The sequence below is a fragment of the Salipiger abyssi genome, assembly GCF_017311415.1.
GTDB lineage: Bacteria > Pseudomonadota > Alphaproteobacteria > Rhodobacterales > Rhodobacteraceae > Salipiger > Salipiger abyssi_A.
On the sequence record NZ_JAEKIS010000006.1, the window covers coordinates 54900 to 110466 of the forward strand.

52 protein-coding genes, 1 pseudogene and 1 riboswitch are annotated in these 55567 nt (G+C 66.2%); of the genes and pseudogenes, 22 read left to right on the top strand and 31 right to left on the bottom strand.

The genetic code is table 11. The features are described from left to right. Window positions 1–85: 85 nt before the first annotated feature. Window positions 86–595: a PaaI family thioesterase gene (locus tag I6N89_RS09920; protein ID WP_207018280.1), complete on the bottom strand. Its 510-nt coding sequence runs from the start codon at window positions 593–595 to the stop codon at window positions 86–88. Then, window positions 592–1017: a PaaI family thioesterase gene (locus tag I6N89_RS09925; protein ID WP_207018282.1), complete on the bottom strand. Its 426-nt coding sequence runs from the start codon at window positions 1015–1017 to the stop codon at window positions 592–594. Before I6N89_RS09925 ends, I6N89_RS09920 begins: the two co-directional genes overlap by 4 nt. Before the next feature lie 137 nt (window positions 1018–1154). On the opposite strand from I6N89_RS09925, the gene I6N89_RS09930 reads away from it, so the two are divergent. From I6N89_RS09930 to I6N89_RS09960, 7 genes are all read left to right on the top strand, one after another. Next, on the top strand, window positions 1155–1526 hold the full coding sequence (locus I6N89_RS09930; protein WP_207018284.1) for a MerR family transcriptional regulator: 372 nt from the start codon (window positions 1155–1157) through the stop codon (window positions 1524–1526). A gap of 269 nt (window positions 1527–1795) precedes the next feature. Next, window positions 1796–2176, top strand: a complete 381-nt coding sequence (locus I6N89_RS09935) for a MerR family transcriptional regulator (RefSeq protein WP_207018286.1) — start codon at window positions 1796–1798, stop codon at window positions 2174–2176. Window positions 2177–2207: 31 nt separating this feature from the next. Beyond that, complete coding sequence (locus I6N89_RS09940; RefSeq protein WP_207018290.1) at window positions 2208–3977, top strand: acyl-CoA dehydrogenase C-terminal domain-containing protein; 1770 nt, start codon at window positions 2208–2210, stop codon at window positions 3975–3977. Between the two features lie 49 nt (window positions 3978–4026). Next, on the top strand, window positions 4027–4239 hold the full coding sequence (locus I6N89_RS09945) for a hypothetical protein (RefSeq protein WP_076703244.1): 213 nt from the start codon (window positions 4027–4029) through the stop codon (window positions 4237–4239). Between the two features lie 346 nt (window positions 4240–4585). After that, window positions 4586–5215: a glutathione S-transferase family protein gene (locus I6N89_RS09950; RefSeq protein ID WP_207018292.1), complete on the top strand. Its 630-nt coding sequence runs from the start codon at window positions 4586–4588 to the stop codon at window positions 5213–5215. 3 nt (window positions 5216–5218) lie between these two features. Continuing rightward, window positions 5219–6430 (top strand): acetyl-CoA C-acetyltransferase, encoded by a 1212-nt coding sequence (locus I6N89_RS09955; RefSeq protein ID WP_207018294.1) that lies wholly within the window; start codon window positions 5219–5221, stop codon window positions 6428–6430. Window positions 6431–6521: 91 nt separating this feature from the next. Next, window positions 6522–8714 carry a 3-hydroxyacyl-CoA dehydrogenase NAD-binding domain-containing protein gene (locus tag I6N89_RS09960; RefSeq protein ID WP_207018296.1) on the top strand — a complete coding sequence of 731 codons (2193 nt, stop codon included), beginning with the start codon at window positions 6522–6524 and terminating at the stop codon, window positions 8712–8714. Between the two features lie 7 nt (window positions 8715–8721). Here I6N89_RS09960 and I6N89_RS09965 read toward each other — a convergent pair whose 3' ends face one another. From I6N89_RS09965 to I6N89_RS10000, 8 genes are all read right to left on the bottom strand, one after another. Further along, window positions 8722–9744, bottom strand: coding sequence for a histone deacetylase family protein (locus I6N89_RS09965; RefSeq protein WP_207018298.1), 1023 nt, complete (start codon window positions 9742–9744; stop codon window positions 8722–8724). Next, window positions 9741–10220 (bottom strand): GNAT family N-acetyltransferase, encoded by a 480-nt coding sequence (locus tag I6N89_RS09970; RefSeq protein ID WP_207018300.1) that lies wholly within the window; start codon window positions 10218–10220, stop codon window positions 9741–9743. The genes I6N89_RS09965 and I6N89_RS09970 overlap by 4 nt, the downstream gene beginning before the upstream one ends. Then, a complete protein-coding gene (locus I6N89_RS09975; RefSeq protein ID WP_207018302.1) occupies window positions 10217–11143 on the bottom strand; it encodes a 3-keto-5-aminohexanoate cleavage protein in 927 nt (308 codons plus the stop codon). The genes I6N89_RS09970 and I6N89_RS09975 overlap by 4 nt, the downstream gene beginning before the upstream one ends. Window position 11144: 1 nt before the next feature. Next, window positions 11145–12482, bottom strand: coding sequence for an aspartate aminotransferase family protein (locus I6N89_RS09980; protein WP_207018304.1), 1338 nt, complete (start codon window positions 12480–12482; stop codon window positions 11145–11147). Then, a complete protein-coding gene (locus I6N89_RS09985) occupies window positions 12479–13564 on the bottom strand; it encodes an ABC transporter ATP-binding protein (protein ID WP_207018307.1) in 1086 nt (361 codons plus the stop codon). The genes I6N89_RS09980 and I6N89_RS09985 overlap by 4 nt, the downstream gene beginning before the upstream one ends. Window positions 13565–13691: 127 nt before the next feature. After that, window positions 13692–14834, bottom strand: a complete 1143-nt coding sequence (locus I6N89_RS09990; protein WP_207018505.1) for an extracellular solute-binding protein — start codon at window positions 14832–14834, stop codon at window positions 13692–13694. A gap of 42 nt (window positions 14835–14876) precedes the next feature. Further along, window positions 14877–15659, bottom strand: coding sequence for an ABC transporter permease (locus tag I6N89_RS09995; RefSeq protein ID WP_207018309.1), 783 nt, complete (start codon window positions 15657–15659; stop codon window positions 14877–14879). After that, complete coding sequence (locus I6N89_RS10000) at window positions 15659–16525, bottom strand: ABC transporter permease (protein ID WP_207018311.1); 867 nt, start codon at window positions 16523–16525, stop codon at window positions 15659–15661. The genes I6N89_RS09995 and I6N89_RS10000 overlap by 1 nt, the downstream gene beginning before the upstream one ends. Window positions 16526–16619: 94 nt before the next feature. Between I6N89_RS10000 and I6N89_RS10005 the strand changes: the two genes are divergently transcribed. Continuing rightward, window positions 16620–17600, top strand: coding sequence for a LysR family transcriptional regulator (locus tag I6N89_RS10005; protein ID WP_207018313.1), 981 nt, complete (start codon window positions 16620–16622; stop codon window positions 17598–17600). Window positions 17601–17625: 25 nt separating this feature from the next. Here I6N89_RS10005 and nrdF read toward each other — a convergent pair whose 3' ends face one another. From nrdF to nrdH, 4 genes are all read right to left on the bottom strand, one after another. Continuing rightward, window positions 17626–18603 carry a class 1b ribonucleoside-diphosphate reductase subunit beta gene (nrdF, locus tag I6N89_RS10010; RefSeq protein WP_207018314.1) on the bottom strand — a complete coding sequence of 326 codons (978 nt, stop codon included), beginning with the start codon at window positions 18601–18603 and terminating at the stop codon, window positions 17626–17628. Window positions 18604–18816: 213 nt separating this feature from the next. Then, window positions 18817–20898 (bottom strand): class 1b ribonucleoside-diphosphate reductase subunit alpha, encoded by a 2082-nt coding sequence (nrdE, locus tag I6N89_RS10015; RefSeq protein ID WP_236016556.1) that lies wholly within the window; start codon window positions 20896–20898, stop codon window positions 18817–18819. Between the two features lie 68 nt (window positions 20899–20966). Further along, window positions 20967–21383: a class Ib ribonucleoside-diphosphate reductase assembly flavoprotein NrdI gene (gene nrdI / locus I6N89_RS10020; RefSeq protein WP_207018317.1), complete on the bottom strand. Its 417-nt coding sequence runs from the start codon at window positions 21381–21383 to the stop codon at window positions 20967–20969. Window positions 21384–21388: 5 nt separating this feature from the next. Next, a complete protein-coding gene (gene nrdH, locus I6N89_RS10025) occupies window positions 21389–21610 on the bottom strand; it encodes a glutaredoxin-like protein NrdH (RefSeq protein ID WP_076703214.1) in 222 nt (73 codons plus the stop codon). A 103-nt stretch (window positions 21611–21713) separates the two neighbouring features. Next, window positions 21714–21905, bottom strand: a riboswitch (cobalamin riboswitch). 225 nt (window positions 21906–22130) lie between these two features. Between nrdH and metH the strand changes: the two genes are divergently transcribed. Next, window positions 22131–25901 (top strand): methionine synthase, encoded by a 3771-nt coding sequence (gene metH / locus I6N89_RS10030; RefSeq protein WP_207018319.1) that lies wholly within the window; start codon window positions 22131–22133, stop codon window positions 25899–25901. 34 nt (window positions 25902–25935) lie between these two features. Here the strand turns inward: metH and I6N89_RS10035 are convergent, their stop codons facing one another. Together I6N89_RS10035 and I6N89_RS10040 are read right to left on the bottom strand one after the other, a co-directional pair. Then, window positions 25936–27072 carry a hypothetical protein gene (locus I6N89_RS10035; protein ID WP_207018321.1) on the bottom strand — a complete coding sequence of 379 codons (1137 nt, stop codon included), beginning with the start codon at window positions 27070–27072 and terminating at the stop codon, window positions 25936–25938. A gap of 8 nt (window positions 27073–27080) precedes the next feature. Continuing rightward, window positions 27081–27860: an SDR family oxidoreductase gene (locus I6N89_RS10040; RefSeq protein WP_207018323.1), complete on the bottom strand. Its 780-nt coding sequence runs from the start codon at window positions 27858–27860 to the stop codon at window positions 27081–27083. A gap of 174 nt (window positions 27861–28034) precedes the next feature. Here I6N89_RS10040 and I6N89_RS10045 point away from each other — a divergent pair, with 174 nt between their 5' ends. Continuing rightward, window positions 28035–29051, top strand: a complete 1017-nt coding sequence (locus I6N89_RS10045; RefSeq protein WP_207018325.1) for a Hint domain-containing protein — start codon at window positions 28035–28037, stop codon at window positions 29049–29051. 197 nt (window positions 29052–29248) lie between these two features. Here I6N89_RS10045 and I6N89_RS10050 read toward each other — a convergent pair whose 3' ends face one another. Further along, complete coding sequence (locus I6N89_RS10050) at window positions 29249–29503, bottom strand: DUF7218 family protein (RefSeq protein WP_207018327.1); 255 nt, start codon at window positions 29501–29503, stop codon at window positions 29249–29251. Between the two features lie 91 nt (window positions 29504–29594). Between I6N89_RS10050 and I6N89_RS10055 the strand changes: the two genes are divergently transcribed. Beyond that, window positions 29595–31202, top strand: coding sequence for a peptide chain release factor 3 (locus I6N89_RS10055; protein ID WP_207018328.1), 1608 nt, complete (start codon window positions 29595–29597; stop codon window positions 31200–31202). A 273-nt stretch (window positions 31203–31475) separates the two neighbouring features. Here the strand turns inward: I6N89_RS10055 and I6N89_RS10060 are convergent, their stop codons facing one another. From I6N89_RS10060 to I6N89_RS10085, 6 genes are all read right to left on the bottom strand, one after another. Beyond that, window positions 31476–32063, bottom strand: coding sequence for a YeeE/YedE thiosulfate transporter family protein (locus I6N89_RS10060; RefSeq protein WP_207018329.1), 588 nt, complete (start codon window positions 32061–32063; stop codon window positions 31476–31478). A 3-nt stretch (window positions 32064–32066) separates the two neighbouring features. Then, on the bottom strand, window positions 32067–32615 hold the full coding sequence (locus tag I6N89_RS10065; RefSeq protein WP_207018330.1) for a YeeE/YedE thiosulfate transporter family protein: 549 nt from the start codon (window positions 32613–32615) through the stop codon (window positions 32067–32069). Window positions 32616–33220: 605 nt separating this feature from the next. Continuing rightward, window positions 33221–35395, bottom strand: coding sequence for a catalase/peroxidase HPI (katG, locus tag I6N89_RS10070; protein WP_207018331.1), 2175 nt, complete (start codon window positions 35393–35395; stop codon window positions 33221–33223). Between the two features lie 237 nt (window positions 35396–35632). Then, window positions 35633–36649 (bottom strand): alpha/beta hydrolase, encoded by a 1017-nt coding sequence (locus tag I6N89_RS10075; RefSeq protein ID WP_207018332.1) that lies wholly within the window; start codon window positions 36647–36649, stop codon window positions 35633–35635. A gap of 315 nt (window positions 36650–36964) precedes the next feature. Beyond that, window positions 36965–37894 carry a PHP domain-containing protein gene (locus I6N89_RS10080; protein ID WP_207018333.1) on the bottom strand — a complete coding sequence of 310 codons (930 nt, stop codon included), beginning with the start codon at window positions 37892–37894 and terminating at the stop codon, window positions 36965–36967. A gap of 67 nt (window positions 37895–37961) precedes the next feature. Beyond that, entirely contained in the window at window positions 37962–38561 is a 600-nt protein-coding gene (locus I6N89_RS10085; protein WP_207018334.1) for an inner membrane-spanning protein YciB, read from the bottom strand. 108 nt (window positions 38562–38669) lie between these two features. Between I6N89_RS10085 and I6N89_RS10090 the strand changes: the two genes are divergently transcribed. Further along, window positions 38670–39167: an MgtC/SapB family protein gene (locus I6N89_RS10090; protein ID WP_207018335.1), complete on the top strand. Its 498-nt coding sequence runs from the start codon at window positions 38670–38672 to the stop codon at window positions 39165–39167. A gap of 62 nt (window positions 39168–39229) precedes the next feature. Here I6N89_RS10090 and ftsY read toward each other — a convergent pair whose 3' ends face one another. Further along, on the bottom strand, window positions 39230–40552 hold the full coding sequence (gene ftsY, locus I6N89_RS10095; RefSeq protein ID WP_207018336.1) for a signal recognition particle-docking protein FtsY: 1323 nt from the start codon (window positions 40550–40552) through the stop codon (window positions 39230–39232). A gap of 115 nt (window positions 40553–40667) precedes the next feature. Between ftsY and I6N89_RS10100 the strand changes: the two genes are divergently transcribed. Beyond that, entirely contained in the window at window positions 40668–41558 is an 891-nt protein-coding gene (locus I6N89_RS10100) for a lytic transglycosylase domain-containing protein (protein ID WP_236016539.1), read from the top strand. 9 nt (window positions 41559–41567) lie between these two features. Here I6N89_RS10100 and I6N89_RS10105 read toward each other — a convergent pair whose 3' ends face one another. Then, window positions 41568–42008, bottom strand: a complete 441-nt coding sequence (locus I6N89_RS10105) for a YqaA family protein (protein ID WP_207018338.1) — start codon at window positions 42006–42008, stop codon at window positions 41568–41570. 42 nt (window positions 42009–42050) lie between these two features. Further along, window positions 42051–42623, bottom strand: a complete 573-nt coding sequence (locus I6N89_RS10110) for an NYN domain-containing protein (RefSeq protein WP_076705342.1) — start codon at window positions 42621–42623, stop codon at window positions 42051–42053. A gap of 162 nt (window positions 42624–42785) precedes the next feature. Here I6N89_RS10110 and folK point away from each other — a divergent pair, with 162 nt between their 5' ends. The 6 genes and pseudogenes from folK to I6N89_RS10140 all read left to right on the top strand — a co-directional run bounded on the left by folK (window position 42786) and on the right by I6N89_RS10140 (window position 48165). Then, window positions 42786–43331 (top strand): 2-amino-4-hydroxy-6-hydroxymethyldihydropteridine diphosphokinase, encoded by a 546-nt coding sequence (gene folK, locus I6N89_RS10115; protein ID WP_236016540.1) that lies wholly within the window; start codon window positions 42786–42788, stop codon window positions 43329–43331. Between the two features lie 77 nt (window positions 43332–43408). Then, a complete protein-coding gene (gene rpoZ / locus I6N89_RS10120) occupies window positions 43409–43762 on the top strand; it encodes a DNA-directed RNA polymerase subunit omega (protein WP_076705347.1) in 354 nt (117 codons plus the stop codon). Between the two features lie 41 nt (window positions 43763–43803). Further along, complete coding sequence (locus I6N89_RS10125; RefSeq protein ID WP_207018340.1) at window positions 43804–45942, top strand: RelA/SpoT family protein; 2139 nt, start codon at window positions 43804–43806, stop codon at window positions 45940–45942. A 78-nt stretch (window positions 45943–46020) separates the two neighbouring features. Beyond that, window positions 46021–46674 carry a DUF2062 domain-containing protein gene (locus I6N89_RS10130; protein ID WP_207018341.1) on the top strand — a complete coding sequence of 218 codons (654 nt, stop codon included), beginning with the start codon at window positions 46021–46023 and terminating at the stop codon, window positions 46672–46674. 100 nt (window positions 46675–46774) lie between these two features. Beyond that, window positions 46775–47071, top strand: a pseudogene (locus tag I6N89_RS10135) (EamA family transporter); the annotation flags it as partial. Window positions 47072–47139: 68 nt separating this feature from the next. After that, entirely contained in the window at window positions 47140–48165 is a 1026-nt protein-coding gene (locus I6N89_RS10140; protein WP_207018343.1) for an alkane 1-monooxygenase, read from the top strand. 79 nt (window positions 48166–48244) lie between these two features. Here I6N89_RS10140 and I6N89_RS10145 read toward each other — a convergent pair whose 3' ends face one another. Further along, window positions 48245–48442 (bottom strand): hypothetical protein, encoded by a 198-nt coding sequence (locus I6N89_RS10145; protein ID WP_207018344.1) that lies wholly within the window; start codon window positions 48440–48442, stop codon window positions 48245–48247. 244 nt (window positions 48443–48686) lie between these two features. Here I6N89_RS10145 and I6N89_RS10150 point away from each other — a divergent pair, with 244 nt between their 5' ends. Then, a complete protein-coding gene (locus I6N89_RS10150) occupies window positions 48687–49082 on the top strand; it encodes a hypothetical protein (protein ID WP_207018345.1) in 396 nt (131 codons plus the stop codon). Window positions 49083–49152: 70 nt separating this feature from the next. Here the strand turns inward: I6N89_RS10150 and xseA are convergent, their stop codons facing one another. Then, on the bottom strand, window positions 49153–50628 hold the full coding sequence (gene xseA / locus I6N89_RS10155) for an exodeoxyribonuclease VII large subunit (protein WP_207018346.1): 1476 nt from the start codon (window positions 50626–50628) through the stop codon (window positions 49153–49155). A gap of 193 nt (window positions 50629–50821) precedes the next feature. Here xseA and purD point away from each other — a divergent pair, with 193 nt between their 5' ends. Together purD and I6N89_RS10165 are read left to right on the top strand one after the other, a co-directional pair. Then, window positions 50822–52084: a phosphoribosylamine--glycine ligase gene (gene purD / locus I6N89_RS10160; protein WP_207018347.1), complete on the top strand. Its 1263-nt coding sequence runs from the start codon at window positions 50822–50824 to the stop codon at window positions 52082–52084. 102 nt (window positions 52085–52186) lie between these two features. Then, window positions 52187–52903, top strand: a complete 717-nt coding sequence (locus I6N89_RS10165; protein WP_207018348.1) for a hypothetical protein — start codon at window positions 52187–52189, stop codon at window positions 52901–52903. 71 nt (window positions 52904–52974) lie between these two features. Here I6N89_RS10165 and dps read toward each other — a convergent pair whose 3' ends face one another. The 3 genes from dps to mgtE all read right to left on the bottom strand — a co-directional run bounded on the left by dps (window position 52975) and on the right by mgtE (window position 55520). After that, the gene (gene dps / locus I6N89_RS10170) at window positions 52975–53460 is read right to left on the bottom strand and encodes a DNA starvation/stationary phase protection protein Dps (RefSeq protein WP_207018349.1); all 486 of its coding nucleotides are present in this window, start codon (window positions 53458–53460) and stop codon (window positions 52975–52977) included. 78 nt (window positions 53461–53538) lie between these two features. Further along, window positions 53539–54126: a 5-formyltetrahydrofolate cyclo-ligase gene (locus I6N89_RS10175; RefSeq protein WP_328805869.1), complete on the bottom strand. Its 588-nt coding sequence runs from the start codon at window positions 54124–54126 to the stop codon at window positions 53539–53541. Continuing rightward, entirely contained in the window at window positions 54123–55520 is a 1398-nt protein-coding gene (gene mgtE / locus I6N89_RS10180; RefSeq protein ID WP_207018350.1) for a magnesium transporter, read from the bottom strand. The genes I6N89_RS10175 and mgtE overlap by 4 nt, the downstream gene beginning before the upstream one ends. Between the last annotated feature and the right edge of the window lie 47 nt (window positions 55521–55567).

Consider the following 55567-nt stretch of genomic DNA (forward strand, 5'->3'; position numbering starts at 1 on the left):
GGCGAAGGCGGCTTTGACGCTGGGCCGGCGGGATCTGGCCTCCGGCCGGGGAGTATTTGTCGAAAGATGAAGGGGCTGGCGCGGCTCAGACCTCTCTGCGCGGCATCATGAAATGCGCATGCGCCTGGGCGATGGGACGGGCGTGATTGTCCTGCCAGGCCTCGGCGCGCACGCTGGCATAGCGCCGGCCCGAGCGGGTCACATGCGCCCGCGCATAGGCGTCGCGCGGCAGGCCGGAGCGCAGGTAATCTACAGTGAAATCAATGGTCTTTGGCAGGCGCGGCAGACTGCCCGCCTCCAGATCGTCTTGCGTCAGCGCGCCGGTCTCGACATCTTCCCACAGCACCGACCAGCTCAGCGTGATGATCGAGGTGACCTCGAGAAACGCCGCCGTCACCCCGCCATGCAGCGCCGGCAGATGCGGGTTGCCGATCAGCTTTTCGTCGAAATGCAGCACGCCGGTCAGCTCGTCGCCGCGCCGGTCGAAACCGATATCCAGGAAACGGATATAGGGCACGCGCCCCGCGAGCGCGAGCAGTGCCGCGTCGCGGCGCTGTTTGACCACCTGCATCGGTTCGGGACGCGCGCGGCTCATGCCTTGGTCTCCACGGTGAAGGTGCCGGTGGCCGTGGCCACCGGGCAGCCGGTTTCCTCGTCATGTGCGGTGCCGCGCACAAAGGCCACCGAGCGCGTAAGATGATAACATTCCGCGCGGGCGGTGACCGCCTGCCCCGGCGCCGCCGCGCGCAGATAGTCGATGCGCAGACTGATCGTCGCGGTGCCGCCCGGATTGTCCGGATGCGCGATCACCGCGGTGCCGCAACAGGTGTCCATCAGCGTCGAGACGGCACCGCCGTGAATCACCCCGGTTTCCGGATCGCCGACGATCTGCGGATCGTAGGGCATGCGGATCACCGCCGCCCCGTCGGCGATCTCGACCAGCTCCATCTTCAGCGCCAGCACCTGCGGCACACATTCGATGAAGTCCCGGGCGTTCTTGATCTTGTCGGCGCTCATTGCGCGTCTCCTTGCGTGACCGCATCTTTATGCGGGCCCCCGGGCGGCTCTGCAAGGGCACCGCCATCCGAGGGCCCAGGCGTGTTGCTCCGCCCGACGGACCGAACTACGCTTCGCCGGTAACCAAGGAGACGCGCATGAGCGACACCCGCCTCAACTTCAAGGAGATGTGTGCGACCTTCGGGGTCACCCCACGCACCCTGCGCTATTACGAGTATATCGAGCTGCTCTCGCCGGCGCGCGAGGGCCGCGCCCGCTTTTACGGCCCGCGCGAGATCGCCCGCATGACGCTCATCCTGCGCGGGCGGAAGTTCGGCTTCCAGCTCGAGGACATCCGCCAGTGGCTGGAGATCCGGGACCAGGAGGGCACCGAGGCGCAGATGCGCGCATGGGTTGAAATCGCCGACCGTCAGCTGGGTGAGCTGGCGGAGCAGCGCAGCCAGCTCGAGGAGGCAATGACAGAACTCAAAGCGCTTCGAGACGAAACCGCGAAGGCGCTCGGGAACTGATTTGATTCGCCTTCCGCTCAGAGAGTCGAAGCGCTTTGGTAAAAGCGCCGAAAACTGCCCGTCGGGCATTGCGCAAAGTTACATCCGCAAGAAAGAATATATCTTATTTCTCGACGTGACGCGAAAGGAAGTTACGTCAACCAAAAGGTGACGCAGCGTCCAGTTCGTGTCGTTGGTTTTTTTCGTTGTCAGAGCCGTCCGGAAAGCCCACCTGACCCTTCATCTTAACGCAACGTGAGGGCTGAAACACCGATGAGCGAAGACCAGACATGACCATTCGGGAGATGTGCGACCAGTTCGAGGTAACGCCTCGGACCCTGCGCTTCTACGAGCAGAAGGAGCTGCTCTTCCCGATCCGCGAAGGCCAGAAGCGCCTCTTTACACGCCGCGACCGCGCGCGTCTCAAGCTGATCCTGCGCGGCAAGCGCTTCGGCTTCAGCCTTGAGGAAATCCGCCAGCTGCTCGACCTCTACGATATGGGCGACCAGCAGCAGACGCAGATTGAACGCACCTATGAGGTGGCGCAGCAGCGCCTGGCCGATATGATCCGCCAGCGCGACGATCTCAACGCCGCCATCGCGGAGTTGCAGGAGCAGATGGTCTGGGGCGAAAAGATGCTTCAGCAGCTGCAACACAGAAAGGCCGGCTGAGCGCAGCCGGCCGGGACCGAGGAGGAGCCCCATGCCGAGCTACACCGCCCCCGTCAGGGACATGATGTTCGTCTTGCACGACGTCCTTGACGCAGAGCGGCGGGGGATCCCCGGAGAGGAAGAACTGGACCGCGACACCACTGCCGCGATCCTGACCGAAGCCGCGAAACTGGCCGAAACCGTTCTTGCACCGCTGAACCGCACAGGTGACACACAGGGCTGCCGCTTCGAACGCGGCGCTGTGAGCACGCCTGACGGCTTTCGGGACGCCTTCGACGCGCTGCGCGAGGGTGGCTGGACGGCGCTCGACTGCGATCCCGCCTATGGCGGACAGGGGCTGCCGCATCTGATCTCCACGGCGGTGAGCGAGATCTTTTCGGCGGCCAACATGGCCTTCTACATGTATCAGGGCCTGACCCATGGCGCCTATAACGCCATCCACGCCCATGGCAGCGCCGCGCAGAAGGCGCTCTACCTGCCCAAGATGGTCGCCGGCCGCTGGTCCGGCACCATGAACCTGACCGAGCCGCAATGCGGCACCGATCTGGGGCTGATCCGCACCCGGGCGGAGCCGCAGCCGGACGGCAGCTATCGCCTCACCGGCCAGAAGATCTGGATCTCGGCGGGCGAACACGACCTGACCGAGAATATCGTGCATCTGGTCCTCGCCCGGCTCCCCGACGCGCCCGAGGGGGTCCGGGGGATTTCGCTCTTCATCGTGCCGAAATACCTCCCCGGCCCCGACGGCGCGCCGGGCGCGCGCAACGCGGTAAGCTGCGCCGGGCTGGAGCAGAAGATGGGCATCCACGGCAACGCCACCTGCGTGATGCAGTATGACGGCGCGGTGGGCGAGATGCTGGGCGCACCGCATGCAGGGCTGCGCGCCATGTTCACCATGATGAACGAGGCGCGTCTTTCGGTCGGGCTTCAGGGTTATGCGCAGGGCGCGCGCGCCTATCAGATGGCGCTGGCGTTCGCCCGCAACAGGCTTCAGGGCCGCGCACTGACCGGCGCAAGCAACCCCGAGGGCCCCGCCGACCCGATCCTCGTGCATGCGGATGTGCGGCGGATGCTGATGGAACAGAAGGCGCTGGTCGAGGGCGGTCGCGCGCTGGTCTTCTGGGGCGCCGCGCTGATCGACCGCGCCCGCCGGACGGAGGACCGCGAGGCCGAGGCGCTGATCTCACTGCTCACCCCGGTGATCAAGGCGTTTCTCACCGACAAGGGGGTCGAGGCAACGGTGCTGGCGCAGCAGGTGCCGGGCGGCGCCGGTTATGTGCGCGATACCGGGCTCGAGCAGATCGTGCGCGATGCGCGCATCACCATGATCTACGAGGGCACCAACGGCATCCAGGCGCTGGATCTGGTGGGCCGCAAGCTGGGCGCCGATGGCGGAAAGGCGGTGATGGCCTTCCTCGCACTGGTGACGGGCTTCATCGCAGACCACCAGGGCCAGGACAGCGATTTCGACGCCGGTTTCCTGACCCCGCTGGCGGCGGCGCTGGAGGATCTCGGCGCCGCGCTGCGCTATATGCAGAAATCCGGGACCAGCGCCCCCCTCGACGCGCTTTCCGGCGCCAGCGATCTGCTGCATCTTTTCGGCCATGTCTGCCTCGGGCTGATGTGGGCGCGCATGGCGCAGGCCGCCGCCGTCAGCGCGGAGGATGCGGCCTTCCGCACGGCCAAGATCGCGACGGGCCGGTTCTACATGGCCCGCCTGCTGCCCGCGACGCGGCTGCATCTGGCGCGGATCGAAACCGGCGCCGCGCCGGTGATGGCGCTTGACGAAGAGGCGTTCTGAGACGGACGGTGGGCAGGATTGCCCACCCTACGGAGGAGACACGTAAAACATGCCCAAACGCTTCCGCCTGACCCGCCGCTTCCCCGTCGCGATGACCGAGGACGGCTATCGCGGGCTGAAAAAATTCTCCGCCGAGGCCGGGCTCGACGAGGGCGAAGCGCTGTCCTTTCTCTTCGAGCATTTCGACAGCGTCACCGACAGCGAGCTGCTCTCGCACCGGCTGCGGCTCTTCAATGCCGAGCTGGAGGCGCGCAAACGCTGATCGGGCGCAGACCACAGCCGCCGCAGGGGAGGAGAGGCCGCAATGGGCGTATTTGCAAAGAGAAGAAGAGCAGACCGCGTATCGAGCCCTGAAAGGCAGCGCGGGCGGCAATCGGCCGGCTCTTCCCGATGTCACGCCGCCCCCCCGGCCCGACCGCCAGGCGGAACGCAGGCGGGGTGGCGGCGCGTCTCCTCTTGCGGTCATCGGCTCGCCAGCCTGTACCGCCCGCCCATGCAAGCAGATGAGGATTAACGCAAGGTTACAATCGACGCCGCGCCCTGCGCATCTTCTCTTTCCAAATACGCACCGCTCCGGTGCCACCCACGCAACGCCGGGAGAATAACACATGACGATCAAGCTCTACTGCTTCGGAGAATCCGGCAATGCCTACAAGGCCGCGCTGCCGCTGGAGCTTTCCGGGCTCGACTGGCAGCCGGTGAAGGTGGATTTCTTCAACGGCGAAACCCGCAGCCCGGATTATCGAAGCCAGATCAACGAGATGGGCGAGGCTCCGGTGCTGGTGGACGGCGAGGTGAAACTCACCCAGTCCGGGGTGATCCAGATGTATATCAGCGAAAAGACCGGCCGTTTCGGCGGCGCCACGCCAGAGGAGGCGCGCGAGGTCATGCGCTGGATGTTCTGGGACAATCACAAGCTTTCGAGCCAGGCCGGCATGACGCGCTTTCTGATGAACTTCCTGCCCGAGGAGAAACGCTCCGCCGAGATCATCGCCTTTTCGCAGGGCCGCCTGAAAGCCGCCTACGAGGTGCTGAACGCGCATCTGGAAGGGCGCGACTGGATCGTCGGCAACGGCCCGACCAATGCGGATTTCTGCTGCTGCGGCTATCTCTTCTATCCCGAACCCTTTGGCTTTGCCCGCGAGGACTGGCCCGAGATCGACCGCTGGCTGGGCCATATCCAGGCGCTGCCCGGCTGGAAACACCCCTATGACCTGATGCCGCGCGCCCGGAGCTGAGCGATGAGCGATGTCTATATCTTCGATGCGCTCCGCACCCCGCGTGGCCGGGGCCGCAAGGACGGCGCGCTGCACGAGGTGACGGCGCTGCGGCTCTCGGCGCTGACCCTCAACGCCATCGCCGCGCGCAACGGGCTCGACGGCCACGCGGTCGAGGACGTGATCTGGGGCAATGCCACGCAGGTCGGCGAACAGGGCGGCTGTCTGGCGCGCTCCGCCGTGCTGGCCTCGGAGCTCGACGAACGCATTCCCGGGCTCAGCATCAACCGCTTCTGCGCCTCGGGACTGGAGGCGGTGAACCTCGCCGCCAGCCAGATCCGCGGCGGCGCCGGGCATGGCTATATCGCCGGCGGGGTCGAGATGATGGGCCGCGTCGCCATGGGCAGCGACGGTGCCGCCATCGCCGTCGATCCGAGCCTCGCCATGCAGAGCTATTTCGTGCCGCAGGGCATCGCCGCCGACATCATCGCCACCGAATACGGCATCACCCGCGACGACGCGGACGCGCTGGCGATGGAAAGCCAGCGCCGCGCCGCCCGCGCCTGGGACGAGGGCCGTTTCGCCCGCTCGGTGATCCCGGTGCCGGATATAAACGGGCTGACAATTCTCGACCGCGACGAGCATATGCGCCCCGAGACCGACCTGCAGAGCCTCGGCGCGCTCACCCCCGCCTTTCGCGAAATGGGTGAGGCGATGCCCGGTTTCGATCAGGTGGCGCTGATGAAATACCCGCATCTGGAGCGGATCGCGCATATCCACCATGCCGGCAACAGCTCGGGTATCGTCGATGGCGCGGCGGCGCTGCTGATCGGCGACAAGGCCTTTGGCGAGGCGCACGGCCTGACCCCGCGCGCGCGCATCCGCGCCAGCGCCCGGATCGGCACCGACCCCACGATCATGCTCACCGGTCCGGTGCCGGTGACCGAGCGGATCCTGCGCGAGAGCGGCATGGAGATCGGCGATATCGACCTTTTCGAGGTGAACGAGGCGTTCTCGGCGGTGGTGCTGCGCTTCATGCAGGCCTTTGGCGTCGAGGAGAGCCGCGTCAACGTCAATGGCGGCGCCATCGCCATGGGCCACCCGCTGGGCGCCACCGGGGCGATCCTGCTCGGCACGCTGCTCGACGAGCTGGAGCGCAGCGGCAAGTCCACCGGGCTCGCCACGCTCTGCGTCGCCTCGGGCATGGGCGTGGCCACGATCATCGAGAGGGTGTGATGCCGACACTGCCGCCGCACCCCCGGGCCGAGCAGCGCGCCCTGCGGACCTGTCGCCGCCGCGACGACCGTGACATCGGGAGGAGAGAGACATGAGCGATTTCACCCTGCAAACCGGCGCTGACGGCGTCGCGGTGATTTCCTGGGACACCCCGGGAAAATCCATGAATATCATGAGCCTGCAAGGTCTTCTTGATCTTGGGGCGCTGATCGACACGGCGCTGGCGGATTCGGATATCCGGGGCATCGTGATCACCAGCGGCAAGCCGGGCAGCTTTGCCGGCGGCATGGATCTCAACGTGCTGGCCGAGATGCGCAGCGCCGGCAACGACCCGGCGCAGGGGCTTTTCGATGGCGTCATGCGCATCCACACATTGCTGCGCAAGATCGAGCGCGCCGGCATGGATGCGCAGGGCAAGGGCGGCAAGCCCATCGCCGCCGCCCTGCCCGGCACCGCGCTGGGGATCGGGCTGGAGCTGCCGCTGTCCTGTCACCGGATCTTTGTCGCCGACGATCCGAGGGCCAGGATCGGCCTGCCCGAGATCAAGGTCGGCCTCTTCCCCGGCGCCGGCGGCACCACCCGGCTGATCCGCAAGCTGGGCGCCATGGGCGCGGCGCCCTACCTGCTCGAAGGCAAGCTCTGCGCGCCGAAACAGGCGAAAGCGGCGGGGCTGGTGGATGAGATCTGCGCCGACCCGCTCGCCGCCGCCCGCTCCTGGGTGCTGGAGGCGAGCGAGGCCGATCTGGTCAAACCCTGGGACCGCAGGGGCTACAAACTCCCGGGCGGCGCGCCCTACAGTGCGCAGGGCTTCATGACCTTCCTCGGCGCCAATGCCATGGTGATGGGCAAGACCAAGGGCGTCTACCCGGCGGCAAAAGCACTGCTCTCGGCGGTTTACGAGGGCGCGCTGGTGCCCTTCGATACGGCGCTGAAGATCGAGGCGCGCTGGTTCACCAGCGTCATGCTCAACCCGTCCTCGGGTGCGATGATCCGCACGCTGTTCCAGAGCAAGCAGGCGCTGGAGAAAGGCGCCAACCGGCCCGACGCGCCGGACAGCGCTGTGCAAAAGCTGGGCATTCTCGGCGCCGGCATGATGGGCGCGGGCATCGCGCTGGTCGCGGCACAGGCGGGCATCGAGGTGGTGCTGCTCGACCGCAGCGCCGAGGCCGCCGAGAAAGGCAAGAGCTACAGCGCCAGCTACATGGACAAGGGCATCGCGCGCGGCAAGGCGACGGCGGAGGACAAGGCGGCGCTGCTGGGCCGCATCACGGCCAGCGGCGATTACGCCGAGCTTCGGGGCTGCGATCTGGTGATCGAGGCGGTGTTCGAAGACCCCGAGACCAAGGCCACGGCCACCCGCGAGGCCGGGGCGCGGATCGCGCAGGAGGCGGTCTTTGCCACCAACACCTCCACCCTGCCCGTCTCGGATCTCGCCCGTGCCTTCGACCGGCCGCAGGACTATATCGGCATCCATTTCTTCTCGCCGGTCGAGAAGATGGCGTTGGTCGAGATCATCAAGGGCCGCGAGACCGGGCCGCGTGCCGTGGCCAAGGCGCTGGATTTCGTGCGCCAGATCCGCAAGACGCCCATCGTGGTCAACGACGCGCGGTTCTTCTACGCCAACCGCTGCATCATCCCCTATATCAACGAGGGCATCCGCATGGTCGGCGAGGGCGTCGCCCCCGCGCTGATAGAGAATGCCGCCAAGCTGGTGGGCATGCCGCTGGGGCCGCTGCAACTGGTCGACGAGACCTCGATCGAGCTGGGGGTGAAGATCGCCCGCGCCACCCGCGCGGCGATGGGCGAGGCCTATCCCGACGGCGCGGTCGACGCGGTGCTCTTCGAGATGGCCGACGAAGGCCGGCTGGGCCGCAAGGCGGGCGCCGGGTTCTATGCCTATGACGACAAGGGCAAGCGCGCGGGGCTCTGGGACGGGCTGACGGCGCAATACCCGCCGGAGGCGGAGCAGCCGGAGCTGCTCGACATCCAGCACCGGCTGCTCTTCATTCAGGCGCTGGAGGCGGTGCGGGCGCTGGAGGCGGGCGTGCTGGAGGATATCCGCGAGGGCGATGTGGGCGCCATTCTCGGCTGGGGCTTTGCGCCCTGGTCGGGCGGGCCGTTCAGCTGGCTCGACATGCTGGGCACGCCCTATGCCGCCGAACGCTGCGATGCGCTCAGCGACATGCATGGCACACGCTTTGCCTGTCCGGCGCTGCTGCGCGAGATGGCGGCACGGGGCGAAAGCTTCTACGGTCGGTTCGGCGCTGCGCGGAACGCCGCCTGAGGCCCCGCTAGCCGCCCTGCGCGCCGCTCAGCACGCGGGTGAGGTTGGCGCCCAGCGTATCGCTGACATAGCCGCCCTCCTGCACAAAGAGGATCTTGCGCCCGGTGGCGGCAAAGGCCGCGCCGATGCGGGCAAAACCCTCCTGCGTGACCGCAAGTCCCCGGAAAGGATCGTCCACCGAGGCGTCGAGCCCCAGCGCCACGACGATGACATCGGCACCGAAACTGTCACAGCGCTCCAGCGCGGTGGCCAGCGTCGCGAGATAATCGGCGTCCCCGGTGCCGCGCGGCAGCGGCAGGTTGAGATTGTAGCCCAGCCCCTGCCCCTCGCCGCGTTCCTGCGCATGCCCCCAGAAGAACGGGTAGAACCGCGCCGGATCGGCATGGATGGAGACAGTCAGCACGTCACTGCGCCCATAGAAAATGCCCTGCGTGCCATTGCCGTGATGCACGTCGACATCGACGATGGCCGGGCGCAGACCGGCGGCGCGCAGCCGTTCCGCCGCAATGGCGGAATTGTTGAAAAAACAGAACCCACCCGCCAGATCCGCAAAGGCATGATGCCCAGGAGGTCGGGAAAGTGCATATGCCACATTACCGCCATCAAGCAGATAGTCGGCCCCGGCGATGGCGGTCTGGGCCGACCAGTAGGCCGCCTCCCAGGTATGTTCGGCAATCGGGCAGGCCGTGTCCGCCTGATGCCAGCCCGCCTGCCCCACGGCGGATTTCGGGTAGCCGTCGCTGCGGCTGGCGGGGTGGATATTGGGGATCACCTCCTCGCCCGCGCCCTCGATACGCCGCCAGCGGGTGTAGATATTGCGCAGGAAGCTGATGTATTCGGCGGTGTGCAGCCCCGCGATGGGGCCGAGCCCCGCATCGCCGGGCGCGGCAAAGGCGCAGCCTGCCGCAAGCGCGCCCCCGGTCAGGATCTCGATGCGGCGCGGCTCTTCGGGGTTGGGCAGCAGCGCGCCATTTGCCATGAAGTGACGCGGCGCGTGGCGCCATTGCCGGTCGTCGAAAAACGCTTTCATTCGCTCGCTCCAAGGGCCGCGATGCCGGCCTCGTCCAGAAACATCTCGGTATGGTGCTCGGCGGGGACGAAACCGAGCCGGTCGTAGAACCGCCGCGCCGCCGGGTTGTCGTGATAGACATTGAGCTTCAGCGCCCCGGCGCCCCAGACCGCCGCCGCGTCGCGCGCCACCGCAGCCAGCAGGCGCGGCCCCAGCCGCTGGCCGCGCCGCGCGGGCGACACCCAGAGATCGGACACATAGCTCACCACAAGCCCTTTCGAGGTCGAGAGGCTTGGCGAATAGAGCGCCAGCCCGACAAGCTCCGCCGCCTGCTCCGCCAGCATCGCGCGGAACACCGGGTGCCGGCCAAAACCCGCGCGGCGCAGGTCGTCCTCGCTCGACAGATGCCTGTCGCCCAGCGTCTCGGACAGCGCCGCCAGCGCGGCGTTGAGGCGCGGCATGTCGGCCTCCTCGGCCAGTTGGAACGTGATCGTCATATCGCCGTCCGGTCCGCACCCTTGAGCCCCAGCAGCGCGCGCGCCTCGTCGGGGCTGGCAGGCTCGCGGCCCAGCTCCTCGACGATACGGCGGATCTTTTCCACCTGCTCGGCATTGGAGCGCGCCAGCCGTCCGCGCGACAGCATGAGGCTGTCTTCGAGCCCGACGCGCACATGCCCGCCCATCGCCGCCGCCATCGCCGCCAGCGGCATCTGGTGACGGCCCGCCGCGAGTACGGAAAACGCATAACCGTCAGGGAAAAGCTTGTCGGCGATCCGCTTCATATGGCTGAGACTTTCCGGATCGGCGCCGATCCCGCCCAGCACCCCGAAGACGAATTGCAGGAACAATGGCCCCTGCACCATGCCGCGATCCACGAAATGCCGCAGCATGTAGAGATGGCCGACATCGTAGCATTCGAACTCGAACCGCGCGCCGCGTTTCGCGCCCAGCTCGGTCAGCACATGGGCGATGTCGCGCGGGGTGTTCTTGAAGATGAGATCGTCCGAGCCCTCCAGAAACGGCTGCTCCCAGTCGTGTTTCCACTCCGAGATACGCTCGGCCATCGGATAGAGCGCGAAATTCATGCTGCCCATGTTGAGCGAACACATCTCGGGCGCCATTTCCATCGGCGCGGCCAGACGCTCGTCGAGCGTCATGGTGGCGCTGCCGCCGGTGGTGAGGTTCAGCACCGCGCCGGTGGCCTGTTTGAGCTGCGGCAGGAAGGCGGCGTAATGCGCGGGGCTGGCCGAGGGGCGCCCGGTCTCGGGGTCGCGCGCATGCAGGTGCAGGATCGCCGCCCCCGCTTCCGCCGCAGCGACCCCTTGCGCCACCATCTCGTCGGCGCTCACCGGCAGATAGGGCGACATGGAGGGCGTGTGTATCGAGCCGGTCAGCGCGCAGGTGATCACGATCTTCGACATGTCAGCTCACCCGGTCGAGCGCCGGCAGCTCGGCGCGGAACTGGCTCAGCGACAGGTCCAGCCCCTCGACGATCTCGTCGAGATGGGTGTCGGTCACGATGAGCGGCGGGCAGACCAGGATGTGATCGCCCTCGACCCCGTCGCGGGTGCGGCGGGAATAGACGATCAGCCCATTCTCATAGGCGATCTGCACGAACCGCTCGAAGGCACGCAACTCCTTCGGCAGTGGCGTCTTGGCCACCGGATCGGCCATGAACTCGAAGGCCAGCAGCAGCCCCTTGCCGCGCACATCGCCGATGATCTCGTGTTTCTGCGCCAGCGCGTGCAGCCGCGCCTTGAGCCGCGCGCCCATGAGCGCGGCGTTGTCCACCAGCCCCTGCGCGTCGATCTCGTCGAGCACGGCGGCGCCGGCGGCGCAGGCCAGCGGGTTGCCGGCATAGGTGAAGCCATGGGCGAACCCGCCCTGATCGAGCACCGGGGCGACCATCCAGTCCGGCGCCACGATGCCGCCCAGCGGCGCATAGCCGGCGGCAAAGCCCTTTGACAGCACCACGATATCCGGCCGTATGTTCCAGTGCTCGCAACCGAGAAAGGCGCCCGTGCGCCCCGCCCCGGTCATCACCTCATCCATGATCAGCAGCACGCCATGACGGTCGCAGATCTCGCGGATGCGCTCCATATAGCCCGCCGGCGGCACCAGCGCGCCGGTCGAGGCGCCGCCCACCGGTTCCAGCAGGAAGGCGAGCACGCTGTCCTCGCCCTCCATCAGAATCAGATCTTCGAGCATATCGGCATAGTGACGCCCGGTCGCCGGATCCTCCGGATCGCGCCCGTCGAGATAGGCGCGCGGCGCCGGCACCTTGGGCATCTCGCGCATCATCGGCGCGAAAGGCGCGGTGAGCGAGCGATAGCCGGTCACCGCCAGCGCCCCAAGCGTGCAGCCGTGATAGGACGGGCTGCGCGAGATCACCTTCCACCGGCTGCCGCGCCCGGTGGAAACGGCATATTGCCGCGCAAGCTTCATCGCGCTTTCGATGGCCTCCGACCCGCCGGAGACGAAGAACACCTTGTTAAGCCCCGGCGGCATCTTTTCCACGGTCTTTGCGGCGAGGCGCTCGCTCGCCTCGGTCTCGAAATGAAGACGGTAGCCGAAGGTCGCGCGCTCCATCTGCTCGCGCATGGCGGCGAGCACATTGGCGTTGGAATGGCCGATATTGCAGACCATGGCGCCGGAAGAGCCGTCGAGATAGCGCTTGCCGTCAGTGTCCCACATATAGACGCCGCGGGCCTGGTCGAGCACGGGTTTGCGCCCGTGACCCTGGTAGAAAAGGTGGCTCATTTGGTCTCCGTCGGAAGGGCCGAGGCGTCTTTCGGGCGGAAGCCGATCCGCACCGGGGCGCCCTGTTCGAAAGGTCGTTCGTCGATCATGTTGATGGCTTGAAGCTGGCGGTCGCCGAGCCGCAGGAAATAGCGCACGGTCTGGCCCTGGTAATCCACGGTCTCGACCCGCGCGGGCGCGGTGAGCAGGCCGGGCGGCGCCTCGGCCTCGGGCAGCACCGCGAGCTTTTCGGCGCGCAGCACAAGCTGCGCGGGCCCCGGCCCGGAGAGCCGCTGCGCCTTTTCCGCCGGCACCGCCACGCTGCCAAAGGGCGCGACGTCGAGCGTGGCGCCCTCGGCGCCGGTCGCGGTGCAGGCGGCGGGCAGCATGTTGGAAGCGCCGAGGAAATTCGCCACGAATTCGCTGGCGGGGTTGTTATAGACCTCCTCCGGCGCGCCCATCTGCTCGACCCGGCCGGCGCTCATCACCACGATGCTGTCGGACATGGCCAGCGCCTCGGACTGGTCGTGGGTGACGAAAACGGTGGTGACGCCAATCTGGTCCTGAATGCGCTTCAGCTCCACCCGCATATCCTCGCGCAGATTGGCGTCGAGCGCCGAGAGCGGCTCGTCGAGCAACAGCACGTCAGGCTCGATGACGATGGCCCGGGCCAGCGCGATGCGCTGCTGCTGGCCGCCCGAGAGCGCCTTTGGATAGCGCTCGCCCACATGCGGCAGCTGCACCAGATCGAGCGCCTTCTGCACCCGCCCGGCGATCTCGGATTTCGGCACGTCGCGGTATTTCAGCCCGAAGGCGACATTCTCGGCCACGGTCTTGTGCGGAAACAGCGCGTAGTTCTGGAACACGATGCCGAGGTTGCGCTTGTGGATCGGCACATCGTTCACGCGCTTGCCGCCGATCAGGATCTCGCCCTCGCTCGGGTCGAGCAACCCCGCGATCATGCGCAGATTGGTGGTCTTGCCGCAGCCCGAGGGGCCGAGCAGCGTGACGAAGGCGCCGTCGGGGATCTCGATGCTGGTCTTGTGCACCGCGGTGAACTTGTGAAAGCGCTTCACGACGTTGCGGAGGGTGACGGAGCTCATGGGCGGTCCTGTCGGTGGGATCGGAAGGGGAAATCGGAGGCATCACCCGCCCCGGGCTCGACCCGGGGCCTCTGGCCTGGAGGGGGAGGCCCCGGGTCGAGCCCGGGGCGGGTGTCTCGATCTGGGGTCAGTAGCCCTTTTGCACGCGGCCGAAGGTCTTGGACCACTCCGCCTCGTTACCGTTCCAGTAGTCCGGATCGGCAAAGGTCAGCCCCTCCAGCGTGCCCTTGGGATCGAAGGCCGGCAGCGTCGGGATCTTGGACCCCAGATCCACCTTGTTGGGATCGAGCGCCGGCGGGTAGTTCTGCCCTTCAGCCACGGCGATGGAGGTTTCCGGCGCCAGCATGAAGTTCAGCAGCTCTTCGCAGGCCTCCATCGGCGAGCCCTTGAGCACGAAGAGGCATTCCTGCCAGCCATAGCCGTTGGGCGGATCGTAATAGCCGATATCGTGGCCCTGCTCCTGAAGCGCATAGATCCGGCCCGACCAGCCTTCGGTCACATAGATCTCCTCCTCGGCCAGCAGCGACATCAGCTCAGCACCCGAGGTCCAGTATTTCAGCGACAGGTCGCGATGGGCGCGGATCGCGTCCCAGACGGCTTCCATATCGGTGGCGCCGTTCGGATCCTGCCCGGTTTGCAGCGAGGCGAACCAGATCCGCGTGCGCCAGTCGTTCCAGCCGGCGATCTTGCCCTTATAGGCCTCGTCGATGAGGATCTTGGCGCCTTTCTGCTGCATCTCCTCGTCGGAGATGTATTTGCGGTTATAGGCCAGCCCCGTGGTGCCGTAATCATAGGGCACGCAGGACAGCGCCCCGCCCGAGACCTTGCGGAACACCTCCACCAGCTTGGGGATGACAAATTCGAGATTGGGGATATTGGCCTCGTTCAGCTCGGAGCTGAGGCCGAGATTGTGATAGCGCGCATAGTCGAACACCCCGGACAGGTGGGCAATATTGTATTCGCCCGGCTGGCTGGCCTTGACGCGGGAGAGGTATTCGTCGCCGCCACCGAAGGTGCCGTCGACCACCTCGATGCCGGTATCGGCGGTATAGGGATCGAAGGCGTATTCGCGGAACGCCTCGGAGACCACGCCGCCCCAGCCGTCAAAGCGCACCTGGCCGACCGTCTGGGCATTGGCGTAGCGGGCAAAGGGCGTCTGCACGCCATAGGCCAGACCCGCCGCGCCGATCAGGCCGAGAAAGCTGCGGCGGTCGAGATCGCCATTCATATAACGTTCGCGCAAACGCTCATAACGGATTGTATTGTCGATTTTTTTCACGATTTACTCCTTGTCGGATCAGGCGAAGCGGTGTCAGCCGCTCTTTTTGGATAGTTGTCTTGCGATGGCCGCCCCGAGCAGCGGCAGGCCCACGGTCATGACGATCATCACCGTGCCCAGCGCGTTGATCTCGGGGCTGATGGAATTGCGCAGCATGGCGAAGATCTGGGTCGGCACCGTCTCGACCCCGCCGGGCTTCCAGAACAGCGTGCCGGTGATGTCGTCGAAACTGATGGTGAAGGCGAAAAGCCCGCCCGCCAGCACCGCCGGCAGCATCAGCGGCAGGGTGATCTGGAAAAAGGTCTGCATCGGGCTCGCACCGAGGCTCATCGCCGCCTCCTCCACATCGCGGCGGATCGACACCAGCCGCGCCTGCACCACGAGGATCACGAAGGGCAGCGTAAAGATGACATGGCCGAAGAGCAGCAGCGCAAAGCTCTTGTTGATGCCCAGCACGTTGAGAAAGAGCAGCAGCGCCACCGCCAGCACCACCTCGGGCACGAGGATCGGTGCGATCAGCAGGGTCGAGACCACATTCGCCCCCGGCACCCGGTAGCGCACCAGCGCGAGGCTCGCCAGCACCCCCAGCGTCGTCGAGATCAGGGCCGTCAGCAGCCCCAGCACGATGGAGGTGCGAAAGGCGCGCAGGATCGCCTCGTTCTGCGCCAGCTCCACGAACCAGCGGAAGGAAAAGCCGGTCATCGGGAAGCTGCCGAACTGCGAGGCGTTGAAGCTCAGCAGCACCACCACCGCGACCGGCAGGAACATGAAGAGATAGACGAGGATCGCGTAACCGCGGATGACAAACCAGCCCATCAGCCCAGCCCCTTCATCAGCTGCGCCATGCCGAGATAGCGGTTGTAGATCGCCACCAGAATGCCCAGCACCACCAGCAGCATCAGCGACAGCGCCGAGCCCAGCGGCCAGTTGAGCTGGGTGATGATCGCCTCGAAGACGAGATTGGCGAACATCGCATCGGTCGGCCCGCCCAGCACCAGCGGCGTGATATAAGTCCCCGCCCCCAGCACGAAGCAGAGCAGCCCGCCGGCGGCCAGCCCGGGCAGCGACAGCGGCAGGGTCACTTGCAGAAACGCCTCCCAGCGCGTCGCGCCCAGCGAATTGGCCGCGTCTTCCAGCGTCACGTCGATGCCGTCGAGGCTGACAAAGATATTCAGGATCATGAAGGGCAGCAGAAAATGCACCAGCCCGAGGATCACCGTCGCCTCGTTATAGAGCATCTGGATCGGCTCGCCCACGATCCCGGTCCAGAGCAGAAAGCCGTTCAGAGCGCCGGAGACGCCGAGAATGTTGATCCAGCTCATCGTGCGGATGATGTAGCTGATCCAGAAGGGCAGCATGAGCAACAACAGCAGGATCGCCTTGTTGCCGCGCGACCGGGCGATGAAATAGGCCGAAGGATAGCCCATCACGGCGCAGACCAGCGTGGTGATCGCGGCGATCTTCAGCGTGTTGAGCAGGATGTCGCGATAGAACGGGTCGGTCAGCGCCTCGGCCCAGTTGTCGAGGTAGAACCCCGGCTGGTCGGCGCCGGTCGCGGTGCGCAGCCAGAAGCTGTAGACCACGATGAAACAGAGCGGCACCAGCAGCAGCAGCGCCACCGCCGTCAGCGCGGGCGAGAGCAGTATCCAGGGCTGGCGCGCCTCGCGGACTTCGACCGACATCTGCGATTCCTCATGGCTTTCCTGTTGCCGATGCTTCGGAAGCGCGACACATTGATCAAATAGATAATCGGAATTTTCACTATTGAGAGGGTCTATGTCCCCTGATCCCTACGACCCCGAGCGCATCGCCCGCGAGCTCGACTGGAACCTGTTACGCACCTTCGTCGTGCTGGCGGAATCGCGCTCGATCACCGAGGGCGCGGCGCGGCTGCGGCTGAAGCAGCCCTCGGTCTCTTCCGCCTTGAAAAGACTGGAGGATCGCGTCGGTCGGCAGCTCATCAACCGGCAGCCCGGGCATTACGAGCTGACCGATGCCGGGCGGCTGCTCTATCGCGAGGCGGTGGAGATCAACGGCTCCATCCTGCGGCTCTCGACGCTGCTGCGCGAAATGACCGACGAGGTGCGCGGCCATGTCAAACTCGCCATGGCCAGCCATGTGGTCTGCCCGTTTTTTGATCAGGTGCTGGCGGCGTTCCATGCGCAGAACCCCGGCGCCAGCCTGTCGATCGACGTGCATTCCAGCGCCCAGGCGCTGGCCGAGGTCTCGGCCAAGCGCGCCTCCTTCGCGGTCTGCCTGGTCAGGGCGCGCAATCCGCGGCTGGAATACCGCAGGCTCTACCGGGAATTCTTCGGGCTGTTCTGCGGCCCCTATCACCCGCTTTTCGGGCGTGAAGGGCTGACACCGGCCGATCTCGAGGGGCTGCCCTCGGTCAGTTTCGACACCGACAGGCTGGAGGATGTGCTGAAACCTGTGGCGCTGATGCGGGCGCAGTCGCGGCTGGGCATGCGCATCACCGGCACCTCCAGCAATCTCGAAGAGGTGCGCCGGATGATCATTGCCGGGCTGGGTGTCGGGCCGCTGCCGATGCATGTGGCGCGACGCGACGTGCAGGACGGGCTGCTCTGGCAGACCCCGCCCTATGACGGGCTGCCGGCCATCGATGTGCATCTGGTCTGGAACCCGCAGGCGGTGATGAACCGCGCCGAGACCATCCTGCTGGAAATGATCCGCGATGCCATCGAGGCCGCCCCGATCGAGGAGCGCACCTATCTGCCGTCGCTGCGCAGCGGCTGAGACAGCTCAGCCGCTGCCGTACCGCTCAGAAATCCCAGTCTTCGTCCTCGGTCGCGACCGCCTTGCCGATCACATAGGAGGAACCGGAGCCCGAAAAGAAATCGTGGTTCTCGTCGGCATTGGGGCTGAGCGCTGCCATGATCGCCGGGTTCACCTTGCAAAGCTCATCCGGGAAAAGGCTTTCAAAACCAAGGTTTTGCAGCGCCTTGTTCGCGTTGTAATGCAGGAAGGCCTTCACATCCTCGGTCAGCCCCAGCGGATCGTAGAGCGTTTCGGTATAGCGCGTCTCGATATCGTAAAGATCGAAGATCAGCCCGAAGGCGAAATCCTTGATCTCCTTGCGCTCCGCCTCCGAAAGCCGCTCCAGCCCGCGCTGGAACTTGTAGCCGATGTAATAGCCATGCACCGCCTCGTCGCGGATGATCAGCCGGATCAGGTCGGCGGTATTGGTCAGCCGCGCCCGGCTCGACCAGTGCATCGGCAGGTAGAAGCCAGAATAGAACAGGAAGCTTTCGAGGAACACGCTCGCCACCTTCTTGCGCAGCGGGTTGGCGGTGGCGTCGTATTCGTCGAGGATCAGCCGCGATTTCTGCTGGAGCTGCGCATTCTCCTCCGACCAGCGGAACGCCTCGTCCACCTCCGCCGTCGAGCACAGCGTCGAGAAGATCGAGGAATAGCTGCGCGCATGCACCGCCTCCATGAAGGCGATATTGGTCAGCACCGCCTCCTCGTGCGGGGTGACCGCATCCTCCATCAGCGCCGGCGCGCCGACGGTGTTCTGGATCGTGTCGAGCAGCGTCAGCCCGGTGAAGACCCGGATCGTGAGCCGCTGCTCCTCCTCGGTGAGCTGCGACCAGCTCTGGATGTCGTTCGACAGCGGCACCTTTTCCGGCAGCCAGAAATTCACCGTCAGACGGTTCCAGATCTCCAGATCCTTGTCGTCCTGAAGGCGGTTCCAATTGATGGCGCGCGGCACGCGGCGGGTTTGGGCGATGTCTTTCATGGTGTGACCCTTCGGACTACGGGGCGAAATATCTGCGGCGAACGGTGGGCAGATTGCCCACCCTACGGGCGGCGCGGCGCCCTGTGTCTTCATCTTTCTCAAAATACTCCAGAACACGCTCTGCAACCCGCGCCGTCGGGTCAGCCCCGGCGATGACGGACCGAACGCGTGCCCGGCCAGGTAGGGTGGGCGATTCCGCCCACCGCCCGGTGGCTAGAGCGAGCAGGACACGCAGCCCTGCACTTCGGTGCCTTCCAGCGCCATCTGGCGCAGGCGGATGTAGTAGATCGTCTTGATCCCCTTCTTCCAGGCATAGATCTGCGCCCGGTTGATATCGCGCGTGGTCGCCGTGTCCTTGAAGAACAGCGTCAGCGACAGGCCCTGATCGACATGCTGGGTCGCCGCCGCATAGGTGTCGATGATCGCCTCGGCGCCGATCTCATAGGCATCCTTGTAGTAGTCTAGGTTGTCATTGCTCATGAAGGCGGCGGGGTAATAGACCCGACCGATCTTGCCTTCCTTGCGGATCTCGATCTTGGCGGTGATCGGGTGGATCGACGAGGTGGCGTTGTTGATATAGCTGATCGAGCCGGTGGGCGGCACCGCCTGAAGGTTGCGGTTGTAGAGCCCGCCCTCGATCACCGCATCGCGCAGCGCGGCCCAGTCTTCGCGGCCCGGCACCTCGACGCCGAAGCGTTCGAAGAGCGCCCGCACCGTGTCGGTCTCCGGCAGCCAGTCGCGCTCGACATATTTGTCGAAGAACGAGCCGTCGGCATATTTCGAGGCCTCGAACCCGGCAAAGCTGCGGCCCCGCTCCCTGGCCAGCGCATTCGACGCGCGCAGGCAGTGATAGAGCACGGTGGCGAAATAGATATTGGTGAAGTCGATCCCCTCGGGCGAGCCGTAATGGATCCGCTCGCGCGCAAGAAAGCCGTGCAGATTCATCTGGCCAAGCCCGATGGCGTGGCTCTCGTCATTGCCGCGCCGCACCGAGGGCACAGAGTCGATCGACGACATCTCGGAAACCGCGTTCAGCGCGCGTACAGCCGTGCCGACCGTAGCGCCCAAATCGCCGCCATCCATCGCCTTGGCGATATTGAGCGAGCCGAGATTGCAGGAGATATCCGTGCCCAGATGCTTGTAGCCGAGATCGTCGTTGAATTCGGACGCCTCGTTGACCTGAAGGATCTCGGAGCAGAGGTTCGACATGGAGATCCGCCCGGCCACCGGGTTCTCGCGGTTCACCGTATCCTCGAACATGATATAGGGATAGCCGCTCTCGAACTGGATCTCGGCGATGGTCTGGAAAAACGCCCGCGCATTGATCTTTTTCTTGCGGATCCTGGGGTTATCCACCATCTCGTGATATTTCTCGGTAACCGAGATCTCCGAGAAGGCCTTGCCATAGACCCGCTCCACATCATGGGGCGAGAACAGGTACATGTCATCGTTCTTCTTCGCCAGCTCGAAGGTGATGTCGGGGATCACCACGCCGAGGCTCAGCGTCTTGATGCGGATCTTCTCGTCAGCATTCTCGCGCTTGGTGTCGAGGAACCGCAGGATGTCCGGGTGGTGGGCATTGAGATAGACCGCCCCCGCCCCCTGCCGCGCGCCGAGCTGGTTGGCGTAGCTGAAGGAATCCTCAAGCAGCTTCATCACCGGGATGACGCCCGAGGACTGGTTCTCGATGCCTTTGATCGCCGCGCCGTGCTCGCGGATATTGGTCAGCATCAGCGCCACGCCGCCGCCGCGCTTGCTGAGTTGCAGCGCCGAGTTGATGCCGCGCCCGATGCTTTCCATGTTGTCTTCGAGCCGCAGCAGGAAGCAGGAGATCAGCTCGCCGCGCTGCGCCTTGCCGGCATTGAGGAAGGTCGGCGTCGCAGGCTGGAACCGGCCGCCCAGCATCTCGCGCATGAGCTGCATCGCCAGCGCCTCTTCGCCGCGCGCCAGCGTCAGCGCGACCATCACCACCCGGTCCTCGAACCGCTCCAGATAGCGTTTCCCGTCGCGGGTCTTCAGCGTGTAGCTGGTGTAGTATTTGAACGCGCCGAGGAAAGTCGGAAAGCGGAACTTGATCTTGTAGGCCGCATCCCAGATCTTTGCCAGGAAGGCGTCGTCATACTGGCCCAGCACATGGGCCTCGTAATAGCCCTCATCGACCAGATAGCGCAGCTTTTCCTCGAGCGAGTGAAAGAACACGGTGTTCTGGTTCACATGCTGGAGGAAATATTGCCGCGCCGCCATGCGGTCGGCGTCGAAGCGGATCTTCCCCTCGTCGTCATAGAGGTTCAGCATCGCGTTCAGCGCGTGGTAATCCAGACCCTGCCATTCCGCCGGCACCGCCTTGGCGGGGGCTGCGTCGTTCAGATCGCGGTCGAGAAGTGCGTCTTCCAAAACCTGTCCAGTCCTTCTCTGACACGGGCGATGTCGGTCTCTGTCCCGGCCAGTTCGAACCGGTAGAGAACGGGGACGCCGCATTTCTGCGCCACCACATCGCCCGCCAGGGCGAACAACGCCCCGAAATTGCGGTTGCCGCCGGCGATCACGCCGCGGAGATGCTGCCTCGTGTCCGGGTCGTTGAGGAACCGGATCACCTGTTTATGAACCGCCCCCCGGCCCCGCCCATCGGCATAGCTGGGCGTCACCAGGACAAAGGGCGCGCGCGGGGCGGGCATGTCCTCCTCCGGCGAGATCGGGATACGCTGTGCCGTCAGCCCGAGCCGGGAGACGAAGCGCTGCGTATTGCCCGAGCGCGAGGAGAAATAGACCAGCCCGCCCAAGACACTCAGCTCAGCGCGCTGATCTTGTCGGGGCGGAAGCCGGCCCAGTGATCGTCACCCGCCATCACCACCGGCGCCTGACGATAGCCGAGCTCGGTCACCCGGGCCATCGCGTCGGCATCTTCGGTGAGGTCGATCAGATCGAAGGCGATGCCCTTGGCGGCCAGCGCACGGGTGGTGGCGGTGCATTGCACGCAGGCGGGTTTGGAGTAAACGGTGATGCTCATCGGGTGTCCCTTGTCTCTGTCTGCCTGTTGGCGGGCGCCGGCAGGGGAGACGCGGACAGGCGCGGAAACCCGCGCCAATCACTGCTCCCGGACCCACCGCCCAGTGTCGTGTCGTCGTCCTGGCAGGTCTCCTGGCTCACGGCTCAAGCGCCTCGGCCCGCCTTCCCGGCGCCGAAACGCCAGTGGGGATGGGCTTTGACTTACCGCTTACAGTTGCGGGGGCAGCGCCGGTGTTCCACCGGACTTCCCTTTTCACCCGCACCGAAACGCGGGCACCAAGACTACAGGATATTGATCACAGGGATGTGGCGCCGTCAATATATAGCGGCCCATCTCAAGTCATGCCGCCACGTCCGGCAAGGCCCGATCGCGCCTTCTGTGCCTGCATTTTCAGCCCCAAACAGGCGGGCGAGGCGCGGCTTGAAAGTTTTTCATGATAACAATGATAATTATGAAATGGCTTTGAGAGGGGAATGCCGGTAAGCGGAGGGCCTTTAAGGACCAAAAGGAAGTCATCCCCATGTCCCGTCCCGAGCCGCAGCGCGCGCCCGTCTTCGACCGTCTTTACGATGCCGCCCGCGACCGCATTCTCATCCTCGACGGCGCCATGGGCACGCAGATCCAGAAGCTCGGCCTGTCCGAGGGCGATTTCCAGGGCTGCGGCGGCGGCGCCTGTTCCTGCCACCTGCCGCATGACAGCGACAAGCCGCAGCAGGGCAACAACGATATCCTGAACCTGACCAAGCCCGAGGCCATCGAAGAGATTCACTATCAATACGCCATGGCCGGCGCGGATATCACCGAGACCAACACCTTTTCCTCCACCACCATCGCCCAGGCCGATTACGGCATGGAGGATGCGATCTATGACCTGAACTTTCAGGGCGCGCAGATCGCCCGCCGCGCCATGGACCGGGCCGAGGCCGAAGATGGCCGCCCGCGCTTTGTCGCCGGCGCGCTCGGGCCGACCAACCGCACCGCCTCGATCAGCCCGGACGTGAACAACCCGGGCTATCGCGCAGTGAGTTTCGACCAGCTCCGCGAGGCTTATGGCCAGCAGGCGCGCGCGCTGATCGACGGCGGCGCCGATATCCTGCTGATCGAGACGATTTTCGACACGCTGAACGCCAAGGCCGCGATCTTTGCCTGTGAGGAAGTCTTTGCCGAGCGCGGCGAGCGGCTGCCGGTGATGATCTCGGGCACGATCACCGACCTTTCGGGGCGCATGCTCTCGGGCCAGACGCCCACCGCCTTCTGGCATTCGGTGCGCCACGCCAACCCGTTCACCATCGGGCTCAACTGCGCGCTCGGCGCCACCGCGATGCGCCCGCACCTGGCCGAGATCGCCGGCGTCGCCGACACGATGACCTGCGCCTACCCCAATGCCGGCCTGCCCAACGAGATGGGCGAATACGACGAATCGCCCGAGCAGATGGCCGAGCAGATCGAGGGCTTTGCCCGCGAGGGGCTGCTGAACATCGTCGGCGGCTGCTGCGGCTCGACCTATGACCATATCCGCGCCATCGCCAGGGCCGTCGAGGGCTACCCCCCGCGCGAGATCCCCGAACAGCCGCCGCTGATGCGGCTTTCCGGGCTGGAGCCCTTTACGCTGACCGACGACATCCCCTTTGTGAATGTCGGCGAGCGGACCAACGTCACCGGCTCGGCGCGGTTCAAGAAACTGATCACCAATGGCGATTACGCCGCCGCGCTCGACGTCGCCCGCGATCAGGTCGAGAACGGCGCGCAGGTCATCGACATCAACATGGACGAGGGGCTCATCGATTCCCAACAGGCGATGATCGAGTTCCTGAACCTCATCGCCGCCGAGCCCGATATCGCCCGCGTGCCGATCATGATCGACAGCTCGAAATGGGAGGTGATCGAGGCCGGGCTGAAATGCGCCCAGGGCAAATGCATCGTCAACTCGATCTCGATGAAGGAAGGCGAGGAGAATTTCCTCGCGCAGGCCCGGCTCTGCCGCCATTACGGCGCTGCCGTGGTGGTCATGGCCTTTGACGAGACAGGTCAGGCCGATACCGAGGACCGCAAGGTCGAGATCTGCACCCGCGCCTACAAGCTGCTGACCGAAGAGGTGGGGTTCCCGCCCGAGGACATCGTCTTCGACCCCAACGTCTTTGCCGTGGCCACCGGCATCGAGGAGCATGACAATTACGGCGTCGATTTCATCGAGGCCACCCGCCGCATCACCACCGACTGCCCGCATGTGCATATCTCGGGCGGCATCTCGAACCTGTCCTTCTCGTTCCGGGGCAACGAGCCGGTGCGCGAGGCGATGCACGCGGTGTTCCTCTATCACGGCATTCAGGCCGGCATGGATATGGGCATCGTCAACGCCGGGCAGCTCGCGGTCTACGACCAGATCGACGCAGAGCTGCGCGAGGCCTGCGAAGATGTGGTGCTGAACCGCAAACCCGCGAATGGCGGCTCCGCCACCGAGAACCTGCTGGAGATCGCCGAGAAATACCGCGGCAAGGGCGGCGGCAAGACCCGCGAAAAGGACATGTCGTGGCGCGAGCTGCCGGTCGAGAAGCGGCTCGAACACGCGCTGGTCAACGGCATCACCGAATTCATCGACGCCGATACCGAAGAGGCGCGCCAGGCCGCCGAGCGCCCGCTGCATGTGATCGAAGGCCCGCTGATGGCCGGTATGAACGTGGTGGGCGATCTCTTTGGCGCGGGCAAGATGTTCCTGCCGCAGGTGGTGAAATCCGCCCGCGTGATGAAACAGGCCGTGGCGGTGCTGCTGCCCTATATGGAAGAGGAAAAGCGGCTCAGCGGGGCCGACGGGCGCAACTCCGCCGGCAAGGTGCTGATGGCGACGGTGAAGGGCGATGTGCATGACATCGGCAAGAACATCGTCGGCGTCGTGCTGGCCTGCAACAATTACGAAATCATCGACCTGGGCGTCATGGTGCCCGCCGAAAAGATCCTTGCCACCGCCAAAGAGGAAGGCGTCGACGTGATCGGCCTTTCGGGCCTCATCACCCCCTCGCTCGACGAGATGGTGCATGTGGCCTCCGAGATGGAGCGCGAGGGCTTCGACATCCCGCTGCTGATCGGCGGCGCCACCACCTCGCGGGTGCACACGGCGGTCAAGATCCATCCGCGCTACGGCAAGGGCCAGGCGGTCTATGTGACCGACGCGAGCCGCGCGGTGGGTGTGGTCTCCTCGCTGCTGTCGCCGGCGCAGAAGCCCGACTACGTGGCCAATATCCAGGGCGAATATGCCGATGTGGCCGAGAAACACGCCCGCGCCGAGCTTGCGAAAAAGCGCCTGCCGCTGGAGGATGCCCGCGCCAATGCGCTGAAGCTCGATTTCGGCAACCACGCCCCTGCCCCGAGCTTCCTCGGCACCCGCAGCTTCGACGGCTGGGATCTGGCGGAGCTGGCCGAATATATCGACTGGACGCCGTTCTTCCAGACCTGGGAGATGAAGGGCGTCTATCCCAAGATCCTCGACGACGAGAAACAGGGCGAGGCGGCGCGCGCGCTCTTTGCCGATGCGCAGGCGATGCTGAAGCGGATCATCGACGAGAAATGGTTCCACCCGCGCGCCGTGGTGGGCTTCTGGCCGGCCAACGCGGTGGGCGACGATATCCGCCTCTTCAAAGGCGAGGACCGCGACGAGGAACTGGCCACCTTCTACACCCTGCGCCAGCAGACCGCCAAGCGCGGCGACCGGCCCAACGTGGCGCTGTCGGATTTCGTCGCCCCCAAGGGCACGCCCGATTATATCGGCGGCTTCGTGGTGACGGCGGGGGTCGAGGAGATCGCCATCGCCGAGGCCTTCGAAGAGAAAAACGACGATTATTCGTCGATCATGGTCAAGGCGCTGGCCGACCGCTTTGCCGAGGCCTTTGCCGAGCGCATGCACCAGAAGGTGCGCAAGGAGCTCTGGGGCTATGCGCCGGAGGAAAGCGCCAGCAATGCCGAGCTCATCGCCGAGAAATACGCCGGAATCCGCCCTGCCCCGGGCTATCCGGCACAGCCCGACCACACCGAAAAGACCACGCTGTTCGAGCTGCTCGACGCCACCGAGGCGACCGGTGTGTCGCTGACCGAAAGCTACGCCATGTGGCCCGGCTCCTCGGTCTCGGGGCTCTATATCGGCCATCCCGACAGCTATTATTTCGGCGTGGCAAAGGTGGAGCGCGACCAGGTGGTCGACTACGCCGAGCGCAAGGGCATGGATGTGGAAGAGGTCGAGCGCTGGCTGGGCCCGATCCTCAACTACATCCCCGGCGCGTCCAAGGTCGCGGCGGAATAAGCAGCGGTCCGGCGGGGCACGGCCCCGCCGCCGCTCAGGGTTCGAGTTCGAACGCCGCTTCGGCGACGTCGCGCCCGTTGACCTGCACGATCACCGCGTGAGGCCCGGGATAAAGCCGGAAGGTCGTGGCATCGCCCTTGAGCCGGTGCCGCTTTTCCAGTCGCAGCGCCTTGCCGGGGGCGAGCGTCGCGGCTTTCAGCTTGAACACCTTCTCTGCACTGCCGGAAGGCCGCGCGAAGCGCAGGCGGTAATCCACCAGCACCGGCCCCGGCGCGTCGCTTTCCAGCGTCACGGCGAAGTCCAGAACGTCGCCGATCCGCGCCCGCGCCGGCAGTTCCAGCCGCGCCGACACCGGCAGATCGGCGCGGTAGCCCAGCAGCGCCAACGCCCCGGGCTCGCCGCGCTTCACCGCCGTGCGCAGCGCGTGGCGGGTCATCCAGTCGAGCTCCGACTCCTGCTGCACGCCCGCCTCGCGCCAGCGGCGCAGCCGCTCCAGCACCGCGTCGGGATGCGGGCGCGACAGGTCGTTGAGATGATTGGCGACCGAGCGCGTGACAAAGCGCGCCTCGTCGTTGTGCAGCAGATCGAGCAGCGCCAGCGGCCGCAGCGGATCGAGCGTGATGCCTGCGCCCCAGGGCAGGCGCGGCCGCGTGCCCTCGGAAACCAGCCGGCGCACATGGTAATGCGGATCTCGCGCCCAAAGCGCCATGCGGTCGAGCACCAGATCGGGCCAGCGGTTCAGGAAGGGCCGAATGGCGTATTCCATGGAAAAGCGCTGCGTCGCCGCGTGCAGCAGGTCCAGCGCGCGCTCCGGCGTCTCCAGCCCGCGCCGCGCCGCCAGCACGCCGGGCACCGCGTGGATGAAGCGCCCGAAATCGTCGTCGCGCTCATCCGGCGAGAGCGGCGGCGGCATCGCAGCTTCAAGAGCCTCCGCCATCGCACTGAAATCGCGCGGCAATTGCGCCTCCAGCCCGTCCGCCAGCACATCGAGCCGCGCATGCACACCAAGCCCCTCGAAGCGCGGCAGCACCACATCGAGAAACCGCCCGGCATCGAAGCCCGGCAGCACCGAGAACTCGGCGGCGAGATCGCCCGCCGAGTCCGCGTTAAAGAGCTGATCGGCGAGCGAGAACCCCGCGCCGCCGCCCTTGCCGTCGGGGCCCCGTGCCATGCCGCGCGTCAGATCGTCGAAAAGGTTTCGCCGCCATCGAGCAGGATGTTCTGCCCGACGATGAACCCGGCGTGGTCGGAACAGAGAAAGGCGCACATCTTGCCGAACTCGCCCGGATCGCCATAGCGTTTCGCCGGGATCCCTTCGGCGCGCTGCGCCCGCGCCGCCGCCTGGTCGATGCCCTTTTCCGCCGCCAGCGCCTTGTCCAGAACCTCGATCCGCGCGGTGGCATGGACCCCGGGCAGGAGATTGTTGACCGTCACCCCCTGCGCCGCAACCTGCCGGGCAGTGCCCGCGACAAAGCCTGTCAGCCCCGAGCGCGCCGCGTTCGACAGGCCCAGCGGCAGGATCGGCGCCTTGACCGACCGCGAGGTGATATTGACCACCCGCCCCCAGCCGCGCGCCATCATGCCCGGCATCAGCGCCTGCATCAAAGCGATCGGGGTCAGCATCGCGCCATCCAGCGCATCGATGAAATCGCCCCGGTCCCAGTCGCTCCAGTTGCCGGGCGGCGGCCCGCCGGCATTGGTGACGAGAATATCCACATCGCCGGCGGCCTCGAGCACTGCGGCGCGCCCCTCGGGATCGGTGATGTCGGCGGCCACGGCGGTGACCTCGACGCCATAGGTTTCGGCGATCTCCGCCGCTGCCGCGTCGAGCGGACCGGCGCTGCGCGCGTTCATCACCAGCGTGCAGCCGGCCTCCGCCAGCGCCTCGGCGCAGCCGCGCCCCAGCCCTTTCGACGAGGCGCAGACCAGGGCGCGCTTTCCTGCAATCTTCAGATCCATGGGGCAGTCTCCTTCTCGCGGCGCCAAAGGCGTCGGGAAAACGCCGGGGCCTGACCTAGTTGATGCCACAATCTCATGTCATAAGGGGACATGAAAGCCCGCCGCGACATTGCCGGAGGGCCTGCGGCGGCACAGGTGGGTCCGCCGGGAAAGACTGTCAGGGATGGGGCTGTCATGAGCCATTCGCAGAATGCGCGCGCCGCGCACAGCGTCAGCGTCTACCGCGCCGAGCAGATCCGCGTGATCAACGGCGCCAATCTCGGCGACGGGCTGAGCTTTGCCGAAGAGCTGATTCCCGACGATATCTACCGGCTCTCGCCGGTGGCCGCGCAGCACCGGCTGAGCCTCTATCCCAGCAGCGAACCGCCCTTTGAGATCGCCCGCGAGACCGAGATCGGCACGCCCGGCGCCGATCTGCATCTCGACTGCGTGCTGACCTTCATGACCGGCGACGGCGAGACCACAGAGGGGCTGGTGCTGGTCGAAACCGATGCCGAGGGCGATGTGGCGGGGATCCTGTTCCTGCCGCTCGGTGCGATGAACCCGCGTCAGGATTACGCGCTGGTCGGCATCACGCGCGAAGGCGCGCTTCAGAAATTCGCGCAGGTCGCCTGCGTCTCCTTCACCGGCGGCACGATGATCACGCTGGCCTCGGGCGCGCAGCGCGCGGTGGAGGATCTGGCCGTGGGCGACCGGGTGCTGACCCGCGACGACGGCCCGCAGGAGATCCGCTGGATCGGCCATCACACGGTGCGCGCCGTGGGCGCCTTCGCGCCGATCCGCATCCGCGAGGGAACGCTCAACAATTCCGCCGATCTGCTGGTGAGCCCGGATCACCGTCTGTTCATCTACCAGCGCCAGGACCGGCTCGGCGCCGGCCGCTCCGAGCTGCTGGTCCGGGCGCGGCATCTGGTCAATGGCGATACGATCACCCGCGCCACGGGCGGTTTCGTGGATTACTACCAGATGCTCTTTGATCACCACCAGATCATCTATGCCGAAGGCATCGCCGCGGAATCCATGCTGGTCGACACCCGCACCCGCGCCGCCCTGCCCGAAGAGCTCACCGCCTCTCTCAGCCAGCTCCTGCCCGGGCATGACCGCAGCGACCACGGCGATCTGGAGGTGCATGAGGCGCTGCTCGACCGGCCCGATCTGGCGGATCTGCTGCGCAAGGCGTCGAGCTGCTGACGAGGGATTGCGCCGCCCTGCGGGCGTCGCCGGGTTTGGGGGCGCTGCCCCCTCGCGCGCCGGAGCGCGCATCCCCTCGGGATATTTCGGGCCAATGGAAACACGCAGGACTGCGCCCGGGATTTCCATTGGCTGAAAATATCCCCGCCGGAGGCAGGCACGACGCTGCGACCGGACGCGCCGCCGATCAAGGGCGGCTAGTGACGGCGCAGCGCCTCGATAAGCTCGGGTTTGGAGAGTTTTGAGCGTCCCTCGATACCGATTTCGCGGGCGCGGTCGTAGAGCGCGTCTTTCGTCCAGTCCTCATAGGGCGGTGCCTTGCCGCCCTTTTTCGACGGGTCGCGGTCGGGATCGGCCTGCGCATTGGAAATCCGTGCCGCCTTTTCCTTCGACATCCCCTTGTCGCGCAGCTCTTCGTAGAGCGGTTCGTTCTTCAGGCTCGGGTCAGGCATCTTGTGCATCCTCCTTTGCGACGGAAACCCGCCGCGCGGCTCGCGGGTTCCGCTCTTCCCTTGCTCCCTCAGCGGGGCTATATGCGCGCACATGCTGGACACGCCCACAAACCGCCCCGACCTGCCCGCGGAAATCGCCCGCCGCCGTACCTTTGCGATCATTTCGCATCCGGATGCGGGCAAGACCACGCTGACCGAGAAGTTCCTTTTGTATGGCGGCGCCATCCAGATGGCCGGCCAGGTGCGCGCCAAGGGCGAGGCGCGGCGCACGCGGTCGGACTTCATGAAGATGGAGCAGGAGCGCGGGATCTCGGTCTCTGCCTCGGCGATGTCCTTCGATTACGGCAATTTCCGCTACAACCTGGTCGACACGCCCGGCCACTCGGATTTTTCCGAGGACACCTACCGCACCCTCACGGCGGTGGACGCGGCGATCATGGTCATCGACGGCGCCAAGGGCGTGGAAAGCCAGACGCAGAAGCTCTTCGAGGTCTGCCGCCTGCGCGACCTGCCGATCCTGACCTTCTGCAACAAGATGGACCGCGAGGCGCGTGACGTCTTCGAGATCGTCGACGAGATCCAGGAGAACCTGGCCATCGACGTGACGCCGGCGAGCTGGCCCATCGGCATGGGGCGCGATTTCATCGGCTGCTACGACATGCTGCGCAACCGGCTGGAACTGATGGACCGCGCCGACCGCAACAAGGTGGCGGAATCGATCAAGATCGAGGGGCTGGACGACCCGAAACTGGCCGAGCATGTGCCCGAAGAGCTGCTCGAGCAGCTCAAGGAAGAGATCGAGATGGCGCGCGAGCTGCTGCCGGCGCTCGACCCGCAATCGGTGCTCGAAGGCCATATGACGCCGATCTGGTTCGGCTCGGCGATCAACTCCTTCGGGGTGAAGGAGCTGATGGACGGGATCGGCGCGCTGGCGCCGGAGCCGCAGCCGACCAAGGCCTCGCCGCGCGAGATCGCGCCGGAGGAAAAGAAGGTCGCGGGCTTCGTCTTTAAGGTGCAGGCCAATATGGACCCCAAGCACCGCGACCGGGTGGCCTTTGTACGGCTCTCCTCGGGGCATTTCAACCGCGGCATGAAGCTCACCCATGTGCGCACGAAAAAGCCGATGACGGTCTCGGCGCCGGTGCTGTTCCTGGCCTCCGACCGGGAGCTGGCGGAAGAGGCCTGGGCCGGCGACATCATCGGCATTCCGAACCATGGCCAGCTGCGCATCGGCGACACGCTGACCGAGGGCGAAGCGCTGAAGGTCACCGGCATCCCGAGCTTTGCGCCGGAGCTCTTGCAGAGCGTGCGCGCCGGCGATCCGATGAAGGCCAAGCATCTGGAAAAGGCGCTGTTCCAGTTCGCCGAGGAAGGCGCCGCCAAGGTCTTCAAGCCGGATATCGGCTCGGGCTATATCGTCGGTGTCGTTGGGGCGCTGCAATTCGAGGTGCTGGGCGCGCGGATCGAGCAGGAATACGGGCTGCCGGTGCGGTTCGAGTCGTCACAATTCACCTCGGCGCGCTGGGTGTCCGGTGACAAGGCGGCGGTGGAGAAATTCATCAACGCCAACAAGCAGCATATTGCCCATGACAACGATGGCGACGTGGTCTATCTGACCCGGCTGCAATGGGATATCGACCGGGTGGTGCGGGATTACCCCGATGTCACGCTGAGCGCGACGAAGGAAATGATGGTGTGATCTCCGGACCGGGCTTTGCCCGGCAAAGGTTCCGGGGGGAGCGTTAGGCGCTCACGGACGGAGCCCTGCTTCTGACGAAACGCTGCGCCATCTTCTGAAAGCGCGCGATCGCGTCCGCCTCGGGCCGGCCTCCGGCGGGAGTATTGTCCGGAAAGATGAAAGCGCAGGCCTGTGTCTTCATCTTTCTGAAAAATACTCACATTCCACCCTCTCAAAACAACGCGGCCCCGGAGGTCTGATCCGGGGCCGTCAGATGTGTTAAAGAAACCCGCCCTATTCCGCCGGCACTTCCTGCATGCGCCCGCCCGAGATGTTCTCGGGCAGCACGAAGGCCACCAGCACGAAGACCAGCCCCAGCGCGATGCCCAACACGTCGCCGGAGACGGCGAAGAGACCATCGAACTCCGAGCCCGGCACGCTGCCCAGCGTCACCTTGCCGCCCGCGATGTCGTTGAGCAGGCCGGAGGCTTTCCAGACCGGATAAGTCGCCATATAGGCTGCCGCGCCCAGCAGCCCGCCCGCGATGTAGAAGAGCGCATCCTTGCGCCCCGCCCCCGCGGCGCAAACGCCAGTGCCGGGGCAATAGCCCGAGGCCGCCCAGCCCGCGCCGAGCAGCAGCCCGCCGATGAAGACGCCGATATAGGCCGCTTTCACGTCCATATGCATGACATCGACGAGGCCGAGCATCTGCCCGCCGAACATCAGGATAGAGCCGGTGCCGATGGCCAGAAGGATGGTCTTCATGAGTTGCAGCCGGCGCAGGGTCAGCATGCCGCCGATCACATTGGGATTGGTGGCGCCGACACGGTCGAGCACGAAGCCGAAAGCCGCGCCGATGAGGATGGCGAGAACGATCTGCATGGCTCAGCCCTCCCGATACATGAGCATGGCGGTGGGCACGGCGGTCAGGAAAGCGCCGGCGGCGAAGATATAGCCTGATAGCGAGGTCTGCATCATGCCCGACATCATGTGCCCCGAGGTGCAGCCGCCCGCGAGGCGCGCGCCGTATAGCACAACGAAGCCGCCGAGAAAGGCCACCGCGTAACGTTTCCACGGGGTGTCGCCGTAATTCGCCCGCCAGATCGCAGGCGCACTGCGCTCTTCCTTCGAAATCCCGCCGCGCAGCAGGCTCGACAGGAAGGCGCCGCCGACCATGGCCAGCACGAAGACAAAGCTGTAATTCAGCGGGTTGGCGGCGTTCTTGGCGTATTTTCCGCCGGATTTCGCCATATAGGCGTTGGTAGAGCTATAGCCCTCGTCGGTCTGCGTGATGAAGTCCGGCGCCACAGCATCCGCCAAGATCCCGTCCAGGATCACGAATTGAGTGCTCACCCCGATGGGCTTCACCAGCAGCACCGCGGCGAAGAACACCGCGCCCAGCAGAAACCCGCCCAGTTTCCAGTTCAACGTCATGGATGACCCTCCCGATCCATTGATATTCCCACAACCGAATATCAAACACATTCCAAATAACGAATGACTTGGATCAAGTGGCGCCGACATCGGGCGGGCGAGGTTTCGACAAACTTTCAAAACCTGTGCGGCATCCCAAAACGACGCTGTTGCTCTGCCGGAAAGCAACACGCGAAGTGAGCCGCCCCGAGGGGGGCCATTCCACGACCGGGTTCACTGCCCATGGCGCCGAAAGGGCGCGCCGCAGGAGCACGTCATCGCCTTTCCAACACAGACAAGATGCCGCCCTGAAAGTCTGAAACCCTCACCTATGCCAGCCAGATCCAAAGGGCCTCTCACAAAGCACTGACGACACCAAGGCGGCGGCAACTCGCGCCAGAGATATGCCAACCGTGCCCGGCGCACCATCGGCGCGACCGCCGGACACACGCCTACGGCATAGCGCCGGGCAGGCATCTCGGCGTTTGCTTACAAACGCCGGCTCGTTCCGGCGCTGGGGCGCGGAATTGAACAAAGCGAAACCCGCCCCGCGTCATTCCGGGGCGGGCTCTGAAATCCGCGAGACGGATCGGTCGCACGGCAGGCTCGCCTGCCGCGCATCTACCTCACGCTAGGTCGAACCGGTCGGCGTTCATCACCTTGGTCCAGGCAGCGACGAAATCCTCGACGAATTTCCCGGCATTGTCGTCCTGGGCATAGACCTCGGCATAAGACCGCAGCACAGCGTTCGAGCCGAAGATCAGGTCGAGCCGCGTCGCCGTCCACTTCACTGCGCCGGACTTGCGGTCGCGGATCTCATAGATCCCGTCCGCCGCCGGCACCCATGTATAGGCCATGTCGGTCAGGTTGGTGAAGAAATCCGGGGTCAGCGCGCCCTTGCGGTCGGTGAACACGCCGTGCTCGGTGCCGCCATGGTTGGTGCCCATCGCCCGCATGCCGCCGACCAGAACGGTCATCTCCGGCGCGGTCAGCCCCATGAGCTGGGTGCGGTCGAGCATCAGCTCTTCCGGGCTCACCACGTAATCCTTCTTCAGCCAGTTGCGGTAGCCGTCATGGATCGGCTCCAGCACGTCGAAGGACTCGGCGTCGGTCATCTCGTCGGTGGCATCGCCCCGGCCCGGTGCAAACGGCACCGTCACGTCGAAGCCCGCCGCCTTGGCCGCCTGCTCGACACCGAGATTGCCCGCCAGCACGATCACGTCTGCGACGCTCGCGCCGGTTTCCGCCGCGATCGGCTCCAGCACCGAGAGCACCCGCGCCAGACGCTCGGGCTCGTTGCCCTCCCAGTTTTTCTGCGGGGCGAGACGGATGCGCGCGCCATTGGCGCCGCCGCGCATGTCAGAGCCGCGATAGGTGCGGGCGCTGTCCCAGGCGGTGCTCACCATGTCCGGGACCGAGAGGCCGGCGGCGGCGATCTTGGCCTTCACCGCGTCGACATCGTAGGAGGTCGAGCCCTCGGGAACCGGATCCTGCCAGATCAGGTCTTCCGCCGGCACGTCGGGACCGACATAGCGGACCTTGGGGCCCATGTCGCGGTGGGTCAGCTTGAACCAGGCGCGCGCGAAGGTGTCCTTGAAATACTCGGGATCGGCCATGAATTTCTGGCAGATCTCGTTGTAGATCGGGTCCATCTTCATCGCCATGTCGGCATCGGTCATCATCGGGTTGTGGCGCTTGCTCGGGTCGGAGGCGTCGACCGGCTTATCCTCTTCCTTGATGTCCACCGGCTCCCACTGGTTGGCACCTGCGGGCGATTTCCGCAGCTCCCATTCATGGCCGAAGAGCATGTCGAAGAAGCCCATGTCGAACTTCGTCGGCTCGGTGGTCCAGGCACCTTCGAGGCCCGAGGTCACCGCATTGGCGGCCTTGCCGTGCTGGTTGGGGTTGGCCCAGCCCATGCCCTGCATCTCGGGACCCGCCGCTTCGGGATCGGGGCCGAGCGCCTCGGCATCGCCATTGCCGTGGGTCTTGCCGACGGTGTGGCCACCGGCGGTCAGCGCGGCGGTCTCCTCGTCGTTCATCGCCATCCGGGCAAAGGTCTCGCGCACCTGGGCGGCGGTCTTCAGCGGATCGGGCGTGCCGTTCACCCCCTCGGGGTTCACATAGATCAGGCCCATCTGCACGGCGGCCAGCGGGTTTTCCATGGTCGAGGGATCGTCGACATTGTCGTAGCGCTCGTCCGACGGCGCCAGCCATTCCTTCTCGGCACCCCAGTAGGTGTCTTTCTCGGGATGCCAGATATCCTCGCGGCCGAAGCCGAAGCCGAAGGTCTTCAGCCCCATCGACTCATAGGCCATGTTGCCCGCTAGGATGATCAGGTCGGCCCAGCTTACCGCGTTGCCGTATTTCTTCTTGATCGGCCAAAGCAGACGCCGCGCCTTGTCGAGCGAGACGTTATCGGGCCAGGAGTTCAGCGGCGCGAAACGCTGGTTGCCGGTGCCGCCACCGCCGCGCCCGTCGGCGAGACGATAGGAGCCGGCCGCGTGCCAGGCCATGCGGATCATCAGACCGCCGTAATGGCCCCAGTCCGCCGGCCACCAGTCCTGACTTTCGGTCATCAGCGCCTTGACGTCGGCTTTCAGCGCCTCAACATCGAGCGATTTCAGCGCTTCGCGATAGTCGAAGCTCTTGCCCATCGGGTCGGTCTTGGTGTCGTGCTGATGCAGGATGTCGAGGTTGAGCGCATTGGGCCACCAGTCCATCACCGTGGTGCCGAGCGCGGTCATCCCGCCATGCATCACCGGGCATTTGCCGCCCGTGCTCACATTGTTTCCGTCCATCTTGGTTGTCCTCCGGACTCGCTGCGTTAGCCGTTGCAAGGGAACATGGCCGGCGCCCCCCGTGCCTTGCGGCATCTGGGTCAGGCCCGGATCCTCCTCCCTTCCTGGAATCGTTCTAACACGGGGAAACAATAACGTATAATTTCATTTTCTTACTTATACGATAAGTTTTCCAAATAGAAGTGCGCACAGGGCACCCCCGGCCGGAAACCGGACACGCCCGGCCTGCCGCGGGGCTCAGTTCGCCCCGAGCGACGTGCCCACCTGAACGAGGCCGGTGCCCAGCGAGTCCAGCACATAGCTGCCCGCCACGGTCACTGCCTCGATGGTGCCGCCATCGTTGCGCAACACCTGATACATGCGCGCCAGCCGCAGGAAGCGCGAATGGCGCAGCGGGCTTTCCGGCTCCACTGTCGAGATGTCGATGAGCTGCACCTGCGCCTCGCGGGCGGCGCGCTCGACCACCGGGTTCTCCACATCCACCGCCCCCAGCCGGGGACGTTTGGTCGAAAGCGCCGAGGACAGCGCCAGCGCCCGGTCGTCCTTGGCCACCAGCACGCTGATCGGACGGTCGAGCGGGCCCAGCGATATGAGTTGTTCGCGGAACACCAAAAGGTCGATATCCGGCGCGATGAGCACAACATCGGTGTCGCGCACCTCCTGCCGCTCGCCGCGCAGCGCCATGGTGCGCAGCGCCTCCATCGACAGCCAGCTTCCCATGGAATGCGCCAGCAGCAGCGTCTTGCCGTTCAGCCGCCCGAGATCCGAGAGCAGCGTGGCCAGCGCGTCGCGCGACCAGAGCGCCTCCTGCCGGTCGGCCACATAGTCCAGCGCACCCGCTTTCGAGGGCCAGGAGAACAGCACCGGCGGCGTCTCCACCCCCGCCTCATGGCCGAGCTTGGCGAGCCGCAGCAGCGCCTCGGGAAAGCTGTAGTTGAACCCATGCACAAAGACGAGCGTCTCGGGATTCGGCAGCCGCGCCCTGTCCTGCGCCAACCGCGCCATCAGGCGCGTCCGGTCGAGCCGGCCATGTCCGACGATAAGGTAATCGTGCTCGGGATCGGCCGGGCCGTCGCGCCAGTAGATGCCGCGCTCGCGCGGGTTGGGCGGGATCGAGATGTCGAACCAGCGATAGCTGACGCCGATGGCCGGGGCGCCCGAAAACCCGATGGCCGGCGGCGCCATCGGCGCCCGCGTGGTGACCACGTAAACCCGCACCACCTCTGCCTCGGGCGACGGATCGGCGGGAATCATCGCCTCTGGCCCTGGACGGGGCGCGCAGGCCGCAACGACCAAAAGCAGCGCCATCAGCAAAGGGCGCCACGGTCCGACTCTCCCCGGCATATTCCGGCAGTTTTCCAAGACGCCTCCCGACTCGTATCCGCGCGTCCTGCATAAACTTCGGCGATGACAGCGAAAAGACAACCTTGCGTTTCATTCCGCTTGCCGAATTTGTGATCGGCCAACGCGCCTATGGCGCCGCCCCGTCCACTGGCCGGCTGGACACCACGAATCGCGACCCGCCCGGTCCTCACATCCGTAGGGTGGGCAATCTGCCCACCGCCCGCCCTAATCCGCGCCGCGCCAGACCGGATTCGACCAGGCGCGCTTGCCGGCCCGGTCGATCACCGTCACCCGCAGCCAGGGGCTGTTGCGGAGCCGCTCAAGCGGCAGTTCGGCCTGTGTCATCGACGCGCCGTGCAGCGCCGTCGCCGCCGAACCCCGGCCCTGCACGATCACCGTCGAGACCGCAGAGCATTCCACCTGCACCACATCGGCCTCCAGCGTCATCCCGCGCAGCTCCGGCCCTTGGCTGGAATAGAAATCGCCGCGTTTCAGCGCATCGAGCAGCAGGTCCGGATCGTTGGCCTCGGCCTTCACCATGACCCAGCCGCCGAAATGGTCGGGCTCGGAGAAATGCGCATCATCGGTGGCGATCAGGCTCAGTTGCCGGCCTTCGCTGAGCAGCAGATCGGCGGTCTGCGCGCCGTCCGCCCGGTCGCAGCCAATGGCGCAGCCGTGATTGTAGATCTCTACCGCATGCGCCGCGTCGATACTGCGCGCATCCGCCAGCGTCAGCCCCGACCATTGCGGATGCGCGATCGCCACGAAGGCGCCGGCAGCCCGCGCCCGCGCGGCGATCTCCGGTCCGCTCTCCTGCCCGTCGACCGGGTGAAAGCCGGGCGCATCCGGCGCGTTGAAATCCTCCGGCAGCCCCACCGCGAGGATGTGCCAGAGCTCGCCATTCGCCATGGCGCCGGAATGAAGCTCGGCACCGGGGATCGTGGTGAAGGTGTTGCTGCGGAACGGCGTCGTGTCGGTGATCGGATAGCCATAGGCGCCGATGAAATGATCGGTCAGCGCGATGAAATCGTAGCCCTCCGCGCGGTAGCGGCGGCAGACCTCCTGCGGCGGCAGCACGCCGTCGGAGCGGTCGGAATGGGTGTGCAGATTGCCGCGCCAGAACCGGCCCGGAGCGGTGAATGCCGAAAGCGCCATGGCTGTCTCCTGTCGTCGCCCCGCGATAGCGGCGGGGCGCGACGGTTTCATGACAGCGGGCGCGGCCTCAGTCGGGCTGTTCGAGCCCGTAGCGCTTGAAGAGACCGCTCTGGGTCATGAAGAAGACGAAGATCGCGGCGGTCAGACCAAAGGTCTTGAAATAAACCCAGGTCTCGGTGCTCATGGTGCGCCAGATCGCTTCGTTCAGCACCGCGAGGCCAAAGAACAGCGCGGTGACGCGGCGGGTCAGGATCATCCAGCCCTCGCGCTTGAGCGGCATCAGCCCCTCCATGACGCTGCGCAGATAGCTCTCGCCGCGCAGCAGCCCGATGCCGAGCGCGGAGCCGAAGAGCAGGTAGATCAGCGTCGGCTTCATCTTGAAGAAGCGCTCGTCGTTGAGCCAGACCGAAAGCCCGCCGAACACAACGATCAGCACGGCGGTGACGATCTGCATCGGGCTGAGATGGCCGGTGAGCTTCCACAGTGCCGCAGTGCAGGCGAGTATCAGCGGAATGAACCCGGCGGTGACCAGGATAAAACTCTGATACTCGGTGCCCGCGATGGTAAAGACGCGGTCCTTGAGAAGCAGATAGGCGGCGAAGAACACCAGGATCGGGCCGATCTCCAGCGCCGATTTCAGGAAGGGGTTGATCTGTTTCGCGGCCATGCGCCTCTCCGATTGCCTGCGGCAGAGATAGACGCTGCGGCGGCGCATCTCAATGGGAACTCCGGGCGGGTGTGGTAGGTTCTTGTCACATCCCCGTTGCGAGGTGACATGATCGAGACCGTCCTTTCCGAATTCGACCAGAGTTTTGCCGCCGTGCCCGCCCCAGTTGCCCTGTTGCGGCTCGTCGCCGCGATGGGGCTGGCCGGGCTGATCGGCGCCGAGCGCGAATGGCGCCGCCAGCCGGCGGGGCTGCGCACGCATATCCTGGTCTCGGTGGCCGCCTGTCTCTTTGTGATCCTCGGGCGCGAGCTGGCGGCCCTGGATTTCGGCGGCAGCGGCGAGCAGCGCAACGACCCGCTGCGGATGATCGAGGCGGTGACCGCCGGCGTGGCCTTTCTGGCCGCCGGGATCATCTTCAAATCCGGCGGCGAGGTGAAGAACATCACCACCGGCGCCTCGCTCTGGCTGGCGGGGGCCATCGGGCTCGGCTGCGGGGCGGGGCAAATGCCGCTCGCCGCCATGGCCACAGCCATCGTGCTGGTGGTGCTGGTTTTGCTGCGCGCGCTGGAGATGCGGGTCTGGCCCCGGGACAAGCATCACGACTAGGCGTGACCGCAAATTCCTTCAAAGGAATTTGCAACTCTTTTCGAAAAGAGTTGCCGCCCGGCTCAGCCGCGGTCGAGACCGGTGAGGGCGGCGGCAAACTCCTCGGGATCGAAGGGCGCCAAATCGTCGATCTGCTCGCCCACCCCGATGGCATGGATCGGCAGGCCGAAGCGGTCGGCCAGCGCCACCAGCACACCGCCCTTGGCGGTGCCGTCGAGCTTGGTCATCACCAGCCCCGAGACATCCGCCACCTGACGGAAGATATCCACCTGATTGAGCGCGTTCTGCCCGGTGGTCGCATCCAGCACCAGCAGCGTGTTATGCGGCGCATCCGGGTCTTTCTTGCGGATGACGCGGACGATCTTGGCCAGCTCCTCCATCAGATCCTGCCGGTTCTGCAAACGCCCGGCGGTGTCGATCATCAGCAGATCGGCACCCTCGGCCTGCGCCTTGGTCATCGCGTCGAAGGCAAGGCTCGCCGGGTCCGAGCCCTCGGGCGCGGTCAGCACCGGCACGCCGGCGCGTTCTCCCCAGACCTGAAGCTGTTCGACGGCGGCGGCGCGGAACGTGTCGCCGGCGGCGATCACCACGGATTTGCCGGCGGCGCGGAACTGGCTCGCCAGCTTGCCGATGGTGGTGGTCTTGCCGGAGCCGTTGACACCCACGACCAGCACCACCTGCGGTTTCTTCGGATAGAGCGGCAGCGGGCGGGCGACGGGCTCCATGATGCGGGCGACCTCGCCGGCCAGAAGCTGCTTGATCTCCTCGGTGGAGACGCGCTTGCCATAGCGCCCCTCGGCGATATTGGAACTCACCCGCAGTGCGGTGTCGACGCCCATGTCGGAGGCGATGAGCAGCTCCTCCAGGCTTTCCAGCATCTCGTCGTCGAGCGCGCGGCGCAGCACCGGGGCGTCCGGCGTCTCTCGACCGAGCAGACGGCCCAGCAGGCCGGGTTTGCGGCTCTCGGTGGGGGGGCCGGTCGGTGTCTCCGGCGGCGGCGCGATCGGGCTGGGATCGAGCGGCGCGGGCATTTCCTCGGGCAAGGGCGGCGCGATCTCCGGCGCGGGCTCGGGGATCGGATCGGCGGGCGGCACCACATCCGGGCCGGGCCCGGGCGCGGGCTCCGTGCCGGGCAGGTCCGGCGCCGGATCCTGCGCGGGGGGCACCTCCTCGGGCGCCCCCGGGGGCACCTCTTCGGGGCGGCCCGGAACCTCTTCCGGCGCAGGCGGCGTCTCGACCGGCGGCGGCGGCACGTCGTCGGGGCGTTCGGGTGTCGGATCGGGCGCGTCTTCGCTGCCGCCCTCCTGCACGATGGCGTCGAGGCCTTCCTCGAGTTTCGAGGAGGATTTGAACAGCTTGCTCTTGAGCTTGCCGAAGAATGACATGGACCGGACCCTTCACCTGCCGTGCTACCCACCTAATACGCCGCCGCCCCGGTGAAAAGTGTGAGTTGACCTCCGCGCGCCGCCGGGGCCAAGTGATCGCATGTGGCGGGTGGCAATGCTTTTCGGGTTTCTGATACTGGCGGCGCCGCTGCGGGCCGGCGCGCTGCCGCCGCTTTCCGAGCCCGGCACGCTCTGTTCGCGCGGCGCGTTCGGCCCGGTATTGTGCATCCGCCCCAGCCAGACGGTATTCGACACCTGCCAGGCCATCGAGCGCTTTGCCCTGCGCCACGGGGTCGATCCGGGGTTCTTCGCCCGGCTGCTCTGGCAGGAAAGCCGCTTTGATCCGAACGCGCGCAGCCATGCCAACGCCCAGGGCATCGCGCAGTTCATCCCCTCCACCGCCGCGCTGCGCGGGCTGACCGATGCCTATAACCCCGCCGAGGCGATGGAGTATTCCGCCGAATATCTCGGCGAGCTGCGGCGGCGCTACGGCAATCACGGGCTGGCGGCGGTGGCCTATAACGGCGGCGAGCGGCGCGCCGATGCGCTGGTCGCAAGCGGCGCGTCGCTGCCGCGCGAGACGGTGAACTACGTGCGCATCATCACCGGGCTGCCCGCCGAGACCTGGGCCGAAGCGCCGCCCGAGACGCATGATTTCAGCCTCCAGCCCGGCAAGCCCTTTGCCCCGTCCTGCCATGCGCTCGCCCGCGACCGGCGCCTGACCGCCTATCCCGCGCCTGTGCCCGATCTGAAGCGCTGGGGCGTGCAGCTCGCCTTCGGCACCACCAAGGCGCGCGCGCTGGAGCAGTACCGCGCCCGCACAAGGCGCTGCGCCGCGCTGGTCGCGGGCGAGGAGCCGGATCTGGTCTGGCAGAAGAGCCGCGCGAGCCCGAAGGGCGGCTACTGGATGGCGCGGATCGGACGCGACGACCGCGATACCGCCTGGCGGTATTGTACGAAGCTCAAAGCGCAGGGCTGCGTCTGCGCGGTTTATGGCAATCGCTGAGCGCCGAGGTCAGCCCATGGCCGCGGCGGTGGCCCAGGCCAGCACCAGATAGCGCCCCGTCTTGGCCGCGCTCACCAGCACCAGAAACACCAGCCAGTGGGTGCGCATGATCCCCGCGACCACGGTAAAGGCATCGCCCAGCGGCGCCCAGCTCAGCAGCAGCGTCCAGACGCCCCAGCGGGCGTAGAAACGCTGCGCCCTGTCGAGCTGCGCCTCGCTGGCCGGAAACCAGCGACGGTGACGGAAATGCTCGACCCAGAGACCCAGCAGGTAATTGACGACGGCGCCGAGAATATTGCCGATGCTTGCCACCAGCACGATCGCCGGCAGCGGCGCCGCCTGCCCCAGCTGCATCCCGACGAAAACCACCTCGGACTGGAACGGCAGGATCGTGGCAGCCCCGAAGGCCGCAAGAAAGAGGCCGCCTAGCGCGGCGGCCTCAGATACCATGTGCGGGGGCCCTCATCCCCATGACGCCCCCACCCGATACTCTCAATGGCCGCTGGCGACCTCGAAATTACGCTCTGCCTGTTGCTCGCGCGGCGGACGGCCGATGACTTCGCGCAGCTCGTCGAGCTCGATGAAGTTGTCGGCCTGGCGGCGCAGCTCGTCGGCGATCATCGGCGGCTGGCTGCGGATGGTCGAGACCACCGAAACCCGCACGCCCTGGCGCTGAAGGCTCTCCACCAGCGGGCGGAAATCGCCGTCACCGGAGAACAGCACGATGTGATCGACGCGCGGGGCCAGCTCCATGGCATCGACCGTGAGTTCGATGTCCATATTGCCCTTCACCTTACGGCGGCCCTGGCTATCGGTATATTCCTTGGCGGGCTTCGTCACCATCGTGAAACCGTTGTAATGAAGCCAGTCCACCAGCGGGCGGATCGGCGAATACTCGTCATTTTCCAGCAGAGCGGTATAGTAAAATGCGCGCACCATCTTACCACGGCGCACGAATTCCTGGCGCAGCAGCTTATAGTCGATGTCGAACCCGAGCGCCTTGGCGGCAGCGTACAGATTCGACCCGTCTATGAACAGCGCCAGCCGTTCGTCCTTGTAAAACATAAAATGTCCTTTCAGCAATTGGACGCGCCCGTGTGTCCGTGAGTGTGTAATATTAAAATTGTAGCGCGTCCGATCTGCGGAGATTAAGACTTTTGCGCGGCGTTTCAAGCCGGCATACATAAGAAGAAGGATATCCGAAACTTGCCTTTCGGACAAGAAATCTTGATCGCGCTCGGAGCGAACCTGCCGTCGCCGGCGGGCGGCCCGGCCGACACGCTGCGCGCCGCGCTGGCCAGCCTGCCCGAACACGGGCTGCGCCTGACCCGGCAGAGCCGGTTCTACGCAACCCCTTGCTTTCCCGAGGGCGCCGGCCCCGACTACGTCAATGCCTGCGCCGTTCTCGACGGGCCGGACGACCCCGCACAGGTGCTCGCGGCGCTGCATGCGATCGAGGCGGAACACGGGCGCGCGCGGCTTCAGCGCTGGGGCAGTCGCAGTCTCGATCTCGACTTTCTGGCGATGGGCGACAGGGTTTTGCCGGACGCGACGTCACAAGCGGCGTGGCGTGCGCTGACGCCAGGGGAACAGCGCACGCGCACCCCTGACAGGCTGATTCTCCCGCATCCACGCCTTCAGGACCGCGCCTTCGTGCTGGTGCCGCTCTGCGATGTCGCGCCCGACTGGCGCCACCCTCTGCTCGGCCAGAGCGTGCGCGCGCTCTGCGGGGCCCTGCCCGAGACCGACCGCGCTGCCGTCCGGCCGCTCTAGGCGAATCGCGCTTGTATTCCGTGCTTGTGCACGTTAGGAATTCACTTTCTGACGGCTAACCCGATAGGTGATCGCATATGGCCCGCGTGACGGTAGAAGATTGCGTCGACAAGGTTCCCAACCGCTTCGAGCTGGTGATGCTCGCAGCGCATCGCGCCCGCGAGATCTCGTCCGGCGCCGGGATCACGGTCGAACGCGACAACGACAAGAACCCGGTTGTTGCTCTGCGTGAAATCGCCGAGGAGACCCAGTCCGCCGACGAGCTCAGAGAGCGTCTGATCGAATCCAACCAGACCCAGATCGAGGTGGACGAGCCCGAAGAGGACAGCATGGCGCTGCTCATGGGTGCCGAGCAGGACAAGCCGGCCGATGACGACATGTCGGAAGAAAAGCTCCTGCGCGCGCTGATGGAGGCTCAGGGAGAGAGCTGAGGCCCGCGCCTTATTTTCGGGCCGGGTAAGGATAGGCGCCCATGATCGCGGCGGAAGACCTGGTTGCGCTGGTCCGCAACTACAACCCCAAGACCAACGAAGAACTCATCCGTGCGGCCTATGATTTCGGCCGCGCGATGCATGAGGGGCAGTTCCGCCATTCCGGCGAGCCTTACTTTACCCATCCCGTCGCCGTTGCCGCCATCCTGACCGAGCAGCAGCTCGACGATGCCACGATCATCACCGCGCTACTGCACGACACGATCGAGGACACCCGCGCCTCCTACAGCGACATCGCCGAGCGTTTCGGCGAGGATGTTGCCGGGCTGGTCGACGGGGTGACCAAGCTCACCAACCTTCAGCTCTCCAGTTCCGAGACCAAGCAGGCGGAGAATTTCCGCAAGCTTTTCATAGCGATGTCCAAGGATCTTCGCGTGATTCTGGTGAAGCTCGCCGACCGTCTGCACAATATGCGGACGATCAAGGCGATGCGCCCGGAAAAGCAGGTGCAGAAGGCGCGCGAGACCATGGACATCTATGCGCCGCTCGCCGGCCGCATGGGCATGCAGTGGATGCGCGAAGAGCTCGAAGACCTCGCCTTCCGGGTGCTGAACCCCGAGGGTCGCGCCTCAATCATCCGCCGCTTCATCACGCTTCAGAAAGAGGCCGGCGACGTGATCCACCGGATCACCGGCGACATGCGCCACGAGCTGGAAGAGGCCGGCATCGACGCCGAGGTGTTCGGGCGGGCCAAGAAGCCCTATTCGATCTGGCGCAAGATGCAGGAAAAGGGCATGGGATTTTCCCGCCTCTCCGACATCTACGGCTTTCGCGTCATCACCCGCAACGAGATGGACTGCTACCGCGCGCTGGGGGTGATCCACCAGCGCTGGCGCTCGGTTCCGGGGCGGTTCAAGGACTATATCAGCCAGCCGAAATCCAACGGCTACCGCTCGATCCACACCACCGTGTCGGGCCGCGACGGCAAGCGCGTGGAGGTGCAGATCCGCACCCGCCAGATGCATGAGGTCGCCGAGACCGGGGTGGCGGCGCACTGGTCCTATCGCGACGGCGAGCGCGCCGAGAACCCCTTTGCCGTCGACCCCGCCAAATGGATCGCCTCGCTGACCGAGCAGTTCGACGCCGAGCAGGATCATGACGAGTTCCTCGAAGCGGTGAAGCTCGAGATGTATTCGGACAAGGTGTTCTGCTTCACCCCCAAAGGCGATGTGGTCAAGCTGCCGCGCGGTGCGACGCCGCTGGATTATGCCTATGCGATCCACACCCGCATCGGCTCGGCCTGCGTCGGCGCCAAGGTCGACGGTATCCGTGTGCCGCTCTGGACCCGGCTGAAGAACGGCCAGTCGGTCGAGATCATCACCGCCGAGGGCCAGACCCCGCAGGCCACCTGGCTCGACATCGCCACCACCGGCAAGGCCCGCACCGCGATCCGCCGGGCGCTGCGCGAGGCCGGGCGCGAACGTTTCATCAAGCTCGGCAACGAGCTGGCGCGCTCTGCCTTCGAGCATGTGGGCAAGAAGGCCACCGACAAGGTGCTTGAGAAAGCCGCCCAAACCCTGCGGCTCGACGACAAGGACGAGCTGCTGGCACGGCTCGGCAGCGCCGAGCTTACCTCGCGCGAGGTGGTGCACGCGGTCTATCCCGATCTCGGCCCCGGCGACGAGGCAGAGGTCGAGGCGCATCGCGCGGTGATCGGGCTCGAGGCCGGCACCGGCTTTACCCGCGCGCGCTGCTGCCAGCCCCTGCCCGGCGAGCGTATCATCGGGATCACCCATCGCGGCAAGGGCGTGACCGTGCACACGATCGACTGCGAGTCGCTGGCCGCCTACGAGGATCAGCCCGACCGCTGGCTCGACCTGCGTTGGGCCGAGGGCACGCATCCGGCTGCCTATGATGTAACCCTGGAACTAACCATAGGGAACGATACCGGGGTTCTGGGCCGCGTTTGCACCTTGATCGGCGAACGCTTGGCCAATATCTCGGACATGACCTTCGTCGACCGGAAGCCCGACTTTTTCCGGATCCGGATGGATGTCGAGTTTCGCGATGCCGAGCATTTGCACTCGGTGATCTCGGCGCTCGAGGCCGAAAGCGACGTCGCCTCGGTGCACCGGCGCCGGGATGCCTCGCTGGCGGCGATTCCGGCGGCGGCCGAATAGGATACGCGGCTGCGCGCGGTCGCGACATATGGAACGCGCGGCCCGTCGCGGTCGCGGCAGAACGGACGGAACTGACCTTTGGTCTTCAAACGCCGCGACAGACGACCTTTCTGGAGGATCGTACTGGAGTTGTTCTGGCCGCGCGGCGGCTGGGGCCGTGCAGCGCGCTATGTTCAGCACCGGCTGCACCGCCTGCCCGATCCGCCCGAAAGGATCGCCCGCGGGATCTTTGCCGGGGTCTTCACCACCTTCACCCCGTTCTACGGGCTGCATTTCGTCATCGCCGGCACGCTCGCCTGGATCCTGCGCGGTAATATCGTCGCGGCGCTGCTCGGCACCTTCTTCGGCAACCCGCTGACCTATGTGCCCATCGCCATCGCCTCGCTACGCACCGGCTACTGGCTGCTGGGAATCGACCGCCACGAGCCGCATCACAAGACCCTGCTTCAGAACTTCTCGGATGCGGGCAGCGATCTGTGGAACAACCTCGTCGCGCTGGTCACCGGCAATCCGACCGACTGGACGGAGCTGATGGTGTTCTACGACAAGGTCTTTTATCCCTACATGATCGGCGGCATCCTGCCCGGTATCATCACCGCGCTGGTGGCCTATTACCTGAGCGTGCCGGTCATCCGCGCTTATCAGAACCGCCGCCGCGGGGTGCTCAAGGCCAAGCTGGCGGCGCTGAAGAAAAAGAAGAAACAGGCCGAGAACGGCGCGCCGCCGGAGTGAGGGCGCGCGCCGCAACCGCAGCGGGAGGGGAGGCCCGAAGCCCATGCGCCTGGTATTGCTCGTCGCCCTGACCATGACGGCCTTTGCCGCCAATTCGCTGCTGAACCGCGCGGCGCTGGCCTCGGGCGGCATCGACGCGGTGAGCTTTGGCACGCTGCGGCTGCTCTCGGGCGCGGTCACCTCGGGGCTGGGCTATGCGCTCTGGTACGCGCTGCTACCGCGCATCCCGGGCTCGGTCGCGGCGGTGGCGCAGCTCACGGTGCCGGTGATCGCCATGGCCGGCGGCATGGTGTTTCTCGGCGAGGCGCTCACCGCGCGCTTTTCCCTCGCGGCGCTGCTGGTGCTGGGCGGTGTGGCGGTGTCGGTGATCCCCTGGCCACCACGCCGGGCGGCCTGAACCGCGCCGCATGGTGCCCTGCCCCGCTCGCGTGCTAGAACGCTCCGAAAGCCAGGGAGACGGCAGGCATGGCGCGGTTCGTGATCGCAACGCTGGGAATGGTGGGCGCGCTGGGTCTGGCGCTCTGGCTCGGCGGGCTCTGGACGCTGCTCGCCCTGCTCTACATCACCGTCTTTACCTTTTTCCTCGACCGCATCGCGGCACTGGCCGCCCCCGACCGGCCCGACAGCGAGTTTCCGGCGGGAGACGGGCTCGCCGCGCTGCTCGGGCTGGTGCATTTCCCGCTGCTCTATGCCGGGGTCTGGGCGGTGGCCGGCGCCGGCGGGCAAAGCGCGGCGGAACGGGTCGCGCTGTTCTTTGCCCTGGCGCTGTTCTTTGGGCAGGTGAGCAATTCCAACGCGCATGAGCTCATTCATCGCGGCAGCCGGCGGTTGCACCGGCTGGGTGTCGCGGTCTATTGCTCACTGCTTTTCGGACATCACGTCTCGGCGCATCTGCGGGTGCATCACATCCACGCCGCCACGCCTCAGGATCCCAACTCGGCGCCGCTGGGGCAGAGCTACTACGCCTTTGCCCCGTGCGCATGGATCGGCAGTTTCCGCGCCGGGCTGCGCGCCGAGACCGCGCGGCGCGCCCGCACCGGCAAGGCACGCGGCTGGCATCCCTACCTCACCTACGGCGCCGGCGCGGCGCTGTCGCTAGCGCTCGCCACGACGGTCGCGGGCTGGGCCGGGCTGCTGGCGCTGCTGGGGCTGGCGGCCTATGCGCAGGCGCAACTGCTGCTTTCGGATTACGTGCAGCATTACGGGCTGCGCCGACGCGCGCGAGACGCCGGGCGCTACGAGCCGGTGGGGCCGCAGCATAGCTGGAACGCGCCGCACGGGTTTTCCTCGGCGCTGATGCTGAACGCGCCGCGCCATTCCGACCATCACGCGCATCCGGCGCGCCCCTATCCGGGGCTGGAGCTCGACCGGGCAGAGATGCCGATCCTGCCGCAATCGCTGCCGGTCATGGCGGTGCTGGCATTGCTGCCGCCGGTATGGCGCCGACTGATGGACCGCCGGGCGCAACGCTGGCAGGCGGAGACGCTCTAAGGCGCCGGAAACGGAAAAGCAGCCCCGAGGGGCTGCTTTTGTGGGGATACATTGACACTCGTTAAACGCTTCGTGCGCTTTACTCCGCCGCGAAGGCGGTGGCGAACTTGCCGCACCAGTCGCTGGCCTGAACCACCGGCCAGAGGCCACGGCGGTCGGGCGCTGTCTGGCTCACCGGCGGGTTGGCACGGCAGAGCCCGGCATCGTCGAGCTGATGGGTGTTGTTGGCGATGTGATCTTCGTAGAACGCGCAGGTCTTGCAGTTGGCATGGGCCATCTCATGCACTCCTTCCATTCTGGATGAGGAATGACGGCTTGCTGGCGTACGTGCCTGGCGAAGTGCTGGGTGCGTGTGCTTGCTGGCGTCGAAAATGGGTATACGCCCGAGTCGCACGCATGTCAAATAATGATTTAAAATCAAATAGTTGAGTAAAATTCTCACCCTTAAATACCTGACTCTTCCGCTCACGATCCGCCCGCGCCCCCTTCCCTCTTGCCGCGCGCTCTGGCAGGGTCGGCGCATGCGTATCGTCTGTCTTTGCCTGCTGCTGATTGCTCCGCTGCCACTGGCCGCGGCCCAGCCCATGTCGGCGGCGGAGTTCGAGCGCTACGTCACAGGCAAGACGCTCTATTTCGGCCTCGGCGGCACCGATTACGGGGTCGAGGAATACCTGCCCGGGCGCGAGGTGCGCTGGTCCTTTCTCGACGGCAGATGCAAGGACGGGTTCTGGTACGAGGAGGCGGGGATGATCTGCTTCGTCTATGACGACCAGCCGGCACCGCAATGCTGGAGCTTTTTCCGCGAGGGCAACGGGCTGCGCGCGGTGTTCGAGAACGACCCGGCGAACACGGTGCTCTACGAGGCGCGGCAGGATGACGAGCCGATGATGTGCCTGGGGCCCGAGGTCGGGGTCTGAGGGCGGCGTTTGCCGTCGCGCGGAGCGCGCGACGTTTATTGAGTATTTTCAGAAAGATGAAAGGGGCCGGTCAGAACAGGCTGCCCTGCTCCGGCTTTTCTTTCGCCTTGCGCTTCGGACGCGGCGCGGCGCCGCCCAAAGCCAGGCGACCGTCGGCAAATTCGATCTCGAGCCCGGCGGCGTCCTGCGCCTCTGCCTTGCGGGTCAGGATATGGCCTTCGCCGCTGCGCACCACCGCATAGCCGCGCGCCAGGGTGCCCTTGTAGCTCAGCGTCTCCAGCAGCCGCGACAGCCCGTCGAGCCGCTGGCGCGGGCTGTCGATGCGGCGCAGGCCGGCCTCGCCGAGCCGGCCGGAAAGCGCGTCGAGCCGGTCGTGGCCCAGGGCGATCTCGCGGGTGATCGGGCGCAGCGACAGACGGTCGGTGCGGCGGCCCAGCGATTCGCGGCCATGGGCGATGACGCGGGTGAGCAGTGAGGGCCGCAGGGCGCCGGCGACATCGGAAAGCGCCACCCGGCGCTGTTCGGTGCCACGGATGAGGCCGCGCGGCAGCCGGTCGGCCATGAGATCGAGGCGCTGGCGCGGCGTGTCGAGCAGGGTCTCGGCGCGCGGCAGGGCGCGGGAGAGATCGCGCAGCCGCTGGCCGCGCAGCTCGATGCGCTGGCCCATGGCGCGGGTCATGCGGCTGCCCGCCTCGCCGGTCCAGGAAAGCAGTTCCATGCGCACCGGCACGGCAATCTCGGCAGCGGCGGTGGGGGTCGGCGCGCGGCGGTCGGAGACATAGTCGATCAGCGTCGTGTCGGTCTCGTGCCCCACCGCCGAGATCAGCGGAATCTCCGAGGCGGCGGCGGCGCGGGCGACGATCTCCTCGTTGAAGCCCCAGAGATCCTCCACAGAGCCGCCGCCGCGCGCGACGATCAGCAGATCGGGGCGCGGCAGGGCGCCGCCGGGACTGAGCGCGTTGAATCCTGCGATGGCACGGGCGACCTCGGGGGCGCAACTCTTGCCCTGCACCGCCACCGGCCAGATCAGCACCTTGCGGGGAAAGCGCTCGCGCAGCCGGTGCAGGATATCGCGGATCACCGCGCCCGAGGGCGAGGTCACCACGCCAATGATCTCGGGCAGATAGGGCAGCGGGCGCTTGCGCTCGGGGGCAAAGAGCCCCTCGGCCTGGAGCTGGGCCTTGCGTTTCTCCAGCATCGCCATCAGCGCGCCTAGTCCGGCCGGGCGGATATCCTCGATGACGATCTGGTATTTCGACTGGCCCGGGAAGGTGGTGAGGCGGCCCGTGGCGATGACCTCCATGCCCTCCTCGGGCTGGGTCTCGAATCGCGCCGCGACGCCTTTCCACACGACGCCGGAGATCACCGAGCGGTCGTCCTTGAGATCGAGATAGATATGGCCCGAGCGCGGTCGCGACACGCGCCCGACCTCGCCGCGCACCCGGACGAATCCGAACTCGCCCTCGATCACGCGCTTCACCGCCCCGGAGAGCTCGGAGACCGAGAATTCCGGCGTGTTGCCGCTGTCGTCGTCGAGAAGATCCATGCCGCTGCGCCTCGCCTGTGGTTCGGGCGATGGTAACCGGCGCGACGGGTGAGGGAAAGAGCCGGAGGGGCGCGGGGGGGGAGCCGGGCTCCCCCCGCGCCCCCCTCGGCACCGACCTGGAGTTGCGGAATGCCGCAAGCGCCGCTAGAGACCTCGGCAAGAGCGACGGGCACGGGCGAAAGGCGGCAGGACGATGAACATCCTCATTCTCGGCGGCGGCGGGCGCGAACATGCGCTGGCCTGGGCGGTGATGCAGAACCCCAAATGCGACAAGCTGATCGTGGCGCCGGGCAATGCCGGCATCGCGCAGATCGCCGAATGCGCCAAGCTCGACATCAAGGACGGCGGCGCGGTGGTAGAATTCGCCGGGGAAAACGCCATCGACCTGGTGATTATCGGCCCCGAGGCGCCGCTTGCCGCCGGGGTTGCGGACGCGCTGCGCGATGCGGGCTTTCCGGTCTTCGGACCGTCGCAGGAGGCGGCGCGGCTGGAGGCCTCGAAGAGCTTCACCAAGGAGATCTGCGACGCGGCGGGCGCGCCGACGGCGGGTTACGGGCATTTCACCGATGCGGCGAGCGCCAAGGCCCATGTGCGGGCCGAGGGCGCGCCCATCGTGGTCAAGGCCGACGGGCTGGCCGCCGGCAAGGGCGTGATCATCGCCGAGACGGTGGCCGAGGCCGAGGCCGCCATCGACGACATGTTCGGCGGCGCTTTCGGCGGCGCGGGCGCCGAGGTGGTGATCGAGGAGTTCATGACCGGGGAGGAGGCGTCTTTCTTCCTGCTGGTCGATGGCGAGGACGTGCTGCCCATCGGCACCGCACAGGACCACAAGCGCGTGGGCGAAGGCGATACCGGGCTCAATACCGGCGGCATGGGCGCCTATTCCCCCGCCCCGGTGCTCTCGGACGCGGTGGCGCAAAAGGCGCTCGACGAGATCATCAAGCCCACCATGGCCGAGATGGTGAAACGCGGCACGCCTTATAGTGGCGTGCTTTATGCCGGGCTGATGATCGAGAACGGGCAGCCGCGGCTGGTGGAATACAATGTGCGCTTCGGCGATCCCGAATGCCAGGTGCTGATGATGCGGCTCGGCGCGCAGGCGCTGGATCTCATTCAGGCCTGCGCCGAGGGGCGTCTGGCAGAGGCACAGGTCAACTGGGCCGAGGATCACGCGATGACCGTGGTGCTGGCTGCGAAGGGCTATCCCGGCAGCTATGAGAAGGGCACCGCGATTGGCGGGCTGGGCGCGCTGACCGAGGACAGTTTCCACCAGATGTTCCATGCGGGCACCTCCGAGAAAGACGGCAAGGTGGTGGCCACGGGCGGCCGGGTGCTGAACGCCACGGCGCGCGGCGCGACGCTGGCCGAGGCGGCGGAACGGGCCTATGCGCTGGTCGATGCGGTGGACTGGCCTGAGGGCTTCTGCCGGCGCGATATCGGCTGGCGGGCGCTCTGACCCGCTGAGCGGGCTGGACGGCGCCTTGACGGCGCCGTGCGGGGGCGCTGCCCCCACGGCGCGGGGTGAAACGCCCCGGCGAATCCACGGGAATGTCCGCGAATGGCCGTTTTCTCCCGCTATGGCTGGGTGCGAGAGCAGCCGGACGGGGCAAAGATGCGCACAGGTCTCAAGATGATTGCGGCGGCGGGGGCGATACTGGTCGCCTTGCCGCTGCTGAAGGACGCGCAGGGCGGACCGTCGCTCTGGCATCGCGCCGAGGCCGCGCAGCGCAATGCCGGGATCGAGGAGGCGCTGGTGCCGCGTGCGCCCTATCAGGCGGGGCTGATGCCGGCGCGCCGCAGCACTGTCAACGAACACGAGATGCGTGCCTTTGCGCGGTTCCGCGTCGAGGCGCTGGTGCTGTCGCGGCACGATTACCGCTTTGACCGCACGGCCGGGTTCAGTTCCACCGATCTCGCGCTCGGCTGGGGGCCCATGTCGACCCCGGCGCGGGTGGAGGAGGTGGAGATCAGTCAGGCGCGGCGGTTCTATTACTGGCGCCCGAAGCCCGGCGCGCAGCTTTCGGCGCGGCAGATCAGGACCTCCAGCGCCAATATGCATCTGGTCTTTCAGAGCGACGCGCAGCGCGAGGCGCTGAAGCAGATCGGCAAGGGCGATCTGGTGGTGATCGAGGGCTATCTCGTCGATGTGAAAGCCCCGAGCGGCATGCGCTGGCGCAGCTCGCGCACACGCAACGACGCGGGCGCCGGGGCCTGCGAGATCATCCTGGTGGAGACGATCCGGCGGGTGGAGCCTGAGGTTGAGAAGGCGGTCTGAGCCGTGCAATGCACGAAAAAAAGGCGGCACCGGGTACAGGCGCCGCCCACTGGTCGTAGCTCCGGGGCCGCTCAGGCGGCCTTGGCGCTGTTCGAACCGATGAACCATGCGTCTTTCTCGGCGGTGCGGCTGACCTCGGTGAAGAGATCGGCGCTGTCTTCGTCGCCTGCTTCGCCGGCGGCATCAACCGCCTCGCGCAGCTTGGTGGTGTAGGTGTTGAAGCGGCTGACCAGCGCCTGCACATGATCTTCAAGCGCCACGATTTCGGTCGGATAGGGTTCGAGCGTGGTCTTCTCGGCCACGGTCTGCGAGCTGCCGCGGGCGAACCCGCCCATCATCGACACGCGCTCGGCCATCATGTCCGAGCCCTCGCGCAGGTGGTCGGCGACATCGTCGAGCATCTCGTGCACGCCGATGAAACCGGTGCCGCGCAGGTTCCAGTGCGCTTGCTTGACGGCGTTGCCGAGGTCAATCGTGTCGGCGAGCCGGTCGTTCAGCAGGCCGATCATCTCGTTGCGGGCGTTCTCGTTCAGAAAGGGAACAAAATTCTGTGGCATGTGTAACTCCAATCGTCACGTGTGTCTGTCTGCATCGCGCATCCCGGCGTGTTGCCGGGTTCCGCCAGACAAACGCGATCAGAGCCGGGGCGGTTCCGAGATGCGCGGCGAAATCACCTCGCGCTCGGTGACGATGAGGTCGAGCGGCTGGTCGTAGGGATCGAAGGGCAGCGCCTCCGCCTCCTGCGCCGCATAGGCAAAGCCGATGGCCAGCGCCGCGCCCTGCCCGCGCAGCAGCGCCAAGGTACGGTCGTAGAAGCCGCCGCCATAGCCCAGACGCCCGCCGGCACGGGTGAAGGCGACCAGCGGCACGATCAGGATCTCGGGCGTGACATAGGCCGGCGCGGCGGGGATGCGCGCGCCGAAAGGCCCGTCGACCAGCGGCATCTCGGGCTCCCAGAACGCAAAGCGCAAAGGCTCGCCCGGTCCGGTGATGACCGGCACCGAGACCGGGCCATAGGCGGAGGCCTCGGCCATGGCGGGCAGCGGGTCGATCTCGGTGCGGATCGGCATATAGCCCGCCAGCGGCACGCCGCGATGGCCCGCCAGCAGCTCCGAGAGCCGCCCCGCGCCGGTGCCGGGATCGGCGGCATGGGCCTCTTTGCGCCGGGCGAAGGCTGCCTTGCGCGCCGCCTGCTTGGCCCCGGCCAGCGGATCGGCGCTCACAGCAGCACCAGCACGGCGAGGCCGAGGAAGGCGAAGAAGCCCACCACATCGGTCACCGTGGTCACGAAGGCGCCGGAGGCCAGCGCCGGGTCGACCTTGAGCCGCTCCAGCACCACCGGGATGACGATGCCGGCGAGCCCCGCCACAACGAGGTTGATCACCATCGCTGCGGCGATCACCCCGCCGAGCTGCGCCGAGCCGAACCAGAACAGCCCCACCAGCCCCATCACCAGCGCAAAGACCAGCCCGTTCACCAGCCCCACCATGACCTCGCGGCGGATCACCCGCCAGACGTTGGAGCCGGTGAGGTCCTTTGTGGCCAGCGCCCGCACCGCCACGGTCAGCGCCTGGGTGCCGGCATTGCCGCCCATGGAGGCGACGATGGGCATCAGCACCGCCAGCGCCACGATCTGGGCGATCGCGGTCTCGAACTGGGCGATGACCAGCGAGGCGAGCACCGCCGTCAGCAGGTTCACCGCCAGCCAGGGAAAGCGCTGTTTGGTGGTCTCCAGCACCGTATCCGAGAGCCGGCTTTCCTCGCCCACACCGGCGAGGCGCAGGATGTCTTCCTCGTGCTCCTCGTCGAGCACCGCCATGGCGTCGTCGATGGTGATCACGCCCACCAGCCGCTCGCTCTCGTCGACCACCGGCGCCGAGATCAGGTGATACTGGTTGAAGGCATAGGCGACCTCGCCCTCGTCGCGGGTCACCGGGATGACGTGGAAGGTTTCCGAGATCAGCGAGCGCAGCAGCACCTCGCGGCGCGAGGCCATCAGCCGGCCGAGCGTGACATTGCCCACCGGGCGCAGCTTGGGATCGACCAGCACGATGTGATAGAATTGCTCGGGCAGATCCTCGGTGTTGCGCAGATAGTCGATGGCCTCGCCCACGTTCCAGTGCTCGGGCGCCATCACCACCTCGCGCTGCATCAGGCGGCCAGCGGAGAATTCCGGATAGGTCAGCGATTTCTCGACGGCGACCCGGTCGCTGTTGTCCAGAACCTCCAGAATCGCTTCCTGCTGGGCCTCGTCGAGATCTTCGAGCAGGTCGACCACATCGTCGGATTCCAGCTCGCGCACAGCCTCGGCCAGAACCTCCGGGTGCAGCGCGTGGATCACCTCCTCGCGGATCGATTCGTCGAGCTCGGACAGGATTTCGCCGTCGAATTCCTTGTCGTAGAGCTTGATCAGACGCATCCGGTCGAAGGCGTTGATCTGCTCCAGCATGTCGGCGATGTCGGCGGCGTGCAGCGGCTCCATCAGCTCCACGAGCTTTTCGCGGTCGCCGATATCCACCGCATAGAGGATCGCCGCCACATCCTTGCGCTGAAGGCTGTAGGCGTCGTCTTCGTCGCGTTCTTCGTCCGGGACGGCCTGTTCGGTCTCTTCGGTCATCGCTGCTCCGCTGCCTGCCGTTTGGCCAAAGCTTAGGATATCGCGGC

Excerpts from the sequence above, each read along its gene's own strand:
- I6N89_RS09920 (WP_207018280.1), bottom strand. The coding sequence starts at position 595 with ATGAGCCGCGCGCGTCCCGAACCGATGCAGGTGGTCAAACAGCGCCGC.
- I6N89_RS09925 (WP_207018282.1), bottom strand. The coding sequence starts at position 1,017 with ATGAGCGCCGACAAGATCAAGAACGCCCGGGACTTCATCGAATGTGTG.
- I6N89_RS09930 (WP_207018284.1), top strand. The coding sequence starts at position 1,155 with ATGAGCGACACCCGCCTCAACTTCAAGGAGATGTGTGCGACCTTCGGG.
- I6N89_RS09935 (WP_207018286.1), top strand. The coding sequence starts at position 1,796 with ATGACCATTCGGGAGATGTGCGACCAGTTCGAGGTAACGCCTCGGACC.
- I6N89_RS09940 (WP_207018290.1), top strand. The coding sequence starts at position 2,208 with ATGCCGAGCTACACCGCCCCCGTCAGGGACATGATGTTCGTCTTGCAC.
- I6N89_RS09945 (WP_076703244.1), top strand. The coding sequence starts at position 4,027 with ATGCCCAAACGCTTCCGCCTGACCCGCCGCTTCCCCGTCGCGATGACC.
- I6N89_RS09950 (WP_207018292.1), top strand. The coding sequence starts at position 4,586 with ATGACGATCAAGCTCTACTGCTTCGGAGAATCCGGCAATGCCTACAAG.
- I6N89_RS09955 (WP_207018294.1), top strand. The coding sequence starts at position 5,219 with ATGAGCGATGTCTATATCTTCGATGCGCTCCGCACCCCGCGTGGCCGG.
- I6N89_RS09960 (WP_207018296.1), top strand. The coding sequence starts at position 6,522 with ATGAGCGATTTCACCCTGCAAACCGGCGCTGACGGCGTCGCGGTGATT.
- I6N89_RS09965 (WP_207018298.1), bottom strand. The coding sequence starts at position 9,744 with ATGAAAGCGTTTTTCGACGACCGGCAATGGCGCCACGCGCCGCGTCAC.
- I6N89_RS09970 (WP_207018300.1), bottom strand. The coding sequence starts at position 10,220 with ATGACGATCACGTTCCAACTGGCCGAGGAGGCCGACATGCCGCGCCTC.
- I6N89_RS09975 (WP_207018302.1), bottom strand. The coding sequence starts at position 11,143 with ATGTCGAAGATCGTGATCACCTGCGCGCTGACCGGCTCGATACACACG.
- I6N89_RS09980 (WP_207018304.1), bottom strand. The coding sequence starts at position 12,482 with ATGAGCCACCTTTTCTACCAGGGTCACGGGCGCAAACCCGTGCTCGAC.
- I6N89_RS09985 (WP_207018307.1), bottom strand. The coding sequence starts at position 13,564 with ATGAGCTCCGTCACCCTCCGCAACGTCGTGAAGCGCTTTCACAAGTTC.
- I6N89_RS09995 (WP_207018309.1), bottom strand. The coding sequence starts at position 15,659 with ATGGGCTGGTTTGTCATCCGCGGTTACGCGATCCTCGTCTATCTCTTC.
- I6N89_RS10000 (WP_207018311.1), bottom strand. The coding sequence starts at position 16,525 with ATGTCGGTCGAAGTCCGCGAGGCGCGCCAGCCCTGGATACTGCTCTCG.
- I6N89_RS10005 (WP_207018313.1), top strand. The coding sequence starts at position 16,620 with ATGTCCCCTGATCCCTACGACCCCGAGCGCATCGCCCGCGAGCTCGAC.
- nrdF (WP_207018314.1), bottom strand. The coding sequence starts at position 18,603 with ATGAAAGACATCGCCCAAACCCGCCGCGTGCCGCGCGCCATCAATTGG.
- nrdE (WP_236016556.1), bottom strand. The coding sequence starts at position 20,898 with ATGCTGAACCTCTATGACGACGAGGGGAAGATCCGCTTCGACGCCGAC.
- nrdH (WP_076703214.1), bottom strand. The coding sequence starts at position 21,610 with ATGAGCATCACCGTTTACTCCAAACCCGCCTGCGTGCAATGCACCGCC.
- metH (WP_207018319.1), top strand. The coding sequence starts at position 22,131 with ATGTCCCGTCCCGAGCCGCAGCGCGCGCCCGTCTTCGACCGTCTTTAC.
- I6N89_RS10035 (WP_207018321.1), bottom strand. The coding sequence starts at position 27,072 with ATGGCACGGGGCCCCGACGGCAAGGGCGGCGGCGCGGGGTTCTCGCTC.
- I6N89_RS10040 (WP_207018323.1), bottom strand. The coding sequence starts at position 27,860 with ATGGATCTGAAGATTGCAGGAAAGCGCGCCCTGGTCTGCGCCTCGTCG.
- I6N89_RS10045 (WP_207018325.1), top strand. The coding sequence starts at position 28,035 with ATGAGCCATTCGCAGAATGCGCGCGCCGCGCACAGCGTCAGCGTCTAC.
- I6N89_RS10050 (WP_207018327.1), bottom strand. The coding sequence starts at position 29,503 with ATGCCTGACCCGAGCCTGAAGAACGAACCGCTCTACGAAGAGCTGCGC.
- I6N89_RS10055 (WP_207018328.1), top strand. The coding sequence starts at position 29,595 with ATGCTGGACACGCCCACAAACCGCCCCGACCTGCCCGCGGAAATCGCC.
- I6N89_RS10060 (WP_207018329.1), bottom strand. The coding sequence starts at position 32,063 with ATGCAGATCGTTCTCGCCATCCTCATCGGCGCGGCTTTCGGCTTCGTG.
- I6N89_RS10065 (WP_207018330.1), bottom strand. The coding sequence starts at position 32,615 with ATGACGTTGAACTGGAAACTGGGCGGGTTTCTGCTGGGCGCGGTGTTC.
- katG (WP_207018331.1), bottom strand. The coding sequence starts at position 35,395 with ATGGACGGAAACAATGTGAGCACGGGCGGCAAATGCCCGGTGATGCAT.
- I6N89_RS10075 (WP_207018332.1), bottom strand. The coding sequence starts at position 36,649 with ATGATTCCCGCCGATCCGTCGCCCGAGGCAGAGGTGGTGCGGGTTTAC.
- I6N89_RS10080 (WP_207018333.1), bottom strand. The coding sequence starts at position 37,894 with ATGGCGCTTTCGGCATTCACCGCTCCGGGCCGGTTCTGGCGCGGCAAT.
- I6N89_RS10085 (WP_207018334.1), bottom strand. The coding sequence starts at position 38,561 with ATGGCCGCGAAACAGATCAACCCCTTCCTGAAATCGGCGCTGGAGATC.
- I6N89_RS10090 (WP_207018335.1), top strand. The coding sequence starts at position 38,670 with ATGATCGAGACCGTCCTTTCCGAATTCGACCAGAGTTTTGCCGCCGTG.
- ftsY (WP_207018336.1), bottom strand. The coding sequence starts at position 40,552 with ATGTCATTCTTCGGCAAGCTCAAGAGCAAGCTGTTCAAATCCTCCTCG.
- I6N89_RS10100 (WP_236016539.1), top strand. The coding sequence starts at position 40,668 with ATGCTTTTCGGGTTTCTGATACTGGCGGCGCCGCTGCGGGCCGGCGCG.
- I6N89_RS10105 (WP_207018338.1), bottom strand. The coding sequence starts at position 42,008 with ATGGTATCTGAGGCCGCCGCGCTAGGCGGCCTCTTTCTTGCGGCCTTC.
- I6N89_RS10110 (WP_076705342.1), bottom strand. The coding sequence starts at position 42,623 with ATGTTTTACAAGGACGAACGGCTGGCGCTGTTCATAGACGGGTCGAAT.
- rpoZ (WP_076705347.1), top strand. The coding sequence starts at position 43,409 with ATGGCCCGCGTGACGGTAGAAGATTGCGTCGACAAGGTTCCCAACCGC.
- I6N89_RS10125 (WP_207018340.1), top strand. The coding sequence starts at position 43,804 with ATGATCGCGGCGGAAGACCTGGTTGCGCTGGTCCGCAACTACAACCCC.
- I6N89_RS10140 (WP_207018343.1), top strand. The coding sequence starts at position 47,140 with ATGGCGCGGTTCGTGATCGCAACGCTGGGAATGGTGGGCGCGCTGGGT.
- I6N89_RS10145 (WP_207018344.1), bottom strand. The coding sequence starts at position 48,442 with ATGGCCCATGCCAACTGCAAGACCTGCGCGTTCTACGAAGATCACATC.
- I6N89_RS10150 (WP_207018345.1), top strand. The coding sequence starts at position 48,687 with ATGCGTATCGTCTGTCTTTGCCTGCTGCTGATTGCTCCGCTGCCACTG.
- xseA (WP_207018346.1), bottom strand. The coding sequence starts at position 50,628 with ATGGATCTTCTCGACGACGACAGCGGCAACACGCCGGAATTCTCGGTC.
- purD (WP_207018347.1), top strand. The coding sequence starts at position 50,822 with ATGAACATCCTCATTCTCGGCGGCGGCGGGCGCGAACATGCGCTGGCC.
- I6N89_RS10165 (WP_207018348.1), top strand. The coding sequence starts at position 52,187 with ATGGCCGTTTTCTCCCGCTATGGCTGGGTGCGAGAGCAGCCGGACGGG.
- dps (WP_207018349.1), bottom strand. The coding sequence starts at position 53,460 with ATGCCACAGAATTTTGTTCCCTTTCTGAACGAGAACGCCCGCAACGAG.
- mgtE (WP_207018350.1), bottom strand. The coding sequence starts at position 55,520 with ATGACCGAAGAGACCGAACAGGCCGTCCCGGACGAAGAACGCGACGAA.